Origin of the sequence: uncultured Cellulomonas sp. (assembly GCF_947494015.1) — a bacterium.
Lineage (GTDB): Bacteria > Actinomycetota > Actinomycetes > Actinomycetales > Cellulomonadaceae > Pengzhenrongella.
This window is the reverse complement of record NZ_CANLTL010000007.1, coordinates 173,014-221,087: the sequence shown is the minus strand read 5'-3', so window position 1 is coordinate 221,087 and position 48,074 is coordinate 173,014. Positions and strand designations below refer to the sequence as shown.

Genomic DNA, 48,074 nt, shown 5'->3' with positions numbered 1-48,074 from the left:
GCTCGCCTGACCCGCCACCTGCTCGCCTGACCCGCCACCTGCTCGCCTGACCCGCCACCTGCTCGCCTGACCCGCCAGCCGCCCGCCTGACCGGTCGCGGGCGCGCCTGACCGGTGGCCCGCCAGCCTGACCGCGCCGTGATCGGAGCCTCGCCGTGATCGACACCCCCGAGTACCGCCTGGACGACGACGCGGCCCTGCGTGACCTGGTCCGCTCGCACGGGTGGGCCACGCTGGTCAGCCACCCGGTGAGCGGGCTGGTCGCCTCGCACCTGCCGGTGCTGCTGGAGGACGCGGCCGACCTCACCGTGGTCGGGCACCTCGGTCGCCCCGACGACCGGCTGCACGCCCTCGGCTCCGGCGAGGTGCTGCTCGTCGTGGCCGGCGAGCACGGCTACGTGTCCCCGGGCTGGTACGGGTACACCCCGGCGCTGCCGACCTGGAACTACGTCGTCGCCCACCTGTACGGCACTCCCGAGCTCCTCGACGCCGACGCGACCCTGCGGGTGCTCGCGGACACCGTCGACCGCTACGAGTCCGCGATGCCGCACCCGGTGACGCTCGAGCCCATCGCCGACCACGCCGCCCGGGTCGCTCGGGGCGCCGTCGGCTTCCGGCTGCGAGTGACCCGAGTGCAGGCCAAGGCCAAGTTGAGCCAGGACAAGCCGCCCGAGGTGGTGGCCCGCGTCCTCGACGCCCTGGACGGCGACGGCCCCTACGCCGACCCGACCCTGGCCGCCCGCATGCGGGTCGCACACGGTCGGGCCGCGACGTGATCACACCCCACGGTGGCTCCGCCCGCGACCTCCTGCTCACCGACGCCCGGCTCGTCGGCTCGTCGGGTGAGCCGGTCGACGTACTCGTCCGCGAGGGCCGCATCGCCGCGATCGGGCCGCGTCTCGCTGCGTCCGGGCGGACCGCGGGCGTGGACCGGATCGCGATGGACGGGCGCACCGTCCTTCGCGGACTGCGCGACGCCCACGTGCACATGACGCAGTGGGCGCTCACCCGCCGCCGGCTGGACCTGTCCTCGGCTCGATCCGTTGCGGACGCGGTCGCGCTGGTCGTGCAGCGGCTCGCCGCCGAGCCCCTCGGAGACGGGCCCCTCGCCGCCGAGCGACTCGCCGCCGAGCCCCTCGGCGACGGGCCGGACCGCAGCCCGGTGCTGGTGGGCATGGGGTTCCGCGACGGGCTGTGGCCAGACGGTCCGACCGCTGCCCGGCTCGACGAGGGATTGCGAGCCGCCGGCCACGGCTCGGCGCCGGTCTTCCTGCTGTCCGGTGATCTGCACAGCGCCTGGCTGAGCACGCCCGCGCTCAGGCGGCTCGGCCGCGGGGACCACCCGACCGGGCTGCTCCGCGAGGACGAGTGGATGCCGCTCATGAATCGCCTCGAGCACGTGCCGGCGCAGCGGGGCGACGCGTTCGTCGACGAGGCCGCCCGCGCTGCCGCCGCCCGCGGCGTCACGGAGCTGGTCGACCTCGAGATCGACGACAACCTGCGCTCCTGGCGCCGGCGCGTCGCTGCGGGGACCGACGTGCTCCGCGTCGCCGTCGGCGTCTGGCCCGACCACCTCGACGGCGCCATCGCCCGCGGGCTCTCGACCGGCGACGTCGTGCCCGGCACCGGTGGACTGGTCACGATGGGTCCGCTCAAGGTCATCACCGACGGGTCCCTCAACACGCGCACGGCCTTCTGCCACGACCCGTACCCCGGGCTGGACGGCACCGGCGAGGCCCGTGGGCGGCTCGTCGTCGCGGGGGAGGACCTCGCGCGGCTGATGGCCACGGCGCACCGCCACGGCATCGCCTCGGCGATCCACGCGATCGGTGACGCCGCGAACACGCTGGTCCTCGACGCCTTCGAGGCGACCGGGGCGCGCGGCTCGGTCGAGCACGCCCAGCTGCTGCGCGACGGCGACGCCGAGCGGTTCGCCCGGCTCGGTGTGGTGGCCGGCGTGCAGCCCGAGCACGCGATGGACGACCGCGACGTCGCCGACCGGTACTGGCCCGGCCGGACCGGGCGCGCCTTCGCCGTCGGCACGCTGCTGCGGGCCGGTGCCACCCTGGCGTTCGGCTCGGACGCGCCGGTCGCCCCGCTGGACCCGTGGCGGGGCGTCGCCGCCGCGGTGCACCGCAGCCGTGACGGCCGTGAGCCCTGGCACCCCGAGCAGCGCATCGGCGTGGCGGACGCGCTGGACGCTTCCACCGGCGGCCGGGCGACTCCGCGAGTGGGGGACCGGGCCGACCTCGCGGTCGTCGACATCGACCCCGTGGTCGCCGACGCCGCGACGCTCCGGGCCATGCCGGTCAGCGGGACGCTGCTCGCCGGTCGCTGGACGTGGTGCACGCTGGACCGGTGACCTCCTCCGAGCCGCGCGGCCCCGCCGCCCCCACCGGCGGTTCCGCCGCCCCCACCGGCGGTTCCGCCGCCGCCACCGGCGGTTCCGCCGCCGCCGCCACCGACGGCCCGCCCGCGCCGCGGCGGCATGCCGACGGCGCACCCGCGCCGTTCGCCCACGTCCTGCCCGCGTCGATGCGCGCGGTCGTCGTTGACGAGTTCGGCGCTCTCCCGAGCCTGCGCGACGCGCCGGTGCCCGCGTGCCTCGCCGATGGGGTCGTGGTGCGGGTCGAGGCGACCGGGGTCTGCCGCAGCGACTGGCACGGCTGGCAGGGCCACGACGACGGCATCACCCTGCCGCACGTGCCGGGCCACGAGCTCGCCGGCACGGTGGCCGCCGTGGGAGCGGACGTCAGCACATGGACCGTGGGCGACCGGGTCACGGTGCCGTTCGTGTGCGCGTGCGGCACCTGCGAGGCGTGCCGGGCCGGCGAGCACCAGGTCTGCGAGCGCCAGACGCAGCCCGGGTTCACGCACGACGGCTCGTTCGCCGAGTACGTCGCCCTCGACCACGCGGACGTCAACCTCGTGCGGTTGCCGCAGGGCCTGTCCCCGGTCACGGCCGCGGCACTCGGCTGCCGGTTCGCGACGGCGTACCGCGCGGTGACCGTCCACGGCCGGCCGCGGCCCGGCGACTGGGTCGCCGTGCACGGGTGCGGGGGCGTGGGACTGTCCGCCGTCATGGTGGCCGTCGCTGCCGGCGCCCGTGTGGTCGCCCTCGATACCTCGGCGGCGGCGCGCGCCGCCGCCGCCGCGTGCGGTGCCGACGTCGTCCTGGACCCGGCTGAGGGCACCACGACCGGCGGTGTCGTCGATCCCGCTGCGGTCGCCGCGCGGGTCGTCGCCACGACCGGTGGCGGCGCCCATGTCTCGCTCGACGCGCTCGGCAGCCCGGCGACCGCCGTGGCGTCGGTCCTCGGGCTCCGGCGCCGCGGACGCCACGTGCAGGTCGGCCTCCTGCTGGCCACCGCCGCGCACCCGCCGCTCCCGATGGATCGCGTCGTCGCGTGGGAGCTCGAGATCATCGGCAGTCACGGCATGGCCGCCCACGAGTACCCCGCGATGCTGGCCCGGATCGCCTCGGGCGAGCTGCGTCCCGATCGGCTCGTCGGGCGCACGATCGGCTTGCCCGACGCGCCGGCGGCGCTCGCCGCGATGAGCCGACCCGCCGCGGCGGCAGGCATGACGGTGATCGTGCCGTAGGCGACTCGGCTTCCGGTCTCGCCGTCCCATCACGATGTCCACGCCGTCAGCAGGAAGGCCGGCACGCGGTCACCCGTCAACGGGTCGGTGGTCCACCCGGCGTCGGGAGCACCGCCGCGCGGACGTGGCACGCTCGGAGCCTCGGGCATCCGCCGCCCAGTGCCGGGCGCCGACAACGTCCGTCCGCCGGTGTCGGGTGGTGCGGTCGCCTGGTGGCCGGTGTCGGGTGGTGCGGTCGCCTGGTGGCCGGTGCCGGGTGGTGAGGCCTTCTGGTCACCCGTGCCGGGTGGCGACAACTCCTGGAGGCCGGTGTCGGGTGGCGCGGTCGCCTGGTCCCCGGTGTCGGGTGGCGAGGTCGCACGCCGCCCGACACTCCGGCCGGTCCGGTCCGAGACGTCGTAGGTGACGAGTCCACCGGCCGGTGGCCGGCCGTCGTCGCCCGCGCCGCGGTGGGACGGTCCGCTCGCCTCAGCAGGCACGCGCGCGCTCGGCACACGGGTGATGACCAGGTCGCGCCGGTGGGTCTCGTGGTGGTGGTAGGAGCACAGCAGGACGCCGTTGTCGACGGATGTGGCGCCGGCGTCCCGGTCCCACCAGGCGATGTGGTGGATCTCGCACCACCGCGCCGGCGCGTGGCACCCCGGCCACCCGCATCCGCGGTCCCGGGCGATGACGGCCCGTCGCTGCGCGCCGGTGAAGAGCCGCTGGGCCCGACCCAGGTCCACTGCCACGCCGTCGGCGTCGATCACGACCCTGGTCACGTCGCAGTCGCACATCGCGGCGGCGAGCTCGGTGACCGGCACCGGGGTGCCGTCCTCGAGCTGCGCAGGCGGGTAGCCGACCGTCGCCCCAGCCGGACGCCCAGCCGCAGCCGCAGCCCCGGTCGCACGTCGGGAGGCGGCGTCGCCCCCGCGCCGGCGGTCCCGTTCGGCCCGCGCGGCGACCCATGTCTCGGGCGTCATGATCATCGTGATCTGCGGGGGCACGTGCCCGCCCGGCTTGGTGTCCGCGGCAGCAAGGATGCGGCCGGCTATCGCGTCGAGCGCGTCGGCCCGGCGCTGAGCCGGGTCGCGGTCGTCGTCTGCGGCCGGTCGAGGCGACAGCGCCTCCAGCGCCAGGGTGAGCCGGTAGCCGGCGATCGAGTCGAGCCGACCCTTGAGGAACGTGCCCGCCGAGGACCGGGTGACATGCAGGTACCGCTGAGCTCGCTGTGCCTGGTGGTCCTGCTCCAAGCCGCCGGGATCGACGGTCGCCGCCCACCGGGCGACCGTGGTGGCGAACGTCCCGGGGTCCTGCCGCTCGGCCGTCTGGAGCAGTGCCTCCTGGGCGCCCGCGGTCGACAGGGCGGCGCGCTGCGCGGGTGTGCCGGTGGCCGCCACCTTCGCCAGCGCCATCGCGTGCTCGAGGCTCACCCGCCCCGCGGTGACGGCGTCCGCCACGACCGGGGTCGCTTCGAGCTGCTCGGCCTGCCGGAACTGCGACACGGCGGTCCGTCGACCCGTCGACGCCTCGCGCTGCCGCAGGGCGTCGGACGCCGCGGCATCCGGATCCAGCCCGCCCTGGGCGTCGCGGCGGGAGATCAGTAGCCGGGCACGAACGACACCGAGGCCGTCGATCACACGGTCCAGGTCGACGAGCAACTCGGCCCGGTCCCCGTCCGGCCACGTGGCGGCGCCGCCGACCAGGTCTGCCATCACCTTCATCGTGGAGACGAGGAGGTCCGCACGGTGGCGCGCCTCGGCCGCTGACCGGCCTGCCCGGGGAGCGCTCGCGGACGGCACCGTCGTTGCAACCGTCACCATGGCACCTCCCTCCGTCATGTCGAACGTATGTTCGAATAGTATCGCCGCGCACTGACATGCGGGGGAGAGCAGGGGGCGCCTGTGGAGGGCGCGGGAATGGACCGCGGCTTGCGCTGCCCACGTCGATCCGCGTGCGGTGCGGACGCGCCCGTCCGCTCGGCTCGAGCCTGCCGCTCCCGGACCCGACCTCGCGTCGGCGCACGCGACCCCGCCCCACGACCCCGTCCGGACCCCGCCGTGACGTCGGCCCGCTCGCCCCCGCCTCACCGCCCACCCCGAACCCCGCCCGAACCCCACCCGGACCCCGCCGTGACGTCGGCCCGCGCGCCCCCGTCTCGCCACCCCCGCCTCACCACCCCGGAACCCTCCGGAACCCTCCTGGACCCCGACGCCGCCGGCCGTCGTCGCGCCGGTATCCTGGCCGCCTCCCCCAACGCCAGGAGGCACCCCCGTGGGACGTGTCGTCGTCGAAGTGATGCCCAAGCCCGAGATCCTCGACCCGCAGGGCAAGGCGGTCGCCGGAGCGCTGCCGCGGCTCGGCTTCGGGCAGTTCACCAGCGTCCGCCAGGGCAAGCGCTTCGAGCTCGAGGTGGACGGCGAGGTCACGGCGGAGGTCCTCGAGGCCGCCGCGCAGGCCGCCGCCACCGTGCTGTCCAACCCGGTCATCGAGGACGTCGTCCGCGTCGCCGACATCGAGGCCGACGCGGCCGCGACCGTCGCGTCCACCGGGAACCTGGCCTGATGCGCGTCGGGGTCGTCACCTTCCCCGGCACCCTCGACGACCGCGACGCCAGGCGTGCGGTGCGGCTCGCGGGCGGCGAGCCGGTCTCGCTGTGGCACGCCGACGCCGAGCTGCACGACGTCGACGCCGTCGTCCTGCCCGGTGGCTTCTCCTACGGCGACTACCTGCGCGCCGGCGCCATCGCCCGGTTCGCGCCGGTCATGGAGCCCCTGGTCGACGCCGCCCGCGGCGGCCTGCCCGTGCTCGGCATCTGCAACGGCTTCCAGATTCTCACCGAGGCGCACCTGCTGCCCGGGTCGATGATCAAGAACGAGGTGCGCACCTTCGTGTGCCGCGAGCAGGAGCTGACGGTCGAGAACGTCGACACCGCCTGGACCCGGGCGTTCCGGGCGGGCCAGCGGATCACCGTCCCGCTGAAGAACCAGGACGGCCAGTTCGTCGCCGACGACCGGACCCTGGACATGCTCGAGGGCGAGGGCCGGGTGGTGTTCCGCTACGAGGGCGCCGACCCCAACGGCTCGCGTCGCCGCATCGCCGGCATCTCGAACGAGGCCGGCAACGTCGTCGGGCTCATGCCCCACCCCGAGCACGCGGTCGAGCCCGGCTACGGCCCCGACAGCGCCGAGGGTCCGCGCCGGGGGGCGGACGGGCTCGGCCTGTTCACGTCCGTGCTGCAGACCCTGGTCGGCTGAGGCCGCCGACGGGGGACGCCGACCCCGGCGCCCCCGCCGGTGTGGTCACGCTGGAGACCGTCCCCTGGGACGATGCCGACGCGACCCGGTTGCGCACCGCGATGCAGGCCGAGATGCGCGACCTGTACCAGGACGACGACGAGCCCGTCCCGCTGCGCGACACCTCGACCATCGCCGCCATGGTCCTGCTGCGCGTCGACGGCGACCCGGCCGCGTGCGCGGCCCTGCGGCACGTGCGGCCCGGGTCGTGGGGCGCCGGTGAGCCCGGGCCGGGCCTCGGTGAGGTCAAGCGCGTGTACGTCGCCCCCCGGTTCCGGGGCCGCGGGTTGTCCCGGCGCGTGCTCGCCGAGGTCGAGCGGCTGGCTGCCGGGGCGGGTCTGCACCGGGTCGTCCTGGAGACGGGTGACCGGCAGACCGCGGCGATGGCGCTCTACGAGGCCTCGGGCTACGTGCGGACCGAGCGCTACGGAGGCTACGCAGACGTCGAGCAGTCCCGGTGCTACGCCAAGGACCTGGTCGCCCCCTGATTGGGCCGTCGCCGCCGGGGGCGCACCGCCCACTCGTCATGGCACCCACGACAGGTGTCACGGTTAGTTTGACGAGGCAACCACTTCACCTTAACGTGTCACCGCCGGGCCAGATCGAATCGATTCGCCATGGCGTGTTCCGGCCCCGTCGCGCACGACCGAACGAGATGGATCGACGATGAAGTCACCCCTGGGACACCGCCCGGCCGGCACGCTGGTCGCCGCGGCGCTGCTGTCCGTCGCCCTCGTCGCCCCGGCAGCCGGTGCCGCGAGGCCCGCCGCTCCCACGCCGTCCGCGGCGTCCGGGGCCGAGACACCGGCCTACCGGAACACCGACCTGCCCTTCGAGGTCCGCGCCGCGGACCTCGTCTCACGCATGACCCGTGCCGAGAAGATCCAGCAGTTCCGCGCCGAGCGGCAGCAGACCACCGGCGTCGCCCCCGCGATCCCGCGCCTGGGCGTCGCGGCGTACAACTACTGGAACGAGGCGCTGCACGGCGTCGCCCGCGCGGCCGAGGACCGGCAGCACCTGCTCAACCAGGGCGGCGAGGCGACCGAGTTCCCCACCGGCCTCGGCATCGCCGCCACCTGGGACCGCGACCTCGTGCGCCGGATGGCGTCCGCGGCCTCCGACGAGGCGCGCGCCATGAACAACTTCGCCTCGCCGGGCGTCGCGGCAGCGAACAAGGGCCTGACCTACTGGTCGCCCACGATCAACATGGACCGCGACCCGCGCTGGGGCCGGGCCGAGGAGACGTACGGCGAGGACCCGTTCCTCACGTCGCAGATCGGTGGGCAGTTCGTCCTCGGCATGCAGGGCGACGACGACCGGTACCTCAAGACGGTCGCCACGCCCAAGCACTACGTGGCGAACAACTCGGAGAACAACCGGCACACCGGCAGCTCGAACGTCACCGAGGCCGAGCTGCGTGAGTACTACACGCCGGCCTTTGCGGCTCTCGTGGGCGAGTACGGTGCCGGATCGCTCATGACCTCCTACAACGAGGTCGACGGCACGCCCGTCTCGGCCAGCAAGGAGCTGGTCGAGGACCTGGCGCGCCGCACCTTCGGCTTCGACGGTGCCGTGGTGTCGGACTGCGACGCCGTCCGCGACGTGTGGCAGACCTCGAACCACAACTGGACGCCCCCGGGCTTCACCGCGCCGCTCACCGCGCCGCAGGCGGTGGCCTGGACGCTCAAGACCGGCGTCGACCTGGACTGCATGGACGCGGACTACCCGACGTACCTGGAGCAGTCCTACCTCGACGGCGATGTCACCGAGGCCGACATGGACGTCTCGCTGACCCGCACCTTCACGCTCCGGATGCGCACGGGCGAGTTCGACCCGGCCGACCAGGTGCCGTGGCGCGGCGAGCAGTACTCGATCGAGAACGAGGTCTCGAGCCCCGAGCACCTCGCCATCTCGCAGCAGATGAGCGACGAGGCCGTCGTCCTGCTCAAGAACGACGCACCGGCGGCCGGCGCCGCCCCCGCGCTGCCGTTGACCGCCGAGGACGCGGACGACGTCGTCGTCGTCGGGCCGCTCGCCACGACCGAGGTCCACGGGGACTACTCCCCGACCCGCGTCGCCGAGCACTCCAACGCGTTGCAGGGCATCGAGAAGGCCGTGCACGCGGTGTCGCCGGACGCCCAGGTCACCTACATCTCGGGCATGAACAAGACCGGCCTGGAGAACAAGCGCAAGCCGTCCATCGGCTCGCCCGTGGCCCCGGCCGCCGGGCAGCCCGCCACGCCCGCCGCGGTGCGCTTCCTCGACGCCGCCGGCGACGAGCTGGGTCGCGTGACGCCGGAGACGATCCTGCGCAGCCACCTGTTCTCGGGTTGGCGCGGTGTGCAGCCGTGGAGCAACCCGGCCACGGCGTACAGCAGCATGCAGACCCTCGGCGCCTGGAACGGCTGGTTCGGCGCCGACGTCGAGGTGCCCGCAGGCACCGCGAGCGTCGAGGTCCGCCAGTCCGGCGCCGCCGGGACGCTCGACGGCGGTCGCTTCGACGTCCGCGTCGGCTCGCGCGACGGCGACGTCGCGGGTCGGGTCCCCGCGACCGGCGCCCCGGCGTCGGCCGCCTACACCGGCCCGACGGGCGACCAGACGCTGTACTTCGTCTACGAGAACGACTCCTTCGTGCCCGAGCTGACCGCCGAGCAGGAGCAGGCGATCCGCGACGCCGACGCCGTCGTGACCTACGTGGGCACGATCGCGGGCAACGGCTCGACCACCCCGGCGATCCCCGGGAACCCGTCGGACTCCTCCGAGGACGAGGACCGTCCCGACCTCGAGCTGCCGCGCGGGCAGGCCGACCTGGTCAGCACGGTCGCGGCGCTCAACCCGCGCACGGTGGCCTGGATCCAGTCGGTCAGCACGGTCGACGTCGAGCCGTTCAAGGACTCCGCGGCAGCCATCGTCTGGTCGACCTACAACGGCATGTACCAGGGCGACACGGTGGGCCGGGTCCTGTTCGGCACCGTCAACCCGAGCGGGAAGCTGCCGTTCACGCAGTACGCCGACGTCGAGCAGCTCGCGGACGCGCGGGACTACGTGATGACGCCCACCGACGGGCGCAACGGGCGCTCGTACCAGTACTTCACCGGTGACGTCACCTATCCCTTCGGGCACGGGCTCTCGTACTCGCAGTTCGAGTACTCGAACCTGCGGCTGGACAGCACCCACGTGGACCCCGACGACACGCTGACCGCCACGGTCGACGTGCGCAACACCTCCGACGTCGACGGCGCCGAGGTCGTGCAGCTGTACGTGGCGTCGCCCGAGGCCGACGCCGCGACCCGGCCGGATGCCCAGCTCAAGGCGTTCGACAAGGTCGTCGTGCCGGCCGGTCAGACCCGGACGGTGACGCTCGAGGTCGATGGTGAGGACCTGTGGTTCTGGGACACCGAGGACGACAGCAAGACCTACGACCGCGGCCGCTGGGACCTGTGGGTCGGGCCGTCGTCGGACGCCTCGCGCGGCCTGAGCACGGGCTTCACGCTCGGCGGGCAGCTCAAGACGGGCATCGGCGTGGTGGCCGCGGTGCCGGACGGCGTGGTGCTGAACACCGCGACGCCGGACAGCGTGATCCACGCGAACCTGTCGGCGACGGGCAAGGACGACTCGTTCTACGACCTGGACCGGGTGCAGGTCCGGTACGAGAGCTCCGACTCGCGCGTGGCGACGGTGGACCGGGACGGCGCGGTGCGGCCCGTGGGTCCCGGCGTCGTGCAGATCACCGCGACGGTCCGCGCCAAGGGCGACCGGGAGTCGACCACGTTCCCCGTGGTGGTGCGCTCCGGTGCCCTCACCGACGGCGACGTGACGCTGCACGACCACCTCGTGTCCTTCGCGGACCAGGGCGTGCGATGGATCGAGGCACGGCGCGGGGTGTCGGTGGCGGCGGCGTCCCTCGTGCCAGCCGCCGACGGCGTGACGTATACGTATCGGCTCGCGCTCAACGAGGACAACACCGCTGGGGCGACGGTGACCCCCGACGGGCTGCTCCGGGCGTCGACGCGCGGTGAGGTGCGGGTGACCGTCGTGGCCGAGGTCGACGGCGCCACCTACTCGCGGACGGCGACCGTGACCGTCCGGTAGCCGGCGCCACGCGCGGCGCGGCCGCCGTCCTGGGTGCCCGACGGCTCCGGGGCGGCGGCCGCTGCCGTCTCACCCGACGACGTCGATCCCCAGGTGCGCCGCCAGCGCGGGCCCCAGCTCCAGCAGCTGGTCGCCGCTGATGGTTGCGCCGCGCAGATACCCGAGACCGTCCAGCCCGGACAGGTCGGCCCCGCGCAGGTCGACCCGGTCGAGGGTCGCCCGCGTGACGTCGAGCCGGTCGACGCGGCAGCCGAGCAGCGTCAGCCGGGTCGCGGTCGCCCCGATGAGGTCGAGCTCGCCGACGACGCAGCCGTCCAGCACGACGTCGGTCAGCCGGGACTCGCGCAGGTTGAGGTAGTCCACCTTCCCGCCGGTGATCCGCACCCGCTGCAGCTCGGCGCCGGAGAGCTGGACGGCCCCGAGCCGGCACCCCGCCAGGGCCACGTCCCGCCAGACCGAGTCGACCGCGGTGAGGGTGTGCGAGCGGACGTCGGTGAGCACGCAGTCGCCGACCCGTACGTGGTCGAGGGCCACGTCGTCGAGCACGCACTCGGTCAGTGCGCACTCCAGGAGCCGGACGTCGGTCGCCCGCTGACCCGAGAGGTCCAGGCCGCGCAGCTCGACGCCGTCCAGGACGGCGTCGTCCTGCAGCTCGCCGGCCCACGGCTCGAGCGTGGGCAGATGGACCTCACCGATGGCTCGCTTCACGTCGCCAGCCTGCCAGCCACCGCCCACGCGGCCCAGGCCCTGCGGAGGCGGTGAACCGTGCCGGCGTGCCAGGGGGTGCACACCGACACGGATCACCGCCGCCGCGGACCCGGGCCGCCGCGCCGACCGCGCGCCGACCTCCGACCGACGGGTGCCTCGACCGCCGCCCGCCGAGCCGCCCGTCCGCCCCTCTCAGCTCGGGACGACCGTGCCCGACAGGTGCAGCGTGCCCGACCGCGCGTCCCAGCCGGTGTACGCGTACCCCGACCCGCCGTCGTCCGGCGCGACGCGGACCGTGACCGTGCCCGGCAGCAGCACCGCGCGGGCGAACTCCGCGGTCCAGGTGAAGGACTCCCCGCGGGCCGGTCCGACGGCGGCGAGCGCACGCGCGGCGGTGTCCATGCCGTGGGCGATCGCCCGGGGGAACCCCAGCGGCCGTGCCGTGAGGGCCGACAGGTGGATCGGGTTGCGGTCGCCGGAGACGGCCGCGTACCGGCGTCCGGCGTCCGCGGCCAGCGTCCAGCGTCCGGTCGGCGTCGGGGCGACGAACGCCTCGCGCCGGGGCGCCGGTGCGCTCGCGGCCGCGTCGTCGTCGCCCCCGGTAGCGAGCCGGACGCCCTTGGCCAGGTACGTCGACACGCCGCGCCAGACGACGCCGTCGGTCCCGGCGACGCCGTCGGCCCCCTCGCCCCCGACCTCCGTGACCAGGTCGACCTGCGTGCCGGACCGGTGCGGTCTCAGGTGCTGGGCACGGGCCCGGACGGTCAGCCGCTCGCCGAGCCGCAGCGCGCGGTGCTGCTCCACCCGGTTCGCGAGGTGCACCATCCCGGCCAGCGGCAGCGGGAAGTCGCCGGCCACCATGAGGGCGGTCGCCACCGGGAACGCCAGCACGTGCACGTACCCCGCCGGCAGCGCGTCCGACGCCGTCTCGCCGAGCAGGTGCTGGTAGGCGGTCAGCCGGTCGGCGTCCGCGACCACGCCGTGCACGACGTACTCGACGTCGGGCAGGCGGCTGGGCGCCCGTCCCGCCCGGGACAGCGCCGCCAGCCGGGCCGACGCGGCGACGCCGCGGGCGTACAGCGCTCCCAGCCCGGGCACGGCCGCGAGCTCCACGCGCGCCGGCGCGTCACCGGCGGCCGCCTGCCGCCCCTCACCGGCCGTGACCCGCCCACCGGGCGTCCCCGGCGTCGCCGTCACGCGCCCACCATGTTCTGCCCGCACACCCGCAACGTCCGCCCCACGACGCCGCCCGCCTGCGGCGACGCGAGGAACGCCACCGCCTCCGCGACGTCGACGGGCTGCCCGCCCTGCTGCAGCGAGTTGATCCGGCGGGCGACCTGGCGGGTCACCGCGGGGATCCGCGCGGTCATCTCGGTCTCGATGAAGCCCGGGGCGACGGCGTTCGCCGTGCCGCCGTGCGCCGCGAGCAGCGGCGCCGTGGCCCGCACCATCCCGATCACGCCGCCCTTCGAGGCCGCGTAGTTGGTCTGCCCCCGGTTCCCGGCGATGCCGCTGGTCGAGGCCAGCGACACGATCCGGGGAGCGTCGGCCAGCACGCCGGCCCGGACGCCGCGGGCGGCGAGCAGCGCCTCGTCGATCCGCAGCTGGGCGGCGACGTTGACCGCGAGCACCGCGTCCCACCGGTCCGGCGTCATGTTGGCGAGCAGCTTGTCCCGGGTGATCCCCGCGTTGTGCACGACGACGTCCAGCCGCCCGTGCCGGGTGACGGCGTGCTCGATGATCCGCTCCCCGGCGTCCGCGGCGGTGATGTCGAGCTGCAGCGCCGAGCCGCGCACCGAGTTCGCGACGTGCGCGAGGCGCTCGCCGGCCGCGGGCACGTCCACGGCCACCACGGTGGCCCCGTCCCGGGCGAGCGTCGCGGCGATCGAGGCGCCGATCCCGCGCGCGGCCCCGGTCACCACGGCGACCCGGCCGGCGAGCGGCGTGTCCCAGTCACCGGGGAGCGTGCCGGCGGCCGAGTCGACCGCGAGCAGCTGGCCGTCGACGAAGGCCGACCGCGTCGACAGGAAGAACCGCAGCGCCCCGAGCACGGACGGCGCGCCGACCTCGACCCCGTCCGCGACGACGACGCCGTTGCCGGTCGAGCCGCCGCGCAGCTCCTTGGCGAGCGAGCGCAGCAGGCCGTCCACGCCCTGGCGGGCGGCGGCGACCGCGGGTGCGTCGTCGGTGCCGGCCGGACGGGACACGGTCACCACACGGCCCGCGGGGGCCAGCGAGCGCAGCGTGCCGGCCGTCGCCAGCACGGGCGCCGACAGGTCCGACGGGTGGCTCGCGCCGGTGAGCACGAGCACCACGGCGGCGTACCGGTCCGCCGAGCCGGCGTGGCGCCGGACGTCCAGGTCCCAGCCGACGAGCGCGTCGGCGACGGCGTCCGCGTCGGTGGTCGAGGCGGCGTCGTGCAGGACCAGCACCGGGCCGGAGACCAGCGGCTGGCCGGGCCGGAACCGGCGCAGCGGCACCGGCCGCGGCAGGCCGAGCTTCTTCGCGATCGTCTTGCTGATCCCGGAGTTCACCAGGGTCAGGTAGGTGTCGGTCATGCTGCCTCCAGGATCATGGCGACGGCCTGCCCACCGGCGGCGCAGACCGAGATGAGACCGCGGCTGCCGGTGCCCTTCTGGGCGAGCAACGTGGCCAGGGTGGCGACGATGCGCCCGCCCGTCGCGGCGAACGGGTGCCCCGCCGCCACGGACGAGCCCACGACGTTGAGCCGGTCCCGGTCGATCGACCCGAGGGGCGCGCCGAGCCCGAGCCGCTCGGTGCAGAACCGCTCGTCCTGCCACGCCGCCAGGTTGCACAGCACGGTCGCGGCGAAGGCCTCGTGGATCTCCACCAGGTCGAAGTCCTGCAGCGACATCCCGGTGCGGGCGAGCAGCCGGGGCACGGCGTAGGCGCCGGCCATCAGCAGGCCCTCGTCGCCGTGCACGAAGTCCACGGCGGCGGCCTCGGCGTCGACGACCGAGGCGAGCACCGGCAGCCCGCGCTCGGCGGCCCATGCGTCGCTCGCGAGCAGGACGGTCGAGGCGCCGTCGGACAGCGGCGTGGAGTTCCCGGCCGTCATGGTCGCGGGCGTGTCGAGCGACCTGCCGAACACGGGCTTGAGCGCCGCCAGCTTCTCCACCGACGTGTCCGGGCGCAGGTTCGCGTCCCGGGTCAGACCCCGGTACGGCGTCATCAGGTCGTCGAAGAACCCGCGCTCGTACGCGGCGGCGAGACGGTGGTGGCTCGCCGCGGCCAGCTCGTCCTGCGCCTCGCGGGTGATCGCCCACGCCGCGGTGGTCAGCGCCTGGTGCTCGCCCATCGACAGCCCCGTCCGCGGCTCGCCCGTGGTGGGGGCCGACGGCGCCAGGTGCGCGGGCCGGATCCGGGCCACGGCGGCGAGGCGCTGCCGCGGTGTCCGCGCGCGGGACAGGTCCAGCAGCGCGCGGCGCAGCGGGTCGCTGACCGCGATCGGGGCGTCGGACGTGGAGTCCACGCCCCCCGCGATGGCGGATTCGATCTGGCCGAGCCGGATCTTGTTGGACAGCCCCACGACGGTCTCCATGCCGGTCGCGCACGCCTGCTGGACGTCGTACGCGGGGGTCTGCGGCGCGAGCGCGGACCCGAGCACGGCCTCGCGCGTGAGGTTGAAGTCGCGCGAGTGCTTGAGCACCGCCCCGGCGGCGACCTCGCCGATCGTCTCGCCGGCCAGCCCGAAGCGGGCCACCAGACCGTCCAGCGCCGCGGTCAGCATGTCGCCGTTCGACGACCGGGCGTAGGGGCCGCCGGCCCGCGCGAACGGGATCCGGTTCCCGCCGACGACGACGGCGCGGCGGGGGGCCCCGGGCCGGTCCGCGCCGGTGGCGGCGGGTGCCGGGTGGTCGGGGTTGGGGGTCGCTGTCATGGCAGGTCCTCTCGCGTCGTCGTCGATCGGTGGGGTCGCAGCGTGCCCGCCGCCGCGCAGGCAGGGCAGAGCAGGTGTCCAGGACCGACAGTACCTGATACCGTCGGTCTCGTGAGCCATGTCACCCCGGAGCCGTCCCGGACGGCGCCGTCGAACCCCGTGCTCGCGGACGCCACCGACGGGCGTTCCGCGCGCTGGGCCGACCACCGCCAGGCCCGGCGCGCCGAGCTCGTGCGGGTCGCGCGCAAGTGCGTCCACCAGCGCGGCCCGGACGTGTCCATGGAGGAGATCGCCGCAGCCGCCGGCACGTCGAAGTCGATCGTGTACCGCTACTTCACCGACAAGACCGGGCTGCAGCGGGCCGTGGCCGAGGCGGTCGTGCTGCAGATCCGCGACGCGCTCGCCGACGCGCTGCACGCCGCGGCCACGCCGCGCGACGGCCTGCGTGCGATGGTCGCGGTGTACCTCGAGATGATCGAGTCCTCGCCGCACGTCTACTTCTTCGTCACGCGCGAGGGCTCGCTCGAGCCGTCCTCGCCGCTGGGCCACTTCCTCGACGCCGTCACCGAGCTCGTCGCGGCACCGTTCGCGCGTGCGCTGACCGACGCCGGCGCGCAGGTCGGCACGCTGCCGGACCCGGACGGCCGCGAGCTCGCCGACACCTGGGCCTCCGGTGCCGTCGGGTTCGTCCGCGGGGCGGGGGAGCGCTGGCTGCGCAGCCAGGGCACGCCCGCCGCCGTCGACCGCGAGGTGCTCACCGCCCAGGTCGCGGCGTGGCTGTGGGCGGGGCCGGTCGGGGTCCTCGCCCGCGCCCGCACCACCTGACCCCCCGACCGCTCGCCCCGACCGCGCCCCGTCCGTCCCCACCCGCTCGCCGACACAGGAGTCCCCATGAGCACGACGACCGACCGCAAGCCCTCCGCCGTCGACAGCCCGACGGTCGACGTCGGCGCGCTTGAGACCGTGCTGCTCGGCCGGTGGGCCGAGATCCGGCGCCACGCCCGCACCCTGCTGCTCGACCCGCGGCTGCACCGCGTCGAGGGGCAGTCCATGGCCGAGCACCGCGAGACCGTGCTCGGCCAGCTGCGGATCCTGGCGCAGGAGGGCGACGTCCTGCGGGCGTTCCCGACGGCGCTCGGTGGCGCCGACGACCACGGCGGCAGCCTCGCGCGGTTCGAGGAGACCGTCGTGGCCGACCCGTCGCTGCAGATCAAGGCCGGCGTGCAGTGGGGGCTGTTCGCCTCGGCGATCCTGCACCTGGGCACCGCCGACCACCACGAGCGGTTCCTGCCCGGCGCGATGTCGGTCGACGTCCCCGGCGCCTTCGCGATGACCGAGACCGGTCACGGGTCCGACGTCGCCAGCATCGCCACCACCGCGACCTACGACCCGGCGACGCAGACCTTCGACCTGCACACCCCGTTCCGCGGCGCGTGGAAGGACTACCTGGGCAACGCCGCCGTGCACGGCACCGCGGCGGTCGTCTTCGCCCAGCTGGTCACCCGCGGCGTGAACCACGGCGTGCACGCGTTCTACGTGCCGCTGCGCGACCCGGCCACCGGCAGGTTCCTGCCCGGCATCGGCGGCGAGGACGACGGCCTCAAGGGTGGCCTGAACGGCATCGACAACGGCCGGCTGCACTTCACCCACGTCGGGGTGCCGCGCGGTGACCTGCTCGACCGGTACGGCCACGTCGCCCCGGACGGCACCTACTCCTCGCCGATCGCGAGCCCGGGCCGGCGGTTCTTCACCATGCTCGGCACGCTGGTCCAGGGCCGGGTCTCGCTCGACGGCGCCGCTGTGAACACGAGCAAGCTCGCCCTGATCATCGCGGTCACGTACGGCAACCAGCGGCGCCAGTTCGCCGGTGAGCACGCCACCGACGAGGTCGTGCTGCTCGACTACGCCGAGCACCAGCGCCGGCTGCTGCCGCTGCTCGCCCAGACCTACGCGCAGACCTTCGCGCACGAGCGGCTGCTGGAGAAGTTCGACGCGGTGTTCTCCGGTCGGTCCGACACCGACGAGGACCGGCAGGACCTGGAGACCATCGCCGCCGCGCTCAAGCCGACGTCGACCTGGCACGCGCTGACCACGCTGCAGACGGCCCGCGAGGCGTGCGGCGGCGCGGGCTTCCTCGCCGAGAACCGCCTCGTCGGCCTGCGCGCCGACCTCGACGTCTACGCGACGTTCGAGGGCGACAACACGGTCCTGCTGCAGCTCGTCGCCAAGCGGCTCCTCGGCGACTTCTCCCGGCAGTTCAAGGACATCGACGCCGGCGGGGTGGCGCGCATGGTGGCCGAGCGTGCCGCCGACGCCGCCCTGTACCGCACGCCCCTCGTCCGGGTCGTGCAGACCCTGGCCGACGGCGGCGACCGGCGTCGCTCGGCGGGCAAGCTCCAGGACACCGAGACGCAGCGCGAGCTGCTGACCGACCGGATGGAGACGATGGTCGCCGAGGTGGCCACCGCGCTGCGACCGGCGGCGAAGGCGTCCCGTGCCGAGGCCACCCGGCTGTTCACCACCCACCAGCACGCGCTGCTGGAGTGCGCGCGGGCGCACGCGGACCTGCTGCAGTGGGAGGCCTTCACGGCCGGTCTGGAGAGCGTCGAGGACCCGGGGACCAAGCAGGTGCTGACCTGGCTGCGGGACCTGTTCGGCCTGATCGTCGTGGAGCGCAACCTGGCCTGGTACCTCATCAACGGCCGGCTGTCGGCCGGCCGGGCGCGGACGGTGACGTCCTACATCGACCGGCTGCTGACGCGGCTGCGCCCGCACGCCCAGGACCTCGTCGACGCGTTCGGGTACGCACCCGGGCACGTGCGCGCGGCGATCGCCTCCGGCGCGGAGGGCGACCGGCAGGCCGAGGCCCGCGAGTACCTGCGACGCCTGCGGGCGTCCGGCGCCGAGGCCGTCCCGGAGAAGGCGGTGCGCCCCGCGGCTGGGTGACCCGCGGGCGCGTCGCCCGGGCCTCCGGCCCGGCGTGTTACCCCCCCCGGGCCCGCTCGCACCGCGCCGTGCACGACGGCGTCCCCCTCCCGACCGGCTCCACGCACACCGCGTGGAGCCGGTCGTCGTCGTGCCCGGGTGCCGCCGGGACGCGCCCCAGCTGCCACGAACGGGTGACTGCGCCGACCGGGTGATTCGTCTCGGCACGAACCGGGCATCGGCGGGCGAGCCGGGACGTACGTCCCCGGCCGGGGTCACCCGACCGGACCCGTGCCGACGGGGTGCCGCTTCACGGGCCAGGGGCCACGTCGATGGGGCTGCCGGACCGGAGCTCCGCCGGTCCGAGCCGATCTGAGGACCCCACGATGACTCCGCTCAGCCCCTTCGCCCGCGCTCGCGCCGACCGGCGGCCCGGCCACGTCGGTCGCCGCGGGGGACGCGGCGCCCAGACGTCGGTCGTCGCGCTGGCGACGGCGCTCGGCCTCGTGCTCGCGCCGTCGGCGTCGGCGTCGGAGACCGCCCCCGCTCCGTCCGCGTCGGCTGCGGAGACCCTGCCTGCGCCGGCTGCGTCGGCTGGGGAGAGCGAGCCTGCGCCGGCTGCGTCGGCTGGGGAGAGCGAGCCTGCGCCGGCTGCGGAGGTCGCGCCCGCGCCCGAGGCGCCCGCGGGGACGGACGAGGGCACGGACGTCCGGGTGGCCGGCGTCACGACCCGACCGCTGGCCTGGGCGCCGCCGGCGCTGACCGCGCCGACGACGATCAAGGCGTCCTCGTCGAACCGGAACCTCAAGCTGTCGCTGACGAAGGACTACATCATCCAGATGCCGGCCGAGCCACTGACCGCCACGCGCGGTCTCGTCATCTACGGCGGCCGCAACGTCGTGCTCATCGGTGGGGAGGTGCGGGTCCCGGTCGAGGGCCTCACCGCGAACAACCACGGCGGCCGGGGCCTGTACCTGACCGGGCAGACCGGCACGATCCACGTCGAGGGCCTGGCGGTCACCGGGCCCGGCCTGACCGAGGGCATCAACCTCGACCAGCGCAAGGGCGCCGTCGTGCAGCTGCAGAACATCCGGGTCGAGACGGTGCAGGGCTCCCAGGCCGGGCGTCACGCCGACGTGCTGCAGACCTGGGCCGGCCCCCGCCAGCTCCGCATCGACGGGCTGACCGGTCACACCCAGTACCAGGGCATGTTCCTGCTGCCCAACCAGCTGTTCGACGGCCCGCAGCCTGAGCTGTTCGACCTGCGGCGGGTCGACCTGAACGGCACCCCGAGCTCGGCGTACATGATGTGGCGCGACTCGGCGGCGTGGCCGCTGACCGTCGACGACGTGTGGGTGGCTCCCAAGGACCCGTCCTGGCGGGACGGGTTCCTGTGGCCGAAGGGCACCAAGCCCGGGTCCGCGGCCTGGCCGTCCGTGAAGGTCGGCACACCGGCGGCGGGGGAGTTCGTCCCGGCCGGGACGGCCGGGGTGTCCTACGTGTCCCCGGGGTACGCGTCCCCGAGCACCGTCGTGACGCCCGCGCCGACGCCCGCGCCGGCCCCCGTCCCCGCGCCTGCGCCCGCTCCTGCCCCGGTCCCCGCACCGACGGTCACCGACCCGGTGCCCGCGCCGGCGGCCGGCTCGTCCGTGGACCACACCGCGTTCCGGTACGGCGGCTCGTGGTCGGTGTCCAGCTCGCGCGGTGAGCACTACACGAAGAGCTCGGGGCGCACCGCCTCCATCACGGCCCAGGTCCGCACCGGCGGTGCCACCGTCTCGCTGCAGGGGATCCTGGGGACCAACAAGGGCATCGCCGGCGTCAGCATCGACGGCGCCGCGGAGGTCAGCGCGAACCAGTACCGCAACCCCGGCCAGACCGGCACCTTCTTCACCACGCCGGCGCTGACGCCCGGCACGCACACCCTCACCGTGCGGGTCACCGGCAACCGCGCCCCCGGCGGCACCGACTCCTACGTGGCCCTGACCGGTGCCACGATCTCCAACGGCACCCTCGTCACGCCGTCGGTCGCACCGGCGCCGGTCCCCGTGCCGGCTCCCGCGGCCGACCCCGTGCCGGCACCCGGGTACGTCCCGGTCGACCCCACCCGCGTGCACGACATGCGCACCCCCGTCACCGCGGGCACGGTCCGGTGCGTGCGCGTCGCGGGCACCGCCGGGGTGCCCGCCGAGGCCACCGGCGTCGCCCTCAACGTGACGGCCGTCGGCTCCGCCGGCCCCGGCAACCTGGTGGTGTACCCGGACCCCGGCACCACCGCGGCGAGCGCGGCACCCGACGCGTCCACGGTCAACTTCGTGCCCGGCGCCGACGTGGCCAACGCCGCGGTCGTCGCCCTGCCGGCGAGCGGCAAGGTCTGCTACCTGCTGACCGGTGGTGCGTCGGGGGTCATCCTCGACGTCACCGGTTACACCGTCGCGTCGTCCCGGATCGAGCTGCGCAGCCCGGTCCGGATCGAGGACCGCACCGGCGTCGTCCCCGGTGCTGCCCGGACCGTGCAGGTGACCGGCCGCGGTGGGGTGCCCGCCGGGGCGACCGCCGTCCTGGTGAACGTCACCGCCGCCGGCTCGACCGCGTCGGGGAACGTCCAGGCGTACGCCGCCGGCTCGTCGGCGCCCGGCACGTCCACGCTCAACCTGCCGACGTCGGGCGACCGGGCCAACGCGGCGATCGTCCAGCTGTCCCCGAGCGGTGCGCTGACCTACGTGACCGACACGGCGGCGTCCAACCGCGTGCGCGTGGTGGTCGACGTCGTCGGGTACGTCCTGACCGGGTCGACCTACCACCCCGTCACGCCGGTGCGGGTCACGGACACCCGTGCGACCGGCGCGCTGCGCGCCGGGAAGGGTCTGCAGGTGCAGGCGACGTCGGCCGGTGTCCCCGACGACGCGACCGCGGTCGTGCTGTCCACGGTGGCCGTCGGTCCGTCGTCCCGCGGCAACCTGCAGGTGTACCCGTTCCGCCGGGCCGGCGGGGGCCGTCCGTCGACGTCGAGCCTGAACTACATCGTGGGGCACGACGTCGCGAACATGGTCATCGCCGGCATCGGCGACGACGGCAAGATCGACGTGTACAGCGACCAGGCACCGGGGGCGAGCACCCACGTGGTGGTCGACGTCGTCGGCTACATGGCGGGCTCGTAGCAGGGTCGGTCGCTGCGTGCCCCGGGGCGCGCAGCGACCGGCGCCCGCCGGCACGGCCGGCGTCGGTCAGGGGCGCGTGGGCCGCAGCAGGCGGAAGGACCGGGGCCGGCCGACGAGGTCGGTGACGATCTCCCGCAGCCGGTCGGCCACCCGCGGCAGGTCCGGGTGCACCGGCGCGGCCGTCACGTGCCGCGCGGCGGCGACGTGGTCGGTGGTGATCCGGTCACCCACCAGCACCGCGAGCTCCAGCTCGTCGAGCTTCTCGGCGAGCTGGAGCTGGTGGTCGTCCACGTGCTCGGCCAGGGCCCCCCGACGGGCGAAGATCAGCGGCCGCTTCCCGGCCCGGATGGACGACGCGACGGCGCCGGCCCCGACGTGGGCCACCACGACCTCCGCGGAGTCCATCGCCCGCTCGAACTCCTCACGCGGCATGAAGTCGACGCTGCGCACTGGCCCGTCCAGCTCCGGCGCCACCCCGCGCTGCACGAGCACGGGCTGCGGCAGCACGCCGTCGCGGGCGGCGCCGACGACGGCGTCGAGCAGCCGGGTGAACGGCTGGTCGTGTGACCCCACGGTGACGAAGGTGCCGGTGCCGCCCGGTCGGGGTGCGCCGACGTCCTCGAGCAGCGACGGCCGGCACACCTCCGCGTGCGGGTAGACCCGTGCGAGCTCGGGCCACTGCACCAGGACCGCGTCGGCGAAGCGCGCCAGCAGGCGACCGGTGCTACTGCCGCTGGTCACGCGCGCCATCGTCTCCACGTGCACGATCCGGGCGCCGAGCAGGCGCGAGATCAGGCAGAACGGCACCGCCAGGCCGGCGCCGCTGGTGACCACCACGCGGGGCCGCTCGCGCAGCGCGAGCAGGACGCCGGCGAGCACGGACCGGGGACCGGCGCTGCCGCGGTCCAGCCGGGGGAGCGCGAGGACGCGCTCACCGCGCCCGCGCAGCCGGGTAGCCGCGACGCCCTCGCTGGTCAGCCAGGTGCGCTCCACGCCGTCGATGGTGGGCGCGACGACCTGGAGCAGCTCCAGGTGGCCGCCCAGGGAGGCGACGAGATGGACGCGGGCGATGGCAGGTACCTCCGGGTCGGGCGCGACAGGTGGTCCGGGCGGGACCGGTGGCCGCGGGCGCCCCGGACGCTACCAGGGGCGCTGCGGTGCCCGACGGCCCCGGCGTCACCCGTCCGTGGCCGCCGCCTGCGGGACGTGACGCGGTCGGCCCCGTCCCGACCGGGCCCTGATCCGCCGGGTGAAGTAGACATGTCCCCTGGGCCTCGACGGCCCGCCTCATGGTGCTGCGCCGAACGCCGCCGCACCACGACCCAGGAGGACGCCGTGCGACTGCACAGACCAGTGGTGGCGCGGGTGACACAGCGCGAGCTGCGCGTCATGTGCGCCCAGTTGGCGGAGCGGATCCGCCCCTACGACCCCGACCTCGTCGTGGGCATCGCGACCGGCGGCGCCGACGTCGCGGTGGCGATCGCCGAGTCCCTGGGCGGGCCACGGGTCGCGATCGTCAAGAGTCAGCGCCCCGGCACGCTCGTCAAGCAGAGCCGTCCGGTGGCCGGCATGCTCGCGGCGCTGCCCGAGCGGCTGGCGAACCACGCGCGCTGGCTCGAGGTGGAGTACCGCGAGCTGGCGTACTACCTGCACGTCCGCCGGCACGGGAGCGACCAGTCCGAGCCGCAGAGCCGGATCGTCGACCCGGAGGCGCTGGCCGAGACGGTCGCGGAGGCGAGCCGGGTGCTCGTGGTGGACGACACCCTCGACTCCGGCCAGACCCTGCGCGGCGTGGTCGACGCCGTCCGGGAGGCGAACCCCGCGGCGGACGTGCACACCGCGGTGCTGGCCACCACGTGGCGTCGCCCGCCGGTGCACCCGGACTACGTGCTCAAGCCGCGGCTGCTGCTGCGCCTGCCGTCGAGCTTCGATGCCTGACGCGCGCACCGGGGTGCTCGCGACCGACCTCGACGGCACGGTCGTCGACGTCAACACGTTCCCGCACTTCGTGCGCTTCCTGACCCGGCGCCTGGTCGCGGCCCGACGGCCGGTGGCGCTGGCCCGGCTGGTCGCCGCGGGCGGGCTGCGCCGGCTGCACGTGGTCTCCCACCACGGCCTCAAGCGGGTCGTCTGCGAGCTGGGTGCCACGCTGCCCCCGGCGGAGGTCGCCGAGTGGGCCCGGCTCGTGCTCGCCGAGCACGGCCACCCCGAGGTCGTCGAGACGGTGCGCGGCTGGACCGGCCGTGCGCTGCTCACGACGGCGGCGCCTCAGGTCTACGCGGTCCACCTCGCGGCGCTGCTCGGCATCACCGAGGTGCACGCCAGCCACGTGCGCGGTGGCGCGCTGCTGAACAACGAGGGGCCCGAGAAGGTGCGCCAGCTCGCGCTGGCGGGCCTGGACCGGGTCGAGGTGTTCCTCACCGACGACATGGTGATCGACCGGCCGATGGCCCAGGTCGCCGATCGCGTCCTCGAGGTGGGGCCGGGCGGACGGATCCGCACGGTGGACCTGCACCCGGGAAGCTGACCGGCCGGGAGCCGGCCGGCGAGGGCGACCGGTGGCGAGCTGACCGGCGGCGTCCTCAGCCCAGTCGCAGGGCCGTCCGCAGGTCGGCGAGCTGGGCGTCCCAGCGCTGCTGCTGCTCGGTGAGGGCGGCCTCGAGCACCTCCGGACCGTCCCCGAGCGCCTCGCGGACCGCGGCGGCCAGCGCCGGTCCCTCGTTGGCCGCGAAGTGGCCGTACGCGAAGACGGCCCGCAGCGCGGGCCAGTCCGAGGTGACCAGCGGACGCCGCGCGTACACCGCCTCGTAGGCGGACCGCATGATCGACGTCGGCTCCGTCGTGAGCGTGATGACGGCGTCCGCCCGCGCGAACTCGCGGGCGTAGGCGTCCGGTCCGAGGAAGCCGACGAACTCCACGTTCGGGCCGGCCGCGTCCCGCAGGGCGGGCGGGCACTTGGCGAGGTCGCCGGTGATCGCGATGTCGACGTCGGGCAGCAGCGCCGCGGCGCGCACGACCTCCTCGATCGGCTCGTCCACGGAGAACACGCCGACGCACAGCACCCGCGGCCGGTCCACCGGCTCGACCGCCGGCAGCCGCCACAGCGGCGGCGCCTCGTGCACGACGAGGCCGTGCCCACCCCACGACCGCACCCGCTCGGCGTACACGTCCACGGTCACCATCACCCCGGCCGCCCGACGGGCGAGCCACCGCGTCACGCCCAGCAGCCGGCGGGCGACGGCGTTGCGCTTGACCCCGAACGAGCCGGGGTGGCTGTCGAGCACGAACGGGCGCCGGGTCACCGCGCAGTACGCGGCCACGGCGACGCCGGGGAACACCGGCGGGTTCGTCACGATGACCGACCGCGGCCGCAGCCGCACCAGGCCGCCGACCGTCAGGCCGAGGCTCACGAGGTAGCGCAGCGGGACGAGGTGTCGCCGGGTCATGCCGCCGGGGTGCACGTGCAGCGCGCGACCGCCCAGCGCGTGGGAGATCTCCTCCGCCCGGCCGCCGTGGCGCTGCCAGGTGACGTGGACGACGTCGGGTCGGCCACCGCGTCGGCGCGCGGGGCTGGGGGTGTGGGGCACGGCGGGTCCTTCGCTCGACGACCTGGTGTGCACCGGGGCGCACGTGGACCCGATGCTCTCATCCACCCGGACCCGCGCCGTCCCGGGCCCCGCGTGAAGAGGGTGCGTGCACGGGGTGAAGACCCTCGACCTTGTGGGTGAAGTACGCCGCCCACCCACCGGTCGCCCCGAGGGGGTGCAGTAGCCTGGCATCTCACTGCTGCGTCGACGTTGGCGCTGCCCGCGGACGGCAGTCGGGCCGCACCACCATGTGCGGCTGCGGCCACCAGGGGTGATCTCCCTGCCGGCCGGCCACCACAAGGAGAACGCGTGAATTCATCTGCCTCCCCGAGCTCGCACTTCTGGAGCGCGCTGCGCCGCTTCTGGTGGGTCGTCCTCGGCGTGACCGTCTTGACGGCCATGGCCGCGGAGGCGGCGGCGCCGTTCGCGCCGGCCCCGGAGTACACGGCGCAGGGCCGCTTCCTGGTGCCGGTCCGCACGGTGCAGGACCCGGACTCCCCGCTGCGCAACACGTCGCCGAACGACGCCCAGCTGCTGGCCCGGACGTACGCGGAGATCCTGCCGACCGACCCGGTCATCCTGGACTCGATCGCCCAGCAGTCGGGCGCGCCGGTCGGTGAGGTCGCCTCCGCGATGAGCGTCGAGGCCATCTCCAACACCGGCGTGGTCGAGGTGTCGTTCACCGGCACCGACGAGGAGCGCGTGCGGACCTTCTTCACGAGCCTGAACACCGCGCTGGCGACGGGCGTGACGGCCAACATCCCGGTGCCCAACCTCCTGCTGCTGCAGGACGCGCAGGTCACCGAGGAGGCCGGGCTGGACGTCTCCAACCGGACGGTCGGGATCGTGGCGGGCCTGCTGCTCGGACTGGCGGCGGCGATGCTGCTCGAGCGCCTGGACTCCCGGGTCCGCTCCGCGGCCGACGTGCGGTCCCTGACCGACCTGCCGGTCATCGACCTGTCCCGCAGCCGCAAGCCCGTCGCGGCCGACGTGCTCGCGCTGCGTGCGCTGCGGCTGGCGCCCGACGTCAAGGAGGTCGCGGTGGTCGCGACCGACGGACCGTCCAACGGCATCTCGGCGGACCTGGCCGAGCGGCTGCGAGCGGCCAACCAGAACCTCGTCCGGTCGTCCTCCCCGGCCGGCCACGTCCCCGCCGCCGCCTGGACGCCGTGCGGTGTCCTCGGCTCCGGCAACGAGGGGGAGCTGGGCGCGCAGCGTGCCGACGCCACGGTGCTCGTGATGACCACCGGGACGCGACTGCGAGCCGCTGACCGTGCCGTGGTGCGGCTGCGTGCGCTGGGTATCTCCACGGTCGCCATCGCCCTGACGCCCAGCCCGCGCCGCTGGGCCCGCGCCAACCCCGGTGCCGCCGCCGACGCCGCGCCGGTCGAGGCCGCCGAGGACGCGCAGCCCCAGACGCCGACGCACGACCTCGCCGCCCGGCCGTGACCTCCGCCCCACCCGTGCACGCCCCACCCGCGCACGGCTCGCACCGGGCCGACTCGCTCGAGACCGGCCGTGAGGTCACCGCGACGCGGCTGCGGGTGCTGCTGACCGTCCTCGGCGTGGCGGTCGCCGCGCTGCTCGCGGGCGCCACCTGGATGGTGTCGCCGCTCGCGCCCCTCGCGGCCGTCGTGGGCGTCGTCCTGGTGGGCGTCATCTGGCAGCGGCCGCTGGTCGCCTCGGTCGTCGTCGCCTCGATCGTGCCGGCCATGGCCGGGCTCAGCCGCGGGTTCCCGGTGCCGGGGTTCAAGGCCTCCGAGCTGCTGCTCGTGGTCTGCCTCCTGCCGCTGCTGGTCCGCCGGCTCCCGCGGTGGCGGCGGTTGAATGCCGTCGACGTGTCGCTGGCCGCAGTGGCTCTGGTCGGTCTGGTCGTCGGCCTGTACAACGGCCTGCGCGGGCACCTGGAGCTCATGGAGCTGCTCCGCGAGGCGCTGTTCCCGTCCTTCACGTTCGCCACCTGGTGGGTCGTCTCCCGTGGCATCTCCAACCGGGTCGAGATCAACGTCGTGCTGCGCTGGGTGCTGCTGGTCAGCCTCGTCCCGGCCGGCATCGGCATCCTGCAGTTCCTCGACGTCCCGGGTGTGCGGGACACGCTGCTGACCGTGGTCGACGGCGGGCTGCTGCCGGACCCCGGCCAGCCCGGCGGGCGCGTCACAGGTCCGTTCACCATCGCGCACTCCTTCGGCGGCTACCTCATCGTGCCGCTCATGGTGGCCGCGGTGCTGCTGCTGCGTGGGAACCGCGAGGTGCTGCGCCGGCGGGTCCTGGTCGTCGTCCTGGCGGTGGACCTCGCCGCGATCGTCCTCTCCGTGACCCTGACCACCGGCCTGTGGGTCATCGTGGGCTTCCTCGTCGCAGCCGCGCTGGTCGGCCGGTTCCGGCGCGGGGCCCTGGCGCTGCTGGTGGCGGCCGCGCTGTGCACGTGGGTGTTCTGGCCGTCCCTGCAGGCGCGGTACGTGCAGCAGACCACGGCCGCGACCGGCACCTCCGAGGGCGTGATCCCGCAGACGCTGCAGTTCCGCTTCCTGGTCTGGCGCGGGGACTACCTCCCGCTGCTCACCGAGGCCGCCCCGCACGGGCTGACCGTCGGTCCGGACGACATCTTCCCCTCGACCGAGAGCCAGTACATCACCCTGGTCCTGCGCGGCGGCGTCGGCCTGCTCCTCATCACGGCCATCTCCTTCGTCGTGCTGGCCCGCCGGGCGTGGCGGGCCACCCAGACGGAGCCCGGCTCCGTCAGCGCCGCCTCGGCGGCCATCGTCGGCATCCTGGTGTTCCTGCCGGCCGCGGGTTTCATCTGGCCGTACGTGACCAACGCCGGGTTCCCGCAGTCCATCTTCGCGATCGCGGGGGCCGTCGTGGGCCTCGCGGGGGGACCCCCTGAACCCGCCGTCGCGCGGGAGATCCTGGCTCGCCGCCGGCTCCCCGCCGCCATCTGACCTCAGCACCGCACCGCACCGCAGGCCCCCCGCACGCCGCGTGGGGCCGCGGTGCGCGACCTCCGCAGCCGCGGGCGGAGCGCCCGCCGTCGCGGCCACCTCCGTACGTCCGTCCCGAGCACCGTCAGGAGCAGCCATGGTCCAGACCGGATCGACCGTCAGCCCCGTGACCACACCGCCGTCCGCCCCGCGCGGACGGACCCCCCTCGTGCTCGCCCTGGTGGGATCCGCGCTGGTCGGAGCGGCGGTCGCGACTGCGCTCATCCTCGGCCTGGGCCTGGGAGTCGCCGGCGGCGGCGGAGCCCCCGTGGCCGAGGACGCGCAGCGCGCTGCGGAAGCCGCCGAGCCGGAGATCGACACCACCAAGCTCGCGTGGGCCCCGCCCGAGCTCGAGGACCCGACCACCATCGAGGTCAAGGAGGGCAACCGGGAGTTCCACCTCGACCGGGACAAGGACTACGTCCTCGAGATGCCGGACGAGCCGCTCGACGTCCGTGGCGGCCTGGTCGTCAACGGCGGGCGCAACGTGGTCGTCATCGGCGGGGAGATCCGGATCACCCGGTCCGGCGACCGCGCCCAGGAGATCCGCGGGCTGTACTTCCGCGGCCAGGAGGGCACGGTGCACGCCGAGGGCCTGCTCATCACCGGCGACGAGCTCGGCGAGGGCATCAACCTCGACCAGCGGCGCGGTGCGATGGTCCAGCTGCAGAACATCCGGGTCGAGACCGTGCACGGCGAGAAGGAGGGGCAGCACGCCGACGTGCTGCAGACCTGGGCGGGCCCGGCCGAGCTGCGGGTGGACAAGCTCACCGGCTACACGACCTACCAGGGGCTGTTCCTGCTGCCCCGGCAGTTCACCGACGAGGACCCCGAGCGCTTCGACCTGCGCCGGGTGAACATCCGCGGTGCGGACGACGCCGCCTACATGCTCTGGCGTGACGGCGAGGACTGGCCGATCGACGTCCAGGACGTGTGGGTCGCCCCGGCCGAGGAGGACAACCGCACCGAGGACGACGACGTCGAGGCGTTCGTGTGGTCCGGCCGCGAGGGGGCCGGCAGCTGGGAGGACGTGCAGGTCGGCGTCCCGCCGGGCGGCGACTTCGTCAAGGCCGAGGACGTCGGCCTCGGGTACGAGTCGCCGGGGTACCTCGAGGACGCCGAGCAGCCGGAGGGCTAGCCGCCGGCGGCCGGACACGGGACGCGAGCACCGCGGGGCACGGCGTGACGCCGTGCCCCGTGCGTGTCAGGCCGCGGGCCCCGCGAGGACCGACCGGCCGGGCAGCGTCCACTTGCCGCCGATGAACCGGTCCAGCTCGTACGGCCATGGCGAGACGCCCGCACCCGGGTAGGCCGTCATCTCCCCGAACACGATCTGGTCGGTGAGGTTGTACAGGTCGACCCGGACGAAGTCCCAGCCCGCGCCGATCCGCCCCGCGGCGTCCAGCAGCCGGTCCAGGTTCGCCGGCGCGGGCTGCACCGGCCCGGTCGGCCGGGTGTAGTTCCACCGCAGCGGCGTCCAGTCGGCCGAGTACAGGTTGCGGGTGTGGGCGCCGCGCCGACCGTGGTCGACCTGGATCATCTCCACGCGCCCGTCGAAGACGAAGAACTTCAGGTCGTCGGGGAACTCCTCCGGGCTGCCGACCCGCTCCTCGAGCAGCAGCTCCTTGCGTGCCTCCCGGTAGCCCCACAGGCGGTCGTCGAGGTACTCGCGGTCGACCAGCCACTCGTCGACGTCCACGTCGAGAGCGCCGACGTCGATGGTCCCCGCCTCGCCGTGCACGAGGCGACGGCTGCGGTGGCTCGCCTTGAGCACCCACGACGTGGGCACGGTCATCCCGTCGATCTCGCGCAGGTCGACGCCGTTCCAGTAGGTGGTGGGCACGTGCACGCCGGTCCCCAGCCCGGCCACGTACTCCTTGGACGCCACCTTGGACGACGCCATCGCGAGCATGGGGCGGCGGTCGTGCACGATGCGGTAGTTGATCTTCTCGTTGAACGTCACCGGGTTCGCCAGGTGCGGCAGCCGCTTGTACTCCTGCAGCAGCAGCAGGTACCGGGCCACGGGAAGGGGCAGGTGCATCATCAGCCCACGAACCTGACGCTGGGTCAGCGGTCTGGGGAGTGCCATGAGGGGTCCGCTCGTGGTCGCTGGGTCCGGCGGCCGCCTGCGGGCGGCCGGGGGCTCGATCGGCGCGACGCCGGGGGCGCCGGTGCTCCGCGGCCGGTGCAGATTAGCACCGCGGCCGGCGGCCGGACCGGGCCGCTCGACCCGACCGGGTGACCCCAGCACGGCCCGCGGAGGGGGTCGGCCGACCGGCTGGTAGCGTGCCCGGATGCCCCGTGCGACCTACCTGAGCTGGCTCGACTCGACCAAGACGCCGACGCCCGCCCCCTGGGACCTCGAGCACCCGGACGGTCCCACCGCTCCCGTCGACAACGCCGCGTTCCTCGCCGAGGTCTTCAGCACCGTCGAGTCCGAGATCGAGCGGCAGGACCCCGACCTCGCGCGGCGCCTGGACCGCCTGAAGGTCGTGGTGACCCCGAACCCCGCGCACCTGGACGAGACCGGTCCCCACGTCATCGCGATGCTGTGGGGCGACAACTTCGCCCGCGTCCCCTACTGGGCGGACGACGTCGGCCTGGTCATGGCGGTGAACCGGGGACGGCGCTTCCTGGACTCCACCCGCATGCTGCCCCGCCCGCTGGGCTGGGCCGAGCTCGCCGACGAGGTGCGGGTGACCGCCGAGCGCGCGATCTGGGCCCGCCAGGGGCACCGCCCCCGGACGCGGGTCGAGGACATCTTCGCGATGCCGCTCGGCTACTCCCACCAGCGTGAGCGTCCGTTCGTGCCGTGGGAGGAGCGCGAGATCGACGCGTTCTTCGCCGGCAGCACGATCTTCACCACCGACCGCGGCGGCGCGCTGCGCCAGCGGCTGCGTGCCGGTGGGCTCGCGGTCAAGACGCTGCACCGCAATGCGATGGTCGCCGCGATGGAGAGCCTGCGCGACGAGCGGCCGGACCTCAACGTGCTGCTCGACATCATGCCGAGCAACCAGGTGACCGACAAGCGAGACGAGTACAGCGACCGGATGGCCCAGACCCGGTTCAGCATCGACCCGCGCGGCACCAGCCGGGAGTCGTTCCGGTTCTTCGAGGCGGCTCGCGTCGGCGCCGTCCCGGTCGTGACCTCGCTGCCGTCGGGTGGCCTGTACGCCGGTGCACCGGCCCTGCGGCTGCGGCACTGGACCGAGCTCGGCCCGGCCATGCGCCGGATGACCGCACGGCCCGAGGAGGCGCTCGCGCTGCACGAGGGCGTCCAGGACTGGTACCGGCGTCAGGCGTCGCCCGAGGCGACCGCCCAGCGGCTGGTGCCGAGGGTGAAGGCGGTCCTGCGCCGCTTGACCTGACGCGCCCGACGACGTCCGACCGCTACGCTGCCGCGGCAGCACGGGCCGAGCAGAGCGGAGTGTCGGGTGTCGTCAGGGGAACCGCAGGGACAGCCGGCCGGCGCCGCGCCGCTGGTGACGTTCGACTGCTTCGACACGGTGGTGACCCGCGCGGTGGGCGGGCCGCGGTCGGTCGGCTACGTGACGGCCGCCCGGCTGGCGTCCGCCGGGGTGCTGACCGCCCCCGCGGAGATCGTCGTCTCGGCCCGGATCCGCGCCGAGGAGCTGGTCCACGAGCGGTACGGCGAGGCGAACACCCTGACCCAGATCGCGGTCCAGTGGGCCGACCTGCTGGGGCTCGACCCGGGGGTGGCGGCGGTGCTCGAACGGACCGAGCTCGAGGTCGAGGTCGAGCTGACCCGCCCGGTCCCCGCGGCCAAGGCGCAGGTCGACGCCGCCCGGGCCGGGGGCGAGCGGGTCGGCTTCCTGTCCGACACACCGCTGCCGCACGCGGTGGTCGCCGACCTGCTGCGCCGCAACGGCGTCCTGGCGGACGGCGACCCGCTGTGGGTGTCCAACGAGCTGCGAGCCGGCAAGGACAAGGGGTCCGCCTACTTCGAGGTCGCGCGCCGGCTCGGTGGCGTACCCGGACCGTGGCGGCACGTCGGTGACAACCAGCGCAGCGACGTGCGGATGGCGCGGCTGTCCGGCCTGACGGCGACCTGGGAGGGCCGCGGGCAGCTCAACCGCTACGAGCAGATCCTCGAGGACGCCGCGCCGGCGACCGGCGGGTTCTCCTCGCTGCTGGCCGGTGCGTCGCGTCGCACCCGGCTGGTGCTCGAGGTCGAGCAGCCCGGGATGGCCCGGGCGCGGGCGTCCGTGGTGGCCGGGGTCGCCGCGCCGCTGCTCGTCGGGTACGTGCTGTGGTCGCTGCAGCGGGCCGTGCGGTCCGGGTGCCGGCGGGTGTACTTCGTGGCGCGGGACGGCGAGGTGATGCTCGCGATCGCCCGCCGGCTCGTCGAGGGCCTCGGCCTGGACCTGGACCTGCGCTACCTCGAGGGCTCGCGCCGGGCGTGGCTGCTGCCGTCGATGGCCGAGCTCGACGCCGGCCGCCTCGCCGCGGTCCTCGGCCGCGAGGACCGGGTGACGGTCCGCAACTGCCTCGGCTGGGTCGACGTCGACCCCGAGACGCAGGCCGACGTCCTGGCCGGGGCGGGCTTCCCCGCGGGGACGTGGGACGAGCACCTGGATCCCGCGGCGCTGGACCGGCTGATCGCGCTGGTGGTCGGCCCGGGCCTGGGACCGGTGGTCGCCGCGCAGGCGCAGGAGCGCACCGCCGCGACCCAGGACTACCTGCGCGGCGCCGGGCTGCTCGACGGCGAGCTCTACGCCCTGGTGGACATCGGCTGGCAGGGCACCGTCGGCCGGCTGCTCACCGCGGTCCTCGAGCGCTGCGGCGGGTCCGCGCCGGCCGTCGAGTGCTACTTCGGCGTGACCTACCCACGGCACGACGCCCCCGGCCGGGACGTGCACGGCTACATGTACGACGACTGGCGGGGCACCGGGTTCTCCCGGTACGGCCACGACATCTACATCCCCCTGGAGCTGTTCACCGCGGCCACGCACGGCCGGGTCGAGGGCTACCGGACGGTCGACGGGCACGCCGAGGCGGTGCTCGGCGCTCCGGCCGACGCCGCGACCGGGTGGATCGCCGACGTGCGGCGGGGCATCGAGGTGTTCTGCGACGAGCTCGTGCCCGCGCTGGGACTGCTGGACCCCTTCGTCGACGTCCGGACGCCGACCTGGCGGGCGCTGCGCCGGTTCTGGCAGCACCCCACCGCGGCCGAGGTCGCCGCCTGGGGGAGCTACCCGTTCGAGAACGACGTCAGCCGCTACCCGATCGCCGGCCACCTGCCGGTGGAGGACATCGTGCGCTCGGTGCTGCAGCGTCGTCCCCGGCTGCGCGCCAAGGGCACCTGGCCCGCGGGCGTGTGGGCGAGCACGCCCGCGCCCGTGCAGGTGCTGCACCGGGGGGCCAGGTCCGCGCGCGGTGCGGTCGGCAAGGTGGCCCGGGCGCGGTCCTTCGCGGCCGGCCGCGCCGCCCTGCGGGCCACGGACGACAACGGTCCGGCCGCGCACCCCTGACCGTCCCGCGCCGCCACCCCGCGCCGCCACCGCGCACCCCCCACCCGCGCCTCCCGACCGTGCGAGTGCGACGTTGCGGACCTCTCAAGGTCCTCGAACGGTCCACGACGTCGCACTGGCCGAGCAACCACGCGCGAGTGCGACGTCGTGGACGCTTCGGGCGCCTCGAACGGTCCGCGACGTCGCACTGGCCGAGCAACCGCGGGCGGGTGCGACGTCGTGGGGGCTTGCGGCGTGCCGAATGGTCGACGTCGGACGGGTCAGGAGCCGGGTCGGACCTGCCGGCGGTGACCCAGGAAGTGCCCGGCGCGGCGGACCTTGTGCAGACCGGTCGCGGCCAGGCCGGCACCCGCCTGGGCGGCCTTGATCCCGGCCGGTGCGTTCTGCCGCACGGCCGCCGGCCAGGTGCCGCGGGCCCGGAAGCGGGGCTTGCCGGACAGTGCCGTGCTCAGGACCTGCTTGCCGGTGTACCCGCGGCCCATCGGGTAGGTGGTGTCGTCGTCCTCGAGCGGGAAGTCCTGCCAGTCGGCGAGCTCCTGCGGGGTCGGGCTGAGCCAGAACGTGCGCAGCGCCTCCCACGTGGACCGCCGGACGTCGCCCCACGCGTCGACGTGCCGCAGCACCGGTCCGAGCTCGCGGCAGAACGTGTCCAGCCCCCCGCGGAAGCCGTCCAGGCCCCACGCGAGCAGCTCGGCGTTCACCTCCTCGGCGAGCACCGGGCGCACCTCGCCGTCGACCTCCTCGTAGCGCTGCACGTGCCCGTGGCGCGCCTGGGTGAACGCCTCGAGCGGCACCCACAGGTCGACGTCGCGCCGGGTCACCCCGATCCCGCGGCGGTCGTCGAACATGTACGCGCGCAGCGTCCGGTCGCCGACGTCATGCGTCTCGCGTTCGAGGCCGAAGTACAGCTCGGCCGTGGGTGCCGTCCCGCCGAAGCTGCGCAGCGTGTCGGTGAGGAATCGGCCGGTGGTGCCGCGGCCGGTCATGTCGACGATGCCGAACGGCACGTCGTCGAGCAGGCCGACGCCGCCCAGGTAGGTCCGGGCCGCGTCCCGGCGCGGGGCGGCGTGCGCGGTCAGGACGGCGTCGGCCGCCGGGTCCTCGACCACGCCGGCCAGCCGGACCAGCCCGTCGCGACCCAGCGGCTGGTCCCACGCCGACCGTGGGAAGCCGGCCGCGGCGAGCGGCGCCTCGATCTGGTCGGGCTGGACGGAGAACCACTTCAGGGTGCTGTGCACGGTGACGCGGTCCTCGCGGCCGGCCACCGCGAGCAGGAAGTCGCGCCGCTCGGCCGCGGTGCCCGGCAGCATCCACGCCTTGCGGCTGCCGTACAGGTAGCGCAGCTCCAGGTCGAGGTCGAGGTGCTCCACGAGCCGCTGCGCCATCTCGAGCAGCACCTCGCCGCCGCGGGCGACGAAGTACAGCCGCCGGCAGCCGGCCGCCTGCGCCTGCTGCAGGCACCACAGCACGTAGCCGGCCAGCAGCGGCCCGGCCACCCCGGCCGCGACGGTGGCGTGCCCGGCCGGGACGTCGGGGCGCTCGGCGGCCAGGCCCAGCCGCGTGCGGCGGGACGCACCCGCCAGCACCGACGCGAGCCCTCCGCTCGAGGCGCCGTACCGCTCGAGCACCTTCTCGTACCGGTTCAGCCGGCCGGCCGGGCGGTGCACGCCGGTGATCCCGACCAGCCGGGCGTTGCGCACGTCGGAGCGCGCGTCGTCGCCCTGGTGCGTCCACGAGGCGGGCGGGCCGCCGAGGCGCTGGACGACGGCGGGATAGGCCGAGCCGCGGCCCTTGCCGGCGCCGAGCTCGTTGGAGACCCACAGCAGGTCGGTGTCGGTGATGAGGTCGTGCTGGCGCAGCAGCCCGTCCACGACGGAGTGCGGCAGCGGGGTGTCCGAGAGGAACCCGACCGTGCTGCCGGACGCGCGCGCCTCGGCGATCCGGGCGTGCGCGCCCGGGACCGGGCGGCTGAGCTCGCGCTCGGTGGCCAGCTCGGCGTCCCGCAGGACGGGCGCCAGGGTCGCCGGCACGTTGAGCAGCTCGGTGAGCTGCACCGCGATGTCGTCGATCGTGCCGTCGTCCCCGTGGCTGCGCTGCACCAGTCGCTCGGCCTCGGCGCGGGCCGCCGCGAACCGCTCGCCGCTGACGTCGGTCACGCCGTCGCGCTGCAGCCGCCGGCCGGTGATGTAGGCGATGCCCTCGGGGTCGCCGACGGCACGCGTGATCACCGTGTCGAAGCAGTCGAACGTGGTGAGCCGGTCCAGTCGTCGCGGTCTTCCTGCCGTGGCCGGGACGTCGGCGGGGGGTCGGTCCTGCATGGGGCTCCTCGCGGTGGCTGGTGGCAGCGGACGGGCCGACGACGCGGACCGGTGCCCCGGCGGCGACGGACGCTACGACGGGCACACCGGCGCCGTCGCCGCGGCCCAGCGTAGGTGAGTGCGGCCCGGACCGGAGGCCCGTCGGGGTGGTCCGCCCGGGTGGTGGCGCCCCGGACGGGGTCGCCGCGAGCCGGGGACGGCGGCGTCAGGCCGCCGGCTGCGCCGCGATCGGGGCGGCGCCGCGTCGGGCCGACCGGTACGTGCGGCCGGCCACCAGGCGACGCGCGAGCCGGCACACCGCCTCCTGCGGGCCGGACGCCCCGAGCCGGCCGGTGAGCCGGTACGCGACGGTCAGCGGCACGGTGGTCGCGGCGCGCGGGGCCCGCGCGAGGACGTCGGCGACCCGCCCCTGCACGCCGGCACCCTGGACGAGTGCGGCGACGTGCACCGGCAGGCGGCCCCACCGCTGCTCGAGCTGGTGCGCGGCCAGTCCGCGGGCGGCGGACTCGCGCAGGAAGGCGTCCCAGCCGCGCCGGTGCAGGTGGGTGCTGGCGACGGACCGGTCGAACCGGGCGGTGGCGCCGAGCTGCTCGAGCCGCAGCCCGAGGTCGAGGTCCTCGCTGTAGTCCATCCGGATCGACGGCAGCAGCGCCTCGGCCTCGCGGAACAGGCCGGTGTCGATGCTCACCGCACCGCCCCACAGGCCACCGAGGACGGAGCCGGGGTCGGCCTCCCAGCGCCGTGCGGCACCCTCGTACTCCCGCGCGTACAGCCGGGTCGGGGCGTCGTCCGGCCCGGGGCGGGCGGGCTCGGCCACCGGCATGTAGCCGACCAGGACGCCGCGGGGTGTCGTCTCGTGGAAGCGGCGGTGCGCCTCGACGACGTCGTCCGCCCCCGGCATGACGTCGTCGTCGGCGACGAGGACGACGTCGCCGGTGGCCGCCTCGACGCCGGCGACGCGGGCCCGGGCCACGCCGACGTTCTGCGGCAGCTCGAGGATCGTGAGCCGGTCGACGCCGAGCGCTCGCAGCGCGTCGACGGCGCCGGGGTGCGGGCCGTCGAGCACGACGACGATCTGGTCGGCCGACGTCCGTCCGAACGCCTCGATCAGCGGGGGCAGCCGGTCGGGGCGCCGGTAGGACGGGATGACGACCGAGACGGTGCGCCGGTCGCTCACCGGTGCGCCCGCGGGGCGCTGGGGACCGGGGTCCGGCTGGGGTGCACGTGGTTCTCCGTGTCGGTCGACGGCCTGCTGGGACGCGCGGCGCGTGGCGTCACGTCCCTGCCGGGCAGGGCCGCGTGTCCGTCAGGACGCGGGACAACGTAGGCGAGCGCCCGCGACGCGGGCAAGCGAGGTGCCGGCCGCGTGGCGGCCCGTCCTGCGACGGGCCGCCACGCGCTGCCGGGCCGCGGTGCGGAGGCCGCGGTGCCGAGGATGGGGTGCCGAGGCTGCGCCCGGAGGCAGCGATCAGCCGGCCGGCGTGCTCAGCGTCCCGTTGGTGATGGTGGCGCCGGTCAGGGCCACGTAGGCGTCGGTGCCGCCGGGGGCGCGGGTGCCGGTGACGCGCACGGTGATGGTGTGCGTGCCGGCGCTCAGCTGCGGCGTGGTGAAGAAGGTGCCGGTCCGGCTGGGGCTGCGGTACTGGCTGGTGGTGACCTCGGGTCCGCCGTCGATGCTGATGGCGGCGATGCCCTTGTTGGTGCCGAGGATGCCCTGCAGCGACACCGTGCCGCCGCCGGAGCCGACCGTGGCCGTGAGGGACGCCGTCCGGCCGGCCACCTTGGTGTAGTGCTCACCGCGCGAGGTGGACACCGACCAGGAGCCGCCGTACCGGAACGCGGTGTGGTCCACGGACGACGACGCGGCGGCGGACGCCGTCGCCGGCGACGACGTCGGCGTGCTCAGGGTGCCGTTGGTGGCGGTGGCGCCGGTCAGGGCGACGTAGGCGTCGGTGCCGCCGGGGGCGCGGGTGCCGGTGACGCGCACGGTGATGGTGTGCGTGCCGGCGCTCAGCGCGGGTGTGGTGAAGAAGGTGCCGGTCCGGCCGGGGCTGCGGTACTGGCTGGTGGTGACCTCGGGTCCGCCGTCGATGCTGATGGCGGCGATGCCCTTGTTGGTGCCGAGGATGCCCTGCAGCGACACCGTGCCGCCGCCGGAGCCGACCGTGGCCGTGAGGGACGCCGTCCGGCCGGCGACCTTGGTGTAGTGCTCACCGCGCGAGGTGGACACCGACCACGACCCGCCGTACCGGAACGCCGTGTGATCGACCGAGGCCGCAGAAGCCGGGGCCGGGGCCGGGGCCGGAGCGGGTGCGGGCGCCGGAGCGGGTGCCGGTGCCGGTGCCGCGGAGCCTGCGTAGCCCGGGGAGCGGTACCCGACCCCCGCCATCCCGGCGGGGACGAAGTCCACCCCGCCCGGCCGGCCCAGGTTGACGTTCGCCCACGACGTCGTTCCGTTGGTGCGCAGGAACTGGCTGCGCGGGGCGTCCGTCTGCGACGACTGCACCCACACGTTCTGGTAGGTCAGCGGCCACGAGCCCGACCCGCCGTCGCGCCACATGAGGTACTTGCTCCCACCCTGACCGACCAGGTTCACGTTGCGCAGGTCCACCTTGGACGGTGCCGGGCCGTACTGCAGCGGGGTCAGGAAGAAGCCCTGGTACGTGGTGTACCCGGTGAAGCCGTCGATGCGCAGCACCGTGGGACCGGCCCAGGACTGCAGCACGTCGGGGTGCAGGCCCCCCGTGCCGTGGACCGTGTCGACGCGGATGTTCTGCAGCTGCACCGTCGCACCGTTGCGCTGGTCGAGGTTGATGCCGTCGGCGAGGGTGGACCCGGTGATCTTCAGACCCTCGACGTGCACCGTGCCGCTCTGCCCCTTGAGGTACAGGCCGCGCAGCGCGTTGGCGGACGTGCTGCTCTGCGAGATCTTGATCTCGCCGCCGATGAGCACGACGTTGCGGCCCCCGGAGATGGTGAGCCCGCCCTTCACGTTCAGGGGCGTGCTGGGCATCGCGATGACGTAGTCCCGGCCGGAGCTCAGGCTCAGGTTGTGCTTGCTGGCGGAGACGGTGACCGTCGTCGGGTTCGTCAGCCGCGGCGGTGCCCAGGTCAGCGGTCGGGTGCTGCTCGAGGTGGCGAGGGTCGTGTCGACCGGCGCCGGCTCGGTCGCCTCGGCGGTGCTCGACGGCGGAACGGTCGCGGCCTGGGCGGGCGCCGCCCCGGCCAGCAGGAGCGCACCGGCGGCCGCGGCGACCGTGAGGCGCCGAACGGTCCTGTGCCCGGCCGCCGCCCGGCTTCTGCGGGCAGGGGTGATCCGTCTGCGGTGCACGTGGTTCTCCGTGTCGTTCGATGGCCCGCGTCGAACGCACGGCCCGTGGCGTCACGTCCCCGCCGAACGGGGCCGCGTGTCCTTCAGGACGCGTGACACCGTAGGGCGGCGTCGAGAGCCGGGCAAGCATGGTGACATACGTCACGACACTCGAAGCCGCAAGCGCTGAACGGGTGAACCAGCGGGTGAATCCGCGCGCAGGCCCGTCGGGCACCCGGCCGGGACGACGAAGGCGGACCACCCACCGGTGGTCCGCCTCCGCCGCAGTGCGCCGGGTGGTGCGCTCGAGCGGTGCGCTCGAGCAGCGTGCTCGGGTCGATCAGCCGGCCGGCGTGCTCAGCGTCCCGTTGGTGATGGTCGCGCCGGTCAGGGCCACGTAGGCGTCGGTGCCGCCGGGGGCGCGGGTGCCGGTGACGCGCACGGTGATGGTGTGCGTGCCGGCGCTCAGCTGCGGCGTGGTGAAGAAGGTGCCGGTCCGGCTGGGGCTGCGGTACTGGCTGGTGGTGACCTCGGGTCCGCCGTCGATGCTGATGGCGGCGATGCCCTTGTTGGTGCCGAGGATGCCCTGCAGCGACACCGTGCCGCCGCCGGAGCCGACCGTCGCCGTGAGGGACGCCGTCCGGCCCGCCACCTTCGTGTAGTGCTCACCGCGCGAGGTGGACACCGACCAGGAGCCGCCGTACCGGAACGCGGAGTGGTTCACCGAGGTCGCGGTGGAGGCTGGCACGGGCTCGGCAGCGGGCGCCGGCTGGGTCGCCGGCGCGGGCTGGGTGGCCGGTGTCGTCAGGGTGCCGTTGGTGGTGGTGGCGCCGGTCAGGGCGACGTAGGCGTCGGTTCCGCCCGGGGCGCGGGTGCCGGTGACGCGCACGGTGATGGTGTGCGTGCCGGCGCTCAGCTGCGGCGTGGTGAAGAACGTCGCCGTCTGCCCGGAGCTGCGGTACTGGCTGGTGGTGACCTCGGGCCCACCGTCGATGCTGATGGCGGCGATGCCCTTGTTCCTGCCGAGGATGCCCTGCAGCGACACCGTGCCGCCGCCGGAGCCGACCGTGGCCGTGAGGGACGCCGTCCGGCCCGCGACCTTGGTGTAGTGCTCACCGCGCGAGGTGGACACCGACCACGACCCGCCGTACCGGAACGCCGTGTGGTTCACCGAGGTCGCGGCGGGCGCCGGAGCCGGAGCGGGCGCCGGCGCCGGAGCCGGGGTGGTCGCGGGTGCGGGCTGGGTGGACGGGACGGCGGCCGTGCCGATGTACCCCGGGGCGACGTACCGCAGGCCGGCCATGCCGGTGGGCACGATGTCGCCGGTCGCGGGCTTGCCCTCCTGGACCGCGGCCCAGGGGTTGGTGCCGTTGTCCCGGAGGAACTGGTGGCGCGGGGCGTCGACCTGCGAGGTCTGCGCCCACACGTTGGTGAGCTTGATGGGCCACGTCGCGCTGTCGCGCCACAGGAGGTACTTGCTGCCGGCCTGCCCGACGAGGTTGACGTTGCGCAGGTCGAACACCTGCGGCGCCGGGCTGTCGTACTGCATGGGCAGCATGAACAGGCCCTGGTAGGTGGTGTACCCGGTCAGGCCGTCGACGCGCAGCACCGTCGGCCCGCCCCAGGTCTGCAGCACGTCGGCGTGCAGCCCGCCCTCGGAGCCGTGCACGGTGTCGACGCGGATGTTCTGCAGCTGCACGGTGCCGCCGGCGCGCTGGTCGAGGTCGATGCCCTCGGCGAGGGTGGAGCCGGTGATCCGCAGGCCCTCGACATGGACGGTGCCGGTCTGGTTCTTCAGGTACAGGCCCCGCAGCGCGTTCGACGTCGTGCCGGCCTTGGACATCCTGATCTCGCCGCCGATGAGCACCACGTTGCGCCCGCCGGACAGCACCAGGCCGCCCGAGACGTCCAGCGGAGTGCTCGGCATCTTGATGATGTAGTCCTGGCCGGACTGCAGTCGCGGCTGCCGGTTCGTCGCCGAGACCGTCACGGTGACGGGGTTGGTCAGGGTCGGCGGCGCCCAGGTCAGGGGACGGGTGCCGGCCGCCGCGGTGGTGGCGCCGACCGTGGCCGTGCGGCAGGGCAGCACCGAGTCCGACCCGGCGCCGACGTTGAGCAACGTCACGCAGACCTGGTGCGTGCCCGTGGGCAGCGGGACGACGGCGTCGAACCCGGTCGTGGTGGTCAGCTCGGGGTGGACGCTCTGGACGTCGACGCGCGGCGCGCCGGTCCGCACGTCGCGGGTGGTGCCGCCGGCGGTGATGCGCACGGTGACCGCGCCGGCCGTGTCGCCGTCGGCGGCCCAGCCGCGGACCCGGACGCCGCCGGCGACGGCGTCGACGCTGTCGACGAAGCCGACGGGAGCGCCCGACGGGACGGCCGCGGCCGGGGCTGCGCCGGGGCCGACCAGCAGGGAGCCGGCGAGCGCGGCGAGCGCGGCGGTGGAGCTGATCCGCAGGGACGGTCGGGGCCGGCGTCGTGCCGGCCGGATGGATGCGGGCAGGGGGAGGTTGGGCGTGCGGTGCACGGTGTTCTCCGTCGTTCGGTGGCCTGGCGAACCGCGTGGGTCCCATGGCTTTGCGTCCCCGCCTCGCGACGGGTTTGCGTTTTCGTGGACGGCCGAACGATCGGCGCGGGGCGGGTGAAGTTGAGCGGCGAACGGGTGACGCGGACCGGGTTCGCCTCAGCAGCGGCCGGCGGCGCCGGCCGGATCGTGTCCTTGACGGGGTCGCGCGGTGAGCGCTACGCCCCCGGCAGGCGCAGTCGCCGGCGCAGCCTGGCCGGGACCATCCCGACCGCCTCGAGCACGACGGGGCGCGCGACCAGCAGGATCACCCCGACGTACACCACCATCCCGATCACGACGGCGAGCGACACGTACGCCCAGTCCTCGAGGCCGAGCAGCGCCTCGGCGCCCAGGACGGCGGCCGCCGCCAGGCCACCGGCGAGGAGCACCAGGGCGGTCGGCACCACCCCGCGCAGCGGGACGCCGAGCAGGCGACGCACCACGAGCAGGCGCACCGGGACGGCCACCACCATGGACAGCCCCGTCGCCGCGGCCAGCAGCTCGAGGTCGGTGGCGAACAGCGCGGCCAGCCCGAGCTGGATGACCATGAACACGGTCGTGACCCACAGCTCGGCACCGGGGTGGCCGGTCGCCAGCAGCGCCGACCGGTCGAACCGGGTGACCATGTTGAACAGGGCCGACATCGCCAGCAGGGAGGCGACGGTGGTCGTCGGCGTCCACTGGTCGCCGAACACCGCCGGGACGACGTCCTTGCTGACCAGGGCGAGCAGCACGAGCGCCGGCACGAGCACCAGCGAGCTGAGCGCTCGGGTGCTGCTCAGCGCCCGGCTCAGCCGCTCGGGGGATCCCTGCAGGCGGGCGAAGACGGGGTGGGCGACGGCGCCGACCACGGAGGAGAAGACGTCGACGACGACACCGACCAGGCGACCGGCGACCGTCCAGTACCCGACGACGACCGGCCCGGCCAGGGCGCCGATGATGAGCAGCTGCCCTTGTGCGCGCAGCTGCACCTGCATGCCGACCGCGAGCGACTTGCTGCCGTAGGACGTCATCGCCCGGGCCTCGCCGCGGTCGAAGGTGAAGCGGGGACGGAAGTCCGTGCTCAACCACAGGATGATCAGGGCGACCACGCTGCGCACCAGGGTCTGGGCCACCAGGGCCCACACGCCCGCGCCGCCGAGCGCGAGCGCGATCGCGACCACCACGGAGACCACGGTCGCGGAGATCTGCCGGATCGCGAGCTGCTTGAACTGCATCTCACGGGACATGAGGGCCGCCGGGACCACCGACAGGCCGGAGATGAACAGCGCAAGCGCGAGCGCGCGGAGCACGGCCGTGAGCTCCGGCACGTCGAGCAGCCGGCTGAACAGCGGCGCCAGGGCGACCAGGGCGAGCGCGAGCAGCAGGGCGAGGGCGGACGTGGACCAGAACGACGTGCTCGTGATGGCGGACGTGAGCCGCTGCTTCTGCACGAGGTAGGCGCTGAAGCCGCCGTCGGCCAGCGTGGTGAGGAACCCGATGAAGGACATGGCGAGAGCGACGATGCCGAAGTCCACGGGCGAGAGCAGGTTGCCCAGGATGATGAACCCGACCAGGGTGCTCAGCTTCAGCGACCACTTCTCGGTCGCCGTCCACATCACCCCGGTGACGGCCTTCTGGCGCAGTCCACCCGGGGACCCGCCGGGTGCGGGCGTCGCGGACGGCTCGCCCGGCTCGGACGGCAGGTCCGGGGTGGCCGCCGCGGCAGGCTGGGTGGGGTCCGACACGAGCGGCGCCTTCCCGGAGGGCCCGTCGGTCACCGGGTGCCTGCGATCTGCGGGACCTGGGACGGCACGGGCGGGTTCCCTTCGTCGTGACGCCGCCACCCGGGGGCGGCGGCCTGCCAGTTCGCTGCGGCTCGGTCACGCCGCACGGCTCGCAGACGGCGACGCGCGGCACCGGTGCTGCAGACGGCGAGCTGCCTGGTGGTGCGCCGCTGGGGCGGTCGACGGCGCTCGTCGTCCGCGAGAGTCTACGGCCCGGCCCCACCCCGGCCGGTCGCCGTCGGCGTGGGGCGGCGAGGTTCACCCGCTCGCGGTGCGGGCGCTCGCTCAGTGCGGGTCGCGCTCCGCGGCCCGGGCCAGGCTCGTCACGACGTCGGCGACCCGGTCCGGCTCGGCCTCCGGCACCCAGTGACCGGCGTCGAGCGCGACCGACCGGAACCGGCCGCGAACGTACCGGGCGGTGCCGCGGACCGCGGCGGGCGCGAAGAACGGGTCGTGGCGCCCCGAGAGGTAGGCCGTCGGCACCCGGACGGTCCCGGCGCCGAAGCCGCGGCCGAGCGGGATGGCCCGGTACCACGCGAGCGCGGCCGTCAGGGCGCCGGGCTCCTGCATCCGCCGGGTGTAGGCCGCGGCGCGGTCCTCGGCGAGCCCGGTCGACACCAGCGTGCGGCGCAGCCGGGCGCCGTCGTCGGCCAGCAGGAGGCGCTCGGGGAAGCCGGGCAGCTGGAACGCGGCCATGTACCACGAGCGCAGCGGCTGCAGGCTGCGGGTCAGGCTGCGCACGACGGCCGCGGGGTGCGGGGTGGACAGCGCCGTCAGGGACGCCACCCGGTCGGCCCGGCGGCTGGCCAGCGCCCAGGCCACGGCTCCGCCCCAGTCGTGCCCGACGACGTGCGCGCGCTCGACGCCGGCGGCGTCCAGCAGGGCGACGACGTCGTCGACCAGCTCACGCAGCACGTACGGGGCGCGGCCGGTCGGGCGCGCACCGGGGGAGTAGCCGCGCTGGTCCGGCGCGAGCACGCGCAGGCCCTGCGCGGCGAGCAGCGGCGCGACCGCGTCGAAGGCGGAGCCGTCCTGGGGGAACCCGTGCAGGCACACCACGACAGGTCCGTCCGGGGGCCCGGAGTCGCGGACGTCGAAGGTCAGTCCGCCGCGGCTGAAGCTGTCCACGTGCCCATCGTGCGGCGTCAGCCGCCGGAGAGCACGTCAGCGAGGTCGAACCGGACCGGGACCTCGAGCTGGGCGTAGGTGCAGCTGGCCGGGTCCCGGTCCGGGCGCCACCGCACGAACTGGGTCGTGTGGCGGAAGCGGGGTCCCTCCATGTGGTCGTAGCGCACCTCGACCACGCGCTCGGGGCGCAGCGGGACGAAGCTCAGGTCCCTGCCGCTGTTCCAGCGGCTGGTCTCGGAGTCGCGCGGGGTGCGACCCGTGGCGGCGCTGCCGGCCGGCCGGGCGGTCCAGGGGTGGTCGGCGGCGTCGGTGACCAGGGGCTGCAGCTCGGCGAACAGCTCCCTGCGGCGGGCCATCGGGAAGGAGCTGGTCACGCCGACCGAGGCGAGCACGCCCGCGTCGTCGTGCAGCCCGAGCAGGAGGGAGCCGACGGCGTCGTCGGCGGCCTTGTGCACGCGGTAGCCCGCCACGACGCAGTCGGCGGTGCGCTCGTGCTTGATCTTGGTCATCACGCGCTTGTCCGGCTGGTACGTCCCGGTCAGGTCCTTGGCGACGACGCCGTCCAGGCCGGCGCCCTCGAACAGCTCGAACCACTGCCGGGCCACGGCGAGGTCGGCGGTCGCGGGCGTGAGGTAGACGCCGGGGCCACCGCCGGGCACGTGCTGCTCGAGCAGCGCCCGCCGCTCGGCGAGCGGGCGCCCGGTCAGGTCCTCGTCGCCGAGCGCGAGCAGGTCGAAGACCACCAGCACGGCCGGCGTCTCGCGGGCGAGCAGCTGCACCCGCGACGCCGCGGGGTGGATGCGCTGCAGCAGCGCCTCGAAGTCCAGGCCGGTGGCGTCGGTGCCGGCGACGATGATCTCGCCGTCGACGACGCACCGCGCGGGCAGCTCGGTGAGCGCCGCGGCGGCGACCTCGGGGAAGTACCGGGTGATCGGCTTGGTGTTGCGGCTGCCGATCTCGACCTCGTCGCCGTCGCGGAACACGATCGCGCGGAAGCCGTCCCACTTGGGCTCGTAGTGCTGCCCGGGCGGGATGTCGGCGACGGACTTGGCGAGCATCGGCTTCACGGGCGGCATCACCGGCAGGTCCATGACGGGCAGTGTGCTGGTCGCGGCCGGGTGGGGCCACTGCGCCGACATCGGTTAGCGTTCAGCCGTGCTCGACGACGCGATGAAGCAGTGGGCACGGCGGGTGGTCCCCACCGACGTGAAGGCCCTGCGCAACTTCCTGACAGCGGAGCGGAAGTCCACGCTCCCGTTCTCCGACCCCGCTCTCATGCTCAGCGGCTTCCACTCCAACCGCCCCTTCGTGTACCCCGAGCGCCCGAGCACCGCCAAGGGCTACATCAGCGACCTGGACTTCCTGCGACGCATCGACGGCCTCAACCCCGCCCAGGTGCGGCGTGAGCTGTCCGACAAGCTGGGCTTCGCCGAGCGCATGCAGGCCGAGGGCTTCGGGGACCGGATGCCGCGGATGTTCGGCGTCAGCCGGGATGGCCGGTTCGAGGTCACCGAGGAGTACTCAGGCGAGCCGATCATCATCAAGCCCGTGGACGGCCGGGCCGGCCAGGGCATCTCCGCGTTCACCTCGCTCGACGACGCCCTCGCGGCCTGCCCGCCCGACCGCACCTTCCTGGTCCAGGAGCGGGTCCAGGCCCACGCCTACGGGCGGGAGATCTTCCCCGGGTCCCTCAACGCGCTGCGGGTCCAGGTGGTCCGCCGTACGCCGGGCGCCGGGCCGGTCGTCGCCGCCGTGGTGCAGCGGATGGGCAGCCGCGCGACGGCCCCTGCGCACTCCCTGACGGCCGGCGGCCTGGTCGCCCGCGTCACTCCCGACGGCGTGCTGACGTACGCCATCGGCCCGACCCGCGGCCGCCACCGTGAGCGCTTCGACACCCACTACGAGACCGGCGGTCAGATCACCGGCCGCGTGGTCCCCTTCTACGCCGAGGCGCTGGACCTGGCGCGCGAGCTCATGACGCTGTACCCGGACGCGCTCTACGTCGGATGGGACATCGCCATCGCCGAGCGTGGCCCGATCGTGCTCGAGGGGAACGCCACCTGGCCGAACCTGGCGACGTTGCAGGCGCACGGGCCGTTCGCGAACGCACCGGAGGTGCGGGACTTCTTCGTCGAGCGTGGGTTGCTGCGGGTGGGGTAGGCGCACAGCGCCGCCTGCTGGCATCCCTACGTCGGGTTGCACCCCGCGAGCATCACCTCCAGCAGCCCCACGTCCGGCCGCCACGGCTCCAGGTTCCAGGTCGGCTTGTCCGGTGCGCCGACCGTGTGGCACACGAGCTGATCGTGCATGACCGGGGTGTCGGCGTCCGGCTCGGCCGCCACGAGCTCCGCCCAGACCGCCACCTCGCCGGCAAGACCCGCCGATCGCGCCCAGCCCGACGGCTCGACGGCGAGCGAGCGGCCACCCTCACGGTCGCCCCAGTCGGTGCCCAGCAGCGCCACCGATCCCACGCGCACGGTGACCGGGCCGACGCCGGTGAGGGCGATCAGCCCGTCGCCCGCGACCGTCACCCTCGGTGCGCCGGCGCCGGCGCCGGGCGCGCCCGACGGGGGCGCTGCCCCGCCCAGGAAGCTGCTGTCGGCCGCGCGGACCACCACCGAGTCGTCGTCCTGCACCTCGACGGTGGCGCCGTCCGGCACCGCGAGCAGCGCGCTCACCGGTGCGGTGGGATCGCCGGGATCGATCGTCAGGACGGCCTGGTCGCCGTCGGGCACGGTGGTGACGACCGCGCCGGGAGCGGTGGCGAGCGCGTGCAGGACGGTGCGGTCACCGGCGGTGACCGCGAGCCCGCGGGTACGGACGGACGTCGCGTCGGGCGTGGGCCCCTCGGTAGGGGACGGGGCGGGCTCGGGCGACGGCGTGCCCGTCGAGGCGGCCGACGGTGACGGCGCGGTCTCCCCGAGCACCGCCGCGCAACCGGTGAGCACGAGTGCCGCCACGCCGCCCACCGCGAGCAGGCGATGACCGGCCCGTCGCCGGCGCGTCGCGGCGCGCACGGTCGCCGGCGGCACCTCCGCACGGCCGGGCGGGACGCCCTGCACGCGCGGTCCACGCCGTGGATGGTCGTCGACGTTCAGCACCGCTGGCCGCACTCCCCGGTCGTCCCGACACCTGTGGACGCCACCGTACTGACCGAGGGGCGGAGCCCTGTCCGCTCCTCGCCACCCGGGCGCGGAGCCGGCCCAGGATCGGGGCACCCCGGTCGCCGGTTGGACGCGGCCGCGGTACGAAGGGCCCCGCG

The 48,074-nt window shown here is 75.0% G+C and carries 34 protein-coding genes and 1 riboswitch; of the genes, 18 read left to right on the top strand and 16 right to left on the bottom strand.

Translation table 11 applies throughout. The annotated features are described in order from the left end of the window. The first annotated feature begins 154 nt into the window (after window positions 1-154). The 3 genes from Q0840_RS10300 to Q0840_RS10290 all read left to right on the top strand — a co-directional run bounded on the left by Q0840_RS10300 (window position 155) and on the right by Q0840_RS10290 (window position 3,602). A complete protein-coding gene (locus Q0840_RS10300; RefSeq protein WP_298459353.1) occupies window positions 155-775 on the top strand; it encodes an FMN-binding negative transcriptional regulator in 621 nt (206 codons plus the stop codon). Further along, on the top strand, window positions 772-2,361 hold the full coding sequence (locus Q0840_RS10295; protein WP_298459351.1) for an amidohydrolase: 1,590 nt from the start codon (window positions 772-774) through the stop codon (window positions 2,359-2,361). The genes Q0840_RS10300 and Q0840_RS10295 overlap by 4 nt, the downstream gene beginning before the upstream one ends. A gap of 173 nt (window positions 2,362-2,534) precedes the next feature. Further along, window positions 2,535-3,602, top strand: coding sequence for an alcohol dehydrogenase catalytic domain-containing protein (locus Q0840_RS10290; protein ID WP_298459363.1), 1,068 nt, complete (start codon window positions 2,535-2,537; stop codon window positions 3,600-3,602). Between the two features lie 29 nt (window positions 3,603-3,631). Here the strand turns inward: Q0840_RS10290 and Q0840_RS10285 are convergent, their stop codons facing one another. Then, entirely contained in the window at window positions 3,632-5,296 is a 1,665-nt protein-coding gene (locus Q0840_RS10285) for an HNH endonuclease signature motif containing protein (RefSeq protein WP_298459349.1), read from the bottom strand. Between the two features lie 559 nt (window positions 5,297-5,855). Here Q0840_RS10285 and purS point away from each other — a divergent pair. From purS to Q0840_RS10265, 4 genes are all read left to right on the top strand, one after another. Further along, window positions 5,856-6,146: a phosphoribosylformylglycinamidine synthase subunit PurS gene (purS, locus tag Q0840_RS10280; protein ID WP_298459346.1), complete on the top strand. Its 291-nt coding sequence runs from the start codon at window positions 5,856-5,858 to the stop codon at window positions 6,144-6,146. After that, entirely contained in the window at window positions 6,146-6,838 is a 693-nt protein-coding gene (purQ, locus tag Q0840_RS10275; protein ID WP_298459344.1) for a phosphoribosylformylglycinamidine synthase subunit PurQ, read from the top strand. Before purS ends, purQ begins: the two co-directional genes overlap by 1 nt. Window positions 6,839-6,879: 41 nt before the next feature. Continuing rightward, on the top strand, window positions 6,880-7,365 hold the full coding sequence (locus Q0840_RS10270) for a GNAT family N-acetyltransferase (RefSeq protein WP_298459342.1): 486 nt from the start codon (window positions 6,880-6,882) through the stop codon (window positions 7,363-7,365). A 178-nt stretch (window positions 7,366-7,543) separates the two neighbouring features. Continuing rightward, on the top strand, window positions 7,544-10,969 hold the full coding sequence (locus Q0840_RS10265; RefSeq protein WP_298459341.1) for a glycoside hydrolase family 3 C-terminal domain-containing protein: 3,426 nt from the start codon (window positions 7,544-7,546) through the stop codon (window positions 10,967-10,969). Between the two features lie 69 nt (window positions 10,970-11,038). On the opposite strand, the gene Q0840_RS10260 is transcribed toward Q0840_RS10265, so the two are convergent. The 4 genes from Q0840_RS10260 to Q0840_RS10245 form a co-directional block, all read right to left on the bottom strand. Next, window positions 11,039-11,677 carry a pentapeptide repeat-containing protein gene (locus Q0840_RS10260; protein WP_298459340.1) on the bottom strand — a complete coding sequence of 213 codons (639 nt, stop codon included), beginning with the start codon at window positions 11,675-11,677 and terminating at the stop codon, window positions 11,039-11,041. Window positions 11,678-11,869: 192 nt separating this feature from the next. Continuing rightward, window positions 11,870-12,790, bottom strand: coding sequence for a MaoC/PaaZ C-terminal domain-containing protein (locus Q0840_RS10255; protein WP_298459362.1), 921 nt, complete (start codon window positions 12,788-12,790; stop codon window positions 11,870-11,872). Window positions 12,791-12,870: 80 nt separating this feature from the next. Then, complete coding sequence (locus Q0840_RS10250) at window positions 12,871-14,235, bottom strand: 3-oxoacyl-ACP reductase (RefSeq protein WP_298459338.1); 1,365 nt, start codon at window positions 14,233-14,235, stop codon at window positions 12,871-12,873. Next, the gene (locus Q0840_RS10245) at window positions 14,232-15,578 is read right to left on the bottom strand and encodes an acetyl-CoA C-acetyltransferase (RefSeq protein WP_298459336.1); all 1,347 of its coding nucleotides are present in this window, start codon (window positions 15,576-15,578) and stop codon (window positions 14,232-14,234) included. The genes Q0840_RS10250 and Q0840_RS10245 overlap by 4 nt, the downstream gene beginning before the upstream one ends. Before the next feature lie 159 nt (window positions 15,579-15,737). Here Q0840_RS10245 and Q0840_RS10240 point away from each other — a divergent pair, with 159 nt between their 5' ends. From Q0840_RS10240 to Q0840_RS10230, 3 genes are all read left to right on the top strand, one after another. Then, complete coding sequence (locus tag Q0840_RS10240) at window positions 15,738-16,403, top strand: TetR/AcrR family transcriptional regulator (protein WP_367183102.1); 666 nt, start codon at window positions 15,738-15,740, stop codon at window positions 16,401-16,403. A 66-nt stretch (window positions 16,404-16,469) separates the two neighbouring features. Next, entirely contained in the window at window positions 16,470-18,524 is a 2,055-nt protein-coding gene (locus Q0840_RS10235; protein ID WP_298459333.1) for an acyl-CoA dehydrogenase, read from the top strand. Between the two features lie 365 nt (window positions 18,525-18,889). Next, the gene (locus Q0840_RS10230) at window positions 18,890-21,664 is read left to right on the top strand and encodes a hypothetical protein (protein ID WP_298459331.1); all 2,775 of its coding nucleotides are present in this window, start codon (window positions 18,890-18,892) and stop codon (window positions 21,662-21,664) included. Between the two features lie 66 nt (window positions 21,665-21,730). Here Q0840_RS10230 and Q0840_RS10225 read toward each other — a convergent pair whose 3' ends face one another. Continuing rightward, complete coding sequence (locus Q0840_RS10225; protein ID WP_298459330.1) at window positions 21,731-22,657, bottom strand: glycosyltransferase; 927 nt, start codon at window positions 22,655-22,657, stop codon at window positions 21,731-21,733. Window positions 22,658-23,029: 372 nt separating this feature from the next. Between Q0840_RS10225 and Q0840_RS10220 the strand changes: the two genes are divergently transcribed. Together Q0840_RS10220 and Q0840_RS10215 are read left to right on the top strand one after the other, a co-directional pair. Then, the gene (locus Q0840_RS10220; RefSeq protein WP_298459329.1) at window positions 23,030-23,602 is read left to right on the top strand and encodes a phosphoribosyltransferase; all 573 of its coding nucleotides are present in this window, start codon (window positions 23,030-23,032) and stop codon (window positions 23,600-23,602) included. After that, complete coding sequence (locus Q0840_RS10215) at window positions 23,595-24,191, top strand: haloacid dehalogenase-like hydrolase (protein ID WP_298459328.1); 597 nt, start codon at window positions 23,595-23,597, stop codon at window positions 24,189-24,191. The genes Q0840_RS10220 and Q0840_RS10215 overlap by 8 nt, the downstream gene beginning before the upstream one ends. A gap of 55 nt (window positions 24,192-24,246) precedes the next feature. Here Q0840_RS10215 and Q0840_RS10210 read toward each other — a convergent pair whose 3' ends face one another. Continuing rightward, window positions 24,247-25,251, bottom strand: coding sequence for a glycosyltransferase (locus tag Q0840_RS10210; RefSeq protein WP_298459327.1), 1,005 nt, complete (start codon window positions 25,249-25,251; stop codon window positions 24,247-24,249). Between the two features lie 309 nt (window positions 25,252-25,560). Between Q0840_RS10210 and Q0840_RS10205 the strand changes: the two genes are divergently transcribed. The 3 genes from Q0840_RS10205 to Q0840_RS10195 all read left to right on the top strand — a co-directional run bounded on the left by Q0840_RS10205 (window position 25,561) and on the right by Q0840_RS10195 (window position 29,370). Then, window positions 25,561-26,700 (top strand): hypothetical protein, encoded by a 1,140-nt coding sequence (locus tag Q0840_RS10205; protein ID WP_298459326.1) that lies wholly within the window; start codon window positions 25,561-25,563, stop codon window positions 26,698-26,700. Between the two features lie 14 nt (window positions 26,701-26,714). Continuing rightward, window positions 26,715-28,193, top strand: coding sequence for a hypothetical protein (locus Q0840_RS10200; RefSeq protein ID WP_298459324.1), 1,479 nt, complete (start codon window positions 26,715-26,717; stop codon window positions 28,191-28,193). Window positions 28,194-28,329: 136 nt separating this feature from the next. Then, window positions 28,330-29,370 carry a hypothetical protein gene (locus Q0840_RS10195; protein WP_298459322.1) on the top strand — a complete coding sequence of 347 codons (1,041 nt, stop codon included), beginning with the start codon at window positions 28,330-28,332 and terminating at the stop codon, window positions 29,368-29,370. Window positions 29,371-29,436: 66 nt separating this feature from the next. Here the strand turns inward: Q0840_RS10195 and Q0840_RS10190 are convergent, their stop codons facing one another. Continuing rightward, window positions 29,437-30,321 (bottom strand): ATP-grasp fold amidoligase family protein, encoded by an 885-nt coding sequence (locus Q0840_RS10190; RefSeq protein WP_298459320.1) that lies wholly within the window; start codon window positions 30,319-30,321, stop codon window positions 29,437-29,439. A 205-nt stretch (window positions 30,322-30,526) separates the two neighbouring features. On the opposite strand from Q0840_RS10190, the gene Q0840_RS10185 reads away from it, so the two are divergent. Further along, a complete protein-coding gene (locus Q0840_RS10185) occupies window positions 30,527-31,600 on the top strand; it encodes a hypothetical protein (protein ID WP_298459319.1) in 1,074 nt (357 codons plus the stop codon). Between the two features lie 66 nt (window positions 31,601-31,666). After that, the gene (locus Q0840_RS10180; RefSeq protein WP_298459317.1) at window positions 31,667-33,724 is read left to right on the top strand and encodes a hypothetical protein; all 2,058 of its coding nucleotides are present in this window, start codon (window positions 31,667-31,669) and stop codon (window positions 33,722-33,724) included. Between the two features lie 260 nt (window positions 33,725-33,984). Here Q0840_RS10180 and Q0840_RS10175 read toward each other — a convergent pair whose 3' ends face one another. From Q0840_RS10175 to Q0840_RS10145, 7 genes are all read right to left on the bottom strand, one after another. After that, complete coding sequence (locus Q0840_RS10175; protein WP_298459316.1) at window positions 33,985-36,042, bottom strand: hypothetical protein; 2,058 nt, start codon at window positions 36,040-36,042, stop codon at window positions 33,985-33,987. A gap of 205 nt (window positions 36,043-36,247) precedes the next feature. Beyond that, window positions 36,248-37,219, bottom strand: a complete 972-nt coding sequence (locus Q0840_RS10170) for a glycosyltransferase family 2 protein (protein WP_298459315.1) — start codon at window positions 37,217-37,219, stop codon at window positions 36,248-36,250. A 291-nt stretch (window positions 37,220-37,510) separates the two neighbouring features. Then, entirely contained in the window at window positions 37,511-39,373 is a 1,863-nt protein-coding gene (locus tag Q0840_RS10165; RefSeq protein ID WP_298459314.1) for a hypothetical protein, read from the bottom strand. A 319-nt stretch (window positions 39,374-39,692) separates the two neighbouring features. Further along, complete coding sequence (locus Q0840_RS10160; protein WP_298459312.1) at window positions 39,693-41,879, bottom strand: hypothetical protein; 2,187 nt, start codon at window positions 41,877-41,879, stop codon at window positions 39,693-39,695. 14 nt (window positions 41,880-41,893) lie between these two features. Further along, window positions 41,894-41,968: riboswitch (cyclic di-GMP riboswitch) on the bottom strand. A gap of 126 nt (window positions 41,969-42,094) precedes the next feature. After that, window positions 42,095-43,645, bottom strand: a complete 1,551-nt coding sequence (locus Q0840_RS10155) for an oligosaccharide flippase family protein (protein ID WP_298459311.1) — start codon at window positions 43,643-43,645, stop codon at window positions 42,095-42,097. Between the two features lie 324 nt (window positions 43,646-43,969). Beyond that, complete coding sequence (locus Q0840_RS10150) at window positions 43,970-44,812, bottom strand: alpha/beta fold hydrolase (RefSeq protein ID WP_298459310.1); 843 nt, start codon at window positions 44,810-44,812, stop codon at window positions 43,970-43,972. A gap of 17 nt (window positions 44,813-44,829) precedes the next feature. After that, window positions 44,830-45,903 carry an ATP-dependent DNA ligase gene (locus Q0840_RS10145; protein WP_298459309.1) on the bottom strand — a complete coding sequence of 358 codons (1,074 nt, stop codon included), beginning with the start codon at window positions 45,901-45,903 and terminating at the stop codon, window positions 44,830-44,832. A gap of 64 nt (window positions 45,904-45,967) precedes the next feature. Here Q0840_RS10145 and Q0840_RS10140 point away from each other — a divergent pair, with 64 nt between their 5' ends. Next, entirely contained in the window at window positions 45,968-46,972 is a 1,005-nt protein-coding gene (locus tag Q0840_RS10140; RefSeq protein WP_298459307.1) for a sugar-transfer associated ATP-grasp domain-containing protein, read from the top strand. Between the two features lie 26 nt (window positions 46,973-46,998). Here the strand turns inward: Q0840_RS10140 and Q0840_RS10135 are convergent, their stop codons facing one another. Next, complete coding sequence (locus tag Q0840_RS10135; RefSeq protein WP_298459306.1) at window positions 46,999-47,772, bottom strand: DUF2599 domain-containing protein; 774 nt, start codon at window positions 47,770-47,772, stop codon at window positions 46,999-47,001. Between the last annotated feature and the right edge of the window lie 302 nt (window positions 47,773-48,074).

Bases quoted from the DNA above. Each gene is read 5' to 3' on its own strand.
- Q0840_RS10290 (WP_298459363.1), top strand. From the start codon at position 2,535: ATGCGCGCGGTCGTCGTTGACGAGTTCGGCGCTCTCCCGAGCCTGCGC.
- Q0840_RS10285 (WP_298459349.1), bottom strand. From the start codon at position 5,296: ATGGCAGACCTGGTCGGCGGCGCCGCCACGTGGCCGGACGGGGACCGG.
- purQ (WP_298459344.1), top strand. From the start codon at position 6,146: ATGCGCGTCGGGGTCGTCACCTTCCCCGGCACCCTCGACGACCGCGAC.
- Q0840_RS10265 (WP_298459341.1), top strand. From the start codon at position 7,544: ATGAAGTCACCCCTGGGACACCGCCCGGCCGGCACGCTGGTCGCCGCG.
- Q0840_RS10250 (WP_298459338.1), bottom strand. From the start codon at position 14,235: ATGACCGACACCTACCTGACCCTGGTGAACTCCGGGATCAGCAAGACG.
- Q0840_RS10245 (WP_298459336.1), bottom strand. From the start codon at position 15,578: ATGACAGCGACCCCCAACCCCGACCACCCGGCACCCGCCGCCACCGGC.
- Q0840_RS10235 (WP_298459333.1), top strand. From the start codon at position 16,470: ATGAGCACGACGACCGACCGCAAGCCCTCCGCCGTCGACAGCCCGACG.
- Q0840_RS10230 (WP_298459331.1), top strand. From the start codon at position 18,890: ATGACTCCGCTCAGCCCCTTCGCCCGCGCTCGCGCCGACCGGCGGCCC.
- Q0840_RS10215 (WP_298459328.1), top strand. From the start codon at position 23,595: ATGCCTGACGCGCGCACCGGGGTGCTCGCGACCGACCTCGACGGCACG.
- Q0840_RS10195 (WP_298459322.1), top strand. From the start codon at position 28,330: ATGGTCCAGACCGGATCGACCGTCAGCCCCGTGACCACACCGCCGTCC.
- Q0840_RS10190 (WP_298459320.1), bottom strand. From the start codon at position 30,321: ATGGCACTCCCCAGACCGCTGACCCAGCGTCAGGTTCGTGGGCTGATG.
- Q0840_RS10185 (WP_298459319.1), top strand. From the start codon at position 30,527: ATGCCCCGTGCGACCTACCTGAGCTGGCTCGACTCGACCAAGACGCCG.
- Q0840_RS10175 (WP_298459316.1), bottom strand. From the start codon at position 36,042: ATGCAGGACCGACCCCCCGCCGACGTCCCGGCCACGGCAGGAAGACCG.
- Q0840_RS10145 (WP_298459309.1), bottom strand. From the start codon at position 45,903: ATGGACCTGCCGGTGATGCCGCCCGTGAAGCCGATGCTCGCCAAGTCC.